At 69.0% G+C, this 57,671-nt stretch carries 45 protein-coding genes and 5 pseudogenes (1 of these 50 running past the window's edge); 12 read left to right on the forward strand and 38 right to left on the reverse strand.

Annotation, left to right across the window (positions count from 1 at the left end; genetic code table 11):
- Positions 1-94, reverse strand: a pseudogene (locus ACFWFI_RS02630) (DnaJ domain-containing protein); the annotation flags it as partial.
- A 571-nt stretch (positions 95-665) separates the two neighbouring features.
- Between ACFWFI_RS02630 and ACFWFI_RS02635 the strand changes: the two are divergent.
- Positions 666-2,444 (forward strand): PucR family transcriptional regulator, encoded by a 1,779-nt coding sequence (locus ACFWFI_RS02635; RefSeq protein WP_387384607.1) that lies wholly within the window; start codon positions 666-668, stop codon positions 2,442-2,444.
- Between the two features lie 390 nt (positions 2,445-2,834).
- Here ACFWFI_RS02635 and ACFWFI_RS02640 read toward each other — a convergent pair whose 3' ends face one another.
- Positions 2,835-3,920 (reverse strand): acetate/propionate family kinase, encoded by a 1,086-nt coding sequence (locus ACFWFI_RS02640; protein ID WP_387384609.1) that lies wholly within the window; start codon positions 3,918-3,920, stop codon positions 2,835-2,837.
- Between the two features lie 435 nt (positions 3,921-4,355).
- Between ACFWFI_RS02640 and ACFWFI_RS02645 the strand changes: the two are divergent.
- Positions 4,356-4,541: pseudogene (locus tag ACFWFI_RS02645) on the forward strand (hypothetical protein); the annotation flags it as partial.
- A 1,056-nt stretch (positions 4,542-5,597) separates the two neighbouring features.
- On the opposite strand, the gene ACFWFI_RS02650 reads toward ACFWFI_RS02645, so the two are convergent.
- The 4 genes from ACFWFI_RS02650 to ACFWFI_RS02665 form a co-directional block, all read right to left on the reverse strand.
- The gene (locus ACFWFI_RS02650) at positions 5,598-6,458 is read right to left on the reverse strand and encodes a hypothetical protein (protein ID WP_387384611.1); all 861 of its coding nucleotides are present in this window, start codon (positions 6,456-6,458) and stop codon (positions 5,598-5,600) included.
- Complete coding sequence (locus ACFWFI_RS02655; protein WP_387384613.1) at positions 6,455-7,024, reverse strand: sigma-70 family RNA polymerase sigma factor; 570 nt, start codon at positions 7,022-7,024, stop codon at positions 6,455-6,457. Before ACFWFI_RS02655 ends, ACFWFI_RS02650 begins: the two co-directional genes overlap by 4 nt.
- Positions 7,021-7,182: a hypothetical protein gene (locus ACFWFI_RS02660; protein ID WP_387384721.1), complete on the reverse strand. Its 162-nt coding sequence runs from the start codon at positions 7,180-7,182 to the stop codon at positions 7,021-7,023. Before ACFWFI_RS02660 ends, ACFWFI_RS02655 begins: the two co-directional genes overlap by 4 nt.
- Before the next feature lie 495 nt (positions 7,183-7,677).
- Positions 7,678-7,860: a hypothetical protein gene (locus ACFWFI_RS02665; protein ID WP_387384615.1), complete on the reverse strand. Its 183-nt coding sequence runs from the start codon at positions 7,858-7,860 to the stop codon at positions 7,678-7,680.
- A 427-nt stretch (positions 7,861-8,287) separates the two neighbouring features.
- Here ACFWFI_RS02665 and ACFWFI_RS02670 point away from each other — a divergent pair, with 427 nt between their 5' ends.
- The 4 genes from ACFWFI_RS02670 to ACFWFI_RS02685 all read left to right on the forward strand — a co-directional run bounded on the left by ACFWFI_RS02670 (position 8,288) and on the right by ACFWFI_RS02685 (position 10,957).
- Complete coding sequence (locus ACFWFI_RS02670) at positions 8,288-8,563, forward strand: hypothetical protein (RefSeq protein ID WP_387384617.1); 276 nt, start codon at positions 8,288-8,290, stop codon at positions 8,561-8,563.
- A 113-nt stretch (positions 8,564-8,676) separates the two neighbouring features.
- Entirely contained in the window at positions 8,677-9,420 is a 744-nt protein-coding gene (locus ACFWFI_RS02675; RefSeq protein ID WP_387384717.1) for an HNH endonuclease family protein, read from the forward strand.
- Between the two features lie 301 nt (positions 9,421-9,721).
- Positions 9,722-9,907 carry a hypothetical protein gene (locus ACFWFI_RS02680; RefSeq protein ID WP_387384619.1) on the forward strand — a complete coding sequence of 62 codons (186 nt, stop codon included), beginning with the start codon at positions 9,722-9,724 and terminating at the stop codon, positions 9,905-9,907.
- A 33-nt stretch (positions 9,908-9,940) separates the two neighbouring features.
- Complete coding sequence (locus ACFWFI_RS02685; RefSeq protein WP_387384621.1) at positions 9,941-10,957, forward strand: ATP-dependent DNA ligase; 1,017 nt, start codon at positions 9,941-9,943, stop codon at positions 10,955-10,957.
- A 416-nt stretch (positions 10,958-11,373) separates the two neighbouring features.
- Here ACFWFI_RS02685 and ACFWFI_RS02690 read toward each other — a convergent pair whose 3' ends face one another.
- Positions 11,374-12,153 carry a hypothetical protein gene (locus ACFWFI_RS02690; RefSeq protein WP_387384623.1) on the reverse strand — a complete coding sequence of 260 codons (780 nt, stop codon included), beginning with the start codon at positions 12,151-12,153 and terminating at the stop codon, positions 11,374-11,376.
- Positions 12,154-12,505: 352 nt separating this feature from the next.
- On the opposite strand from ACFWFI_RS02690, the gene ACFWFI_RS02695 reads away from it, so the two are divergent.
- The 3 genes from ACFWFI_RS02695 to ACFWFI_RS02705 all read left to right on the forward strand — a co-directional run bounded on the left by ACFWFI_RS02695 (position 12,506) and on the right by ACFWFI_RS02705 (position 18,708).
- Complete coding sequence (locus tag ACFWFI_RS02695; protein WP_387384625.1) at positions 12,506-15,955, forward strand: DNA polymerase III subunit alpha; 3,450 nt, start codon at positions 12,506-12,508, stop codon at positions 15,953-15,955.
- Positions 15,956-17,047: 1,092 nt separating this feature from the next.
- Complete coding sequence (locus tag ACFWFI_RS02700) at positions 17,048-17,848, forward strand: peptidoglycan-binding protein (RefSeq protein WP_387384627.1); 801 nt, start codon at positions 17,048-17,050, stop codon at positions 17,846-17,848.
- Positions 17,845-18,708, forward strand: a complete 864-nt coding sequence (locus tag ACFWFI_RS02705) for a helix-turn-helix domain-containing protein (protein WP_387384629.1) — start codon at positions 17,845-17,847, stop codon at positions 18,706-18,708. The genes ACFWFI_RS02700 and ACFWFI_RS02705 overlap by 4 nt, the downstream gene beginning before the upstream one ends.
- 6 nt (positions 18,709-18,714) lie before the next feature.
- On the opposite strand, the gene ACFWFI_RS02710 is transcribed toward ACFWFI_RS02705, so the two are convergent.
- The 5 genes and pseudogenes from ACFWFI_RS02710 to ACFWFI_RS02730 form a co-directional block, all read right to left on the reverse strand.
- Positions 18,715-19,505 (reverse strand): IS5 family transposase gene (locus ACFWFI_RS02710; protein WP_387384719.1). Its coding sequence is split into 2 segments (ribosomal slippage): positions 18,715-19,175 and positions 19,175-19,505, totalling 792 coding nucleotides; the frame shifts between segments, so codons are not numbered across the junction.
- A 356-nt stretch (positions 19,506-19,861) separates the two neighbouring features.
- A pseudogene (locus ACFWFI_RS02715) lies at positions 19,862-20,679 on the reverse strand (IS5 family transposase).
- A gap of 61 nt (positions 20,680-20,740) precedes the next feature.
- Complete coding sequence (locus tag ACFWFI_RS02720; RefSeq protein WP_387384631.1) at positions 20,741-21,094, reverse strand: hypothetical protein; 354 nt, start codon at positions 21,092-21,094, stop codon at positions 20,741-20,743.
- Between the two features lie 243 nt (positions 21,095-21,337).
- Positions 21,338-21,796 (reverse strand): hypothetical protein, encoded by a 459-nt coding sequence (locus tag ACFWFI_RS02725; protein WP_387384633.1) that lies wholly within the window; start codon positions 21,794-21,796, stop codon positions 21,338-21,340.
- A 73-nt stretch (positions 21,797-21,869) separates the two neighbouring features.
- Positions 21,870-22,772, reverse strand: coding sequence for a hypothetical protein (locus ACFWFI_RS02730; protein ID WP_387384635.1), 903 nt, complete (start codon positions 22,770-22,772; stop codon positions 21,870-21,872).
- Positions 22,773-23,869: 1,097 nt separating this feature from the next.
- On the opposite strand from ACFWFI_RS02730, the gene ACFWFI_RS02735 reads away from it, so the two are divergent.
- Positions 23,870-24,319: a transposase gene (locus ACFWFI_RS02735; RefSeq protein ID WP_387384637.1), complete on the forward strand. Its 450-nt coding sequence runs from the start codon at positions 23,870-23,872 to the stop codon at positions 24,317-24,319.
- Positions 24,320-25,473: 1,154 nt separating this feature from the next.
- Here the strand turns inward: ACFWFI_RS02735 and ACFWFI_RS02740 are convergent.
- From ACFWFI_RS02740 to ACFWFI_RS02815, 16 genes are all read right to left on the reverse strand, one after another.
- The gene (locus ACFWFI_RS02740; protein WP_387384639.1) at positions 25,474-28,854 is read right to left on the reverse strand and encodes a LysM peptidoglycan-binding domain-containing protein; all 3,381 of its coding nucleotides are present in this window, start codon (positions 28,852-28,854) and stop codon (positions 25,474-25,476) included.
- 33 nt (positions 28,855-28,887) lie between these two features.
- A complete protein-coding gene (locus ACFWFI_RS02745) occupies positions 28,888-29,346 on the reverse strand; it encodes a hypothetical protein (protein ID WP_387384640.1) in 459 nt (152 codons plus the stop codon).
- A gap of 1 nt (position 29,347) precedes the next feature.
- Positions 29,348-29,821 carry a TadE/TadG family type IV pilus assembly protein gene (locus tag ACFWFI_RS02750; protein WP_387384642.1) on the reverse strand — a complete coding sequence of 158 codons (474 nt, stop codon included), beginning with the start codon at positions 29,819-29,821 and terminating at the stop codon, positions 29,348-29,350.
- The gene (locus tag ACFWFI_RS02755; protein ID WP_387384644.1) at positions 29,818-30,255 is read right to left on the reverse strand and encodes a TadE family protein; all 438 of its coding nucleotides are present in this window, start codon (positions 30,253-30,255) and stop codon (positions 29,818-29,820) included. Before ACFWFI_RS02755 ends, ACFWFI_RS02750 begins: the two co-directional genes overlap by 4 nt.
- Before the next feature lie 7 nt (positions 30,256-30,262).
- On the reverse strand, positions 30,263-30,469 hold the full coding sequence (locus ACFWFI_RS02760; RefSeq protein WP_387384646.1) for a hypothetical protein: 207 nt from the start codon (positions 30,467-30,469) through the stop codon (positions 30,263-30,265).
- An 18-nt stretch (positions 30,470-30,487) separates the two neighbouring features.
- Positions 30,488-31,369 carry a type II secretion system F family protein gene (locus ACFWFI_RS02765; RefSeq protein WP_387384648.1) on the reverse strand — a complete coding sequence of 294 codons (882 nt, stop codon included), beginning with the start codon at positions 31,367-31,369 and terminating at the stop codon, positions 30,488-30,490.
- Positions 31,366-32,298 (reverse strand): type II secretion system F family protein, encoded by a 933-nt coding sequence (locus ACFWFI_RS02770; RefSeq protein WP_387384650.1) that lies wholly within the window; start codon positions 32,296-32,298, stop codon positions 31,366-31,368. The genes ACFWFI_RS02765 and ACFWFI_RS02770 overlap by 4 nt, the downstream gene beginning before the upstream one ends.
- Positions 32,298-33,809, reverse strand: a complete 1,512-nt coding sequence (locus ACFWFI_RS02775; RefSeq protein ID WP_387384651.1) for a CpaF family protein — start codon at positions 33,807-33,809, stop codon at positions 32,298-32,300. Before ACFWFI_RS02775 ends, ACFWFI_RS02770 begins: the two co-directional genes overlap by 1 nt.
- Positions 33,799-34,611: a hypothetical protein gene (locus ACFWFI_RS02780; RefSeq protein WP_387384653.1), complete on the reverse strand. Its 813-nt coding sequence runs from the start codon at positions 34,609-34,611 to the stop codon at positions 33,799-33,801. Before ACFWFI_RS02780 ends, ACFWFI_RS02775 begins: the two co-directional genes overlap by 11 nt.
- The gene (locus ACFWFI_RS02785) at positions 34,611-35,237 is read right to left on the reverse strand and encodes an SAF domain-containing protein (RefSeq protein ID WP_387384655.1); all 627 of its coding nucleotides are present in this window, start codon (positions 35,235-35,237) and stop codon (positions 34,611-34,613) included. The genes ACFWFI_RS02780 and ACFWFI_RS02785 overlap by 1 nt, the downstream gene beginning before the upstream one ends.
- 182 nt (positions 35,238-35,419) lie before the next feature.
- Positions 35,420-36,085 (reverse strand): ATP/GTP-binding protein, encoded by a 666-nt coding sequence (locus ACFWFI_RS02790; protein ID WP_387384657.1) that lies wholly within the window; start codon positions 36,083-36,085, stop codon positions 35,420-35,422.
- Positions 36,086-36,303: 218 nt separating this feature from the next.
- On the reverse strand, positions 36,304-36,918 hold the full coding sequence (locus ACFWFI_RS02795) for a hypothetical protein (RefSeq protein ID WP_387384659.1): 615 nt from the start codon (positions 36,916-36,918) through the stop codon (positions 36,304-36,306).
- A gap of 352 nt (positions 36,919-37,270) precedes the next feature.
- On the reverse strand, positions 37,271-37,609 hold the full coding sequence (locus ACFWFI_RS02800; RefSeq protein ID WP_387384661.1) for a hypothetical protein: 339 nt from the start codon (positions 37,607-37,609) through the stop codon (positions 37,271-37,273).
- A 29-nt stretch (positions 37,610-37,638) separates the two neighbouring features.
- Positions 37,639-38,355, reverse strand: coding sequence for a hypothetical protein (locus tag ACFWFI_RS02805; RefSeq protein WP_387384662.1), 717 nt, complete (start codon positions 38,353-38,355; stop codon positions 37,639-37,641).
- A complete protein-coding gene (locus ACFWFI_RS02810; protein WP_387384664.1) occupies positions 38,352-42,671 on the reverse strand; it encodes a protein kinase domain-containing protein in 4,320 nt (1,439 codons plus the stop codon). The genes ACFWFI_RS02805 and ACFWFI_RS02810 overlap by 4 nt, the downstream gene beginning before the upstream one ends.
- A gap of 5 nt (positions 42,672-42,676) precedes the next feature.
- The gene (locus tag ACFWFI_RS02815) at positions 42,677-43,339 is read right to left on the reverse strand and encodes a DUF7019 family protein (RefSeq protein WP_387384666.1); all 663 of its coding nucleotides are present in this window, start codon (positions 43,337-43,339) and stop codon (positions 42,677-42,679) included.
- A gap of 133 nt (positions 43,340-43,472) precedes the next feature.
- Here ACFWFI_RS02815 and ACFWFI_RS02820 point away from each other — a divergent pair.
- Positions 43,473-43,659: pseudogene (locus ACFWFI_RS02820) on the forward strand (IS5/IS1182 family transposase); the annotation flags it as partial.
- Positions 43,660-43,687: 28 nt separating this feature from the next.
- Here the strand turns inward: ACFWFI_RS02820 and ACFWFI_RS02825 are convergent.
- Genes ACFWFI_RS02825 through ACFWFI_RS02840 form a run of 4 tightly spaced genes read right to left on the reverse strand, consistent with a single transcriptional unit; the run spans position 43,688 to position 48,709 of the window.
- Positions 43,688-45,079 (reverse strand): hypothetical protein, encoded by a 1,392-nt coding sequence (locus ACFWFI_RS02825; RefSeq protein ID WP_387384668.1) that lies wholly within the window; start codon positions 45,077-45,079, stop codon positions 43,688-43,690.
- Positions 45,080-45,126: 47 nt separating this feature from the next.
- Entirely contained in the window at positions 45,127-46,083 is a 957-nt protein-coding gene (locus tag ACFWFI_RS02830) for a replication-relaxation family protein (protein WP_387384670.1), read from the reverse strand.
- Positions 46,080-47,234: a type IV secretory system conjugative DNA transfer family protein gene (locus ACFWFI_RS02835; protein ID WP_387384671.1), complete on the reverse strand. Its 1,155-nt coding sequence runs from the start codon at positions 47,232-47,234 to the stop codon at positions 46,080-46,082. The genes ACFWFI_RS02830 and ACFWFI_RS02835 overlap by 4 nt, the downstream gene beginning before the upstream one ends.
- Positions 47,231-48,709, reverse strand: a complete 1,479-nt coding sequence (locus ACFWFI_RS02840) for a hypothetical protein (RefSeq protein WP_387384673.1) — start codon at positions 48,707-48,709, stop codon at positions 47,231-47,233. The genes ACFWFI_RS02835 and ACFWFI_RS02840 overlap by 4 nt, the downstream gene beginning before the upstream one ends.
- Positions 48,710-49,232: 523 nt before the next feature.
- Here ACFWFI_RS02840 and ACFWFI_RS02845 point away from each other — a divergent pair.
- Positions 49,233-49,541 (forward strand): hypothetical protein, encoded by a 309-nt coding sequence (locus ACFWFI_RS02845; RefSeq protein WP_387384675.1) that lies wholly within the window; start codon positions 49,233-49,235, stop codon positions 49,539-49,541.
- 34 nt (positions 49,542-49,575) lie between these two features.
- Here ACFWFI_RS02845 and ACFWFI_RS02850 read toward each other — a convergent pair.
- The 6 genes and pseudogenes from ACFWFI_RS02850 to ACFWFI_RS02875 all read right to left on the reverse strand — a co-directional run.
- Positions 49,576-49,755, reverse strand: a pseudogene (locus ACFWFI_RS02850) (ATP-binding protein); the annotation flags it as partial.
- 642 nt (positions 49,756-50,397) lie between these two features.
- The gene (locus tag ACFWFI_RS02855) at positions 50,398-50,802 is read right to left on the reverse strand and encodes a hypothetical protein (protein ID WP_387384677.1); all 405 of its coding nucleotides are present in this window, start codon (positions 50,800-50,802) and stop codon (positions 50,398-50,400) included.
- Positions 50,803-51,041: 239 nt separating this feature from the next.
- Entirely contained in the window at positions 51,042-52,172 is a 1,131-nt protein-coding gene (locus ACFWFI_RS02860; RefSeq protein WP_387384679.1) for a C40 family peptidase, read from the reverse strand.
- Entirely contained in the window at positions 52,169-54,790 is a 2,622-nt protein-coding gene (locus ACFWFI_RS02865; protein WP_387384681.1) for a hypothetical protein, read from the reverse strand. The genes ACFWFI_RS02860 and ACFWFI_RS02865 overlap by 4 nt, the downstream gene beginning before the upstream one ends.
- Positions 54,777-57,413, reverse strand: coding sequence for an ATP-binding protein (locus ACFWFI_RS02870; RefSeq protein WP_387384683.1), 2,637 nt, complete (start codon positions 57,411-57,413; stop codon positions 54,777-54,779). Before ACFWFI_RS02870 ends, ACFWFI_RS02865 begins: the two co-directional genes overlap by 14 nt.
- A protein-coding gene (locus ACFWFI_RS02875; protein WP_387384685.1) for a hypothetical protein crosses the window boundary here: on the reverse strand, positions 57,413-57,671 show its final stretch. The gene runs 311 nt beyond the window's last position; only the last 259 of its 570 coding nucleotides appear in the window; its start codon lies off the right edge, out of view — the gene reads right to left on this strand; the stop codon is at positions 57,413-57,415. The genes ACFWFI_RS02870 and ACFWFI_RS02875 overlap by 1 nt, the downstream gene beginning before the upstream one ends.

The raw sequence follows: 57,671 nt of genomic DNA on the forward strand, positions 1-57,671 counted from the left end.
CGGACAGGACGCTGTATGCCTCGTTGAGGTCCTTGAAGCGTTCCTCCGCCGCCGGGTCCTTGTTGACGTCGGGATGGTGTTTGCGGGCGAGCTTGGGAACTGGCGCGGGAGCGGACGGAGTTCGGAGGCCAGTGGCCGCACACGCTCCACGCCTGCCTCTTCCTTGACCGCCGCCCGGGCATCGGAGACGACAGCGCGCCAGGTATCGCGTCGCCGCGATCACCTCGTACCGGTTCGGCTGCGTAGCGCGGAGCGGTGCACAACTCCGGCAACCGCACCGACGCGCAACTGCAAGAGCATGCCGAACAGCTCCGTGACCAGCACTCCCAGGCTCAGCCCTTGGCCGGAGGAACAAACGGGGACGACGGGGCCGGGGGGTTCACTAGACCGAATAACCAGCCGGTAAGTCCCGTACAAGTCAGCCGGCCTGTCATGCTGCTCCGTCATCGCTGTGCCCCTCCTGCGGGTTTAGGTGCGGAGGTTTTCCAACGCACCCAGGATGGCGAGCCGAGTGGCTCGACGCCTGCGCCTGGCCGGCCAGGAATGCACGCGCCCGGTCGCCCAACGAGTACTAGAGTGAAGATACGGACATATCGCACGGGGTGGCTCGCGAGCGGGTGTCAAAACACGCTTGCCTCGCCCTCTGAGGGCTCGGGAGTGATCCCATGGCCGGAAGTCGGCCGCACAACCTGTACCGCCGCTCCGACCGGGAGGGCAGTATGGCGCGGGGCAGCCCCCGGCGACCCCCCGCAGCCGCACACAAAGAGCCCCACCCACTTGCTCTGCCCCCCGCCGACCATGCCCTCCACGAGCTCACAGCGCTGTCCCGCACCCTGTTCGGCACCCCGGACGAAAGCGAGATCCTGCGCCTGGCCATGGACCACATAACCGCCGCCGGGCCGTACAGCGCCGAGGCCGGCTACCTCGAAGCGGACGGTGACCTGGTCCCCAGCCCGAGGAACCGCCAGGATCACGCCTTGACCGTGGACCGGAGAGTGCGGGAGTTGGCCGGACAGGACGGTCCTGTGGCCGTACCCGGTAGGCCCCGGGGCCAAGCCCTTGGGCTGCGCGGACTTGAGAGACTCCACGGCTACCTCGTAGTGACGTCCCGCTCCCAGCCCACCGAAGCCGAGCGGTCCCTACTCGCCGCACTCGTCCTGCACACCGCTGCTGCGCTGTCAGTTGCGGTCGCACACCGCCGCCGACGCGAGGATGCCCTGGAGCTGCACCGGCTCAGGGAGGAACGCGCAGCCCTCCAGAGGCAGCTGATCGCCCTTGTAGCTGAGCTGACGTACCAGCGGGCCGTACACGCACGCATGGCCGACGTCGCCGCCTCGGGCGATGCCGAGGAGGCCGTCACCCACGCCCTGCACGGGCTGACCGGACTCCCCGCACTGGTCGAGGACCGCTTCGGTCGGCTGAGGTCCTGGGCCGGCCCCGACCGGCCCGACCCCTATCCGGAACCGGACCCTGTGCGCCAGGACGAACTGCTGCACGCTGTCGCCCGGGAGGCCGGGCCGGCGCGGATCAAGGGCCGGCTGATCGCTCTGGTCCGCCCGCACGGCGAGGTCCTGGGCATGCTGGCTCTGGTCGATCCCCAGGGCGAGGCAGACGAGCACACCGTGCTCGCTCTGGAACAGGCCGCCACGTCGCTCGCCCCGGAGCTGGCGCACCTGCGCAACCTGGCCGAAGTGGAACTGAGGCTGCACCGCGAGCTGGCCGACGACCTACTGGCAGGAACGGACGAGACCAGCGCCTACGCCCGGTCCGAGGCAGTCGGACACGACCTGCACCGAAGCCACTACATCGTCGTGGTGCAGTGGTCGGACCGGACTGCGGACGATTCCTTCGCGCAGATTGTGGGCCGGGTGGCCTCTGCCGTGGGCATGCGCTCACTGCTGACCCGACGTTCCGACCACGTGGTCCTGCTCGCTGATGACAGGCCGCCCGCTCGAGCGCTGTACGAGGCGCTCACCCTGGAAACGGGGGCGCCGTCCGGGAGCATCGGCGTGAGCGCCCCGTGCGATTCCCCCGACGACATCCCCCAGCGCTATCAGGAGGCACAGCGCGCCCTGGAAGTGCGCCGCCACTCACGCAAGCCATACGGCATGACGTTCTTCGACGAACTCGGCCTCTATCGCATCCTGGGGCCTGGCAACGATTTCCGGGAACTGGAGGCGTTCGTCCACGAGTGGCTCGGGCAACTCATCGGTTACGACGCCCGAAACAACTCGGCCATGGCGGAGACCTTGGCCCGGTACTTCGACTGCGGCGGCAACTACGACGAGACCGCCGCATCCCTCGCCATCCACCGCAGCACGCTGCGCTACAGACTCCAGCGCATCCGCGAGATCAGCGGCAACGACCTCGCGAACGTCGAGGACCGGCTCAACCTCCAGGTGGCGACCCGAGTGTGGAAGATCGTCCTGGGCGGATCCGGCTGATGCCTCGTACAAGAGCTGGGCAAGCGCATTACCCCGCCCTGGAGTCGGGAGGTCCGCTCCTTCGACCGTGATGTGTGCGTCCGGGCGTCGGATTCAGGCTCGGCCCGTGCTCCCGCCCCCGCCGGTCTCGTGACTGCGCAGCAGCGTGTTCGCCCGCTGCCCACGACGCCCGCGCTGTCTGCTGGTTGCGAGAGCGGCAGCAGCGCACGACACCAGGCTGAGCAACGTTCATAGAACACGTCCCCAAGAGCCGGTACATCGTGGCTGCCGTTTGACCGGCGCTCTCGTCATGCCTGATCCCTAGGCTTTTCGAAGCATCGGACATCCCCGCAAGCGTCAGGCCCTGTGTGTGAACTCCGAATGCCGACGTGGCGGTGGCGTCGGCCCGCCTCAGCGCTGAGCCAAGAGAGCCCGGGTCTCAACGTTGATCTGCTGAGCCTCTCCGGTGGGGACGACCACGACGGCAACTCGCGCGCCGGGCTCGCTGATGATTTCGGGACGTTCGGCGACCAGTGGTCGCAGGCTGCCCGTGAGGCCGAACACAGACAGCCCGGCGCACACCTCCTCACGCACCTCAGGCTGGTCCTCGCCGATCTCGCCGGTGAAAACGAGAGCGTCCAGGCGGCTCAAGGATGCGGCCATGCCGGCGATGCCACGACGGCACTGGTGGGTGAAGACGTCAAGGGCGAGTGCGGCGCGCTCGTCGCCTGCCGCCCGGCTGCGGACCAGGTCGCGCGTGTCGTCCGAAGTGCCGGAGAGGGCGAGCAGACCGGACCTGTGGTTCAGAACGTCCTCGATCTCGTTCGCAGACACATTCTTCCGTGTGAGCAGCCAGGTCAGGGCGCCAGGGTCGATGCTGCCGCTGCGATGACTCATCACCAGACCCTCCAAGGGCGTAAAGCCCATCGTCGTGTCGACACTGCGCCCATCACGCACCGCGCAGGCGGAGCAGCCACCGCCGAGGTGCACCATCACCAGGTGCAGCTGCTCGGGACGGCGGCCGAGGAGTTCAGCGGTGCGGGCCAGCGCCCAGGCGTAGGACAGGCCGTGGAAGCCGTAGCGGCGCAGTCCGTACTTATCGCGCCAGCTGGAAGGTACTGCGTACTCCCGTGCCGCAACGGGTAAGCCGGAGTGGAAGACGGTGTCGAAGCAGGCGACGTGCGGAACTCCCGGCAGCAGATCCCGAGCCGCGTCCAGAACGGTCAGTGCTTGGGGGACGTGCAATGGCGCGAGGTCTGCAACCCGGTTCAAGCTGGCACGCACAGCGTCGTCCAGCAGAGTGTGGCCGCGCAGCTCCGATCCGCCGTGGACGATGCGGTGACCCACAGCTGTAGGAGCCGGCCCTTCCTTCAGCAACTGCCGCAGCGATTCGGTTGCCCCCTCGCCAGGCGGAGAGTCACTGTGGTGTTCGTTAAGGACTTGACCACCGTCCCCGAAGACCGTCAGACGCAGGCTCGATGACCCCGCGTCAGTCACCAGTACCGGGGTGGTTCGTGTGCGCACACACCGATCCTCTCCCTCGTTCCGCAATCATCCCTCGGAAGATGTTTCATGACTTTCGTAGCGGGCTTCCACGCCCCGGCACTGAGTACCCGATCAGATTGCAGTGGAAACAGAACGGTGCGCTAAGCGAGCCCGGCAGACCAGCAGTCGGCGTACCGATCAGCAGGGACGCCGCTCAGACCCACTGGCGACATCCAATCGCCGCTACGGCCGATGTAGGCAACGGAACAGAAGGGCAGCCCACCTGGCCACACCTTCGCCCATGAAGGCCCACGGCGCGGTGTGCACGGCCGCTGATCCATGTAGCCGAATGACGCAGTTGAAGCGTTCGCAATCACCGGGCCGCGACCCGCGTCACGAGGGAGGGGCCTTGTCCGCGCAGCACCGCGACCGCATCTGCCGCGCTGATCCGCCCGTCACCACACCGGCGTCGGCCGCGACACCCGCACCGACCCCTTCCAGGACCGCCGCGCCTACGTCTGGGACGACAACTCCGACACCGCGACCCTGCGTGACGCCCGCAGCCGCACCGTGGACACCGAGACCTGGGGCCGCAACCACCACCGCCGCTGCCCCACACCCCCTCCATGCTGACCCCGCCCGCTGCGCGGAGTCGTTCGGCTGAGGCGCCGTGGAGCCTTCCGCCGAGAGGCGACCGCTCTCCGCCCTCACGCCCCCTACTGCCCCGGCTGGCTTCCCTCGACCAGCCGGGGCTTTTCCGTGTACGCCCTGCCCCGCCGAACGGGCGGATCCCCTTGTTGTCCAGTTCAGGCCATGCCGCTGACAGTGATCTTCCGGTGACGTGTTGTCAGTGGAGGCTGCTTCGGTCATCGGCAGCGCAAGGGGTTGTTGTGGCGTGGGTGAGGTAGTACGTGTGCCGAGCGGGGCGAGGGTGAAGACCCATTTCCGGTGGGCCGCGGGGGATGCCGGGAGCTTTCACCGCTGGGCGAAGCACGCAGTGACATGGAGGCAGCACTGCCACTTGCCAGGGCGGGCGTACGCGTGGAGCTGGGGGGTGGTCCTACATGTTGGCAGCCATTTCGAGGATGGGCCGCAGCATCAGCGGGGCCGGCTGGGCGCTCTGGGCAATCGAGTTTGCGCATGGCGATACTCGCCACCGGCGTGCTTGAGCGGGGAGACGCGGGCGAAGTCTTCGTCCAGGGCGGTGTGGCTTCCGGAGAAGCCTGACCCCGCATCCCGAAGTTGTGCTAGACGACCATGATCAATCTCAGCGCCAACCACGGTTCGAAATCCCCGGGGCCGGAATAGCCACCAGAAGGTCCTGCCGGGCGATCAGGGCACGTGGGAAAGCCCCGGCTGGTCGGGGGAGGCCAGCCGGGGCGGCTAGAAGGGTGTGGGTGCGGAGGGTGGTCGCCTCTCGGCGGAGGGCTCCATGGGGCTTCAGCCGAACGATCTTCCCCATGGGCTATAGGTGAGGCCCGGGGACACAGTCCCCTCCGTACCCACACGCAGATGAACGCACCACCTTCCAAGGATGTTCCAACACCCTTCACCCAAAAACGGTGAGCCGGACCACACCGGCGTGACCCGCAGACCCTGCCCGGGGACCAGGCGGTATTGCGCCGGTGGCCGCTGTGCAGCGCCCAGTGGCGTGGGGGCGATGGCGAGCTGTCGTGGGGGCGCCACTTCTTAGCCCCAGCACCAGTTTGGGTGCCGGCGCGCGGATGCGATGAGCGAGTTCGGATTTTTGGGGCGGGTCTGGAGCCGGTTGCGCACCCGCGGTCTGCTGGGAGCGGGTGCGCTGGCGGTCTTGGTGAGGGTGCGGATGTGGTCGGTGAAGCCGGGAGCGGGCAGGGGCAGTTCGAAGTCGTCGATGGGACCGACGGCTGCGGGGACGTAGTCGAGTACGGCACCGACCAGAGCCGGCACGGGGGCTGGTTCGGTTTTGAGGGCGTTCAGGATGCGCAGAGCGGTGGGCAGCAGGCTCGCGTCGGTAGTTGACACGGCGTGGAGAGCGTCGGTAACGGCATCGGATACGTCGTTCTTGATGTGGGGCTCGGCGTCGGTGGAATCGTCGCTCCAGGGCAGAGCGCCCTGGATCCGCTCGGTCTGCTCGTGCCACCAGTCGGCTTCGCCGTGCTCGCCGAGGGCGAGGTGGTGCAGGTAGAGGCAGTAGGAAGCTGCCGGATCGCCGGCGCCCGCTGCGTACTGCCACCAGAAACGGGCGTTCTCCTCGGACTCGGCGAGTTGCAGGATGCAGCCCAGAACCCGGGCTCCCGGGGGCTCGGGGAGCTGCGGGGTGAGGAAGGTGTCCAGGGTACTGAGGGCGCTCTTGCGGGTGACGACGGTCTGGCAGAGGGTGTTCAGGTTCTGGGCTGCCTCCTGCTCCGTCGGCTCCTCCGGGGTAACGGCGGGTGCGGGTGGGGGCGGGGTGGCGGTGGCGTGGAGCCGGGCGTGGAGGCGGGCCTCGGCGGCGTCGATGTCTTGCTGGGTGTAGGGGGTGGTGACCAGGCGTGCGCGGGAGAGGAACTCCGTGATGTGGGGGGTCATCGACGTCCTTCCATAGTGCGGTCGGGGCCCAGGATGCTGCGCAGCCGGCGCGTTGCGTGGCGGGCCGTGGAGCGGACGGTAGCGCTGGTGATGCCGAGGGCGTCGGCAACCTGGGGTGCGTTCAGCCCGTGGAGGTAGGTCATCACCATGACGTCGAGCTGGCGTTCGGTGAGCTGGCGCATGGCCCGGAAGAGTGCGAGGGACTCGGTGATCTGTCCGTACGGGTCGACGGCGTCGCGCAGGGCGACCGTGTTGAAAGCCTCGTCGTCGAGCAGGAGCGGCCTTCGTTTCCGGGCACGGGCGTGGTCGGTGACCTTGTTGCGCATGACGGTCCAGGCGTAGCCGTCCGGGTTGTCACTGCTCAGGACCTTGTCCCAGGACCGGTAGAGATGCTCGAAGGCGCTGTCGATTGCCTCCTCCGCGTCGTCGCGGTTGTGGAGGAAGGTCTCGGCGTAGTGGACGTAGCGGGGGCGCTTCATCTGGTGGAACGCAGAGAAGGCGTGGTCGGGGGGCTGGTGGGGCATCGGCTCGGCGCCTGGACGGGTGCGGCTTCGGTTCTCGGTCACCGGCCTTCCTTTCCGTCGTGGGGGTGGCGGTTCATCTCGCTCACCCCGGCCCGGACACCCGCTGCCGCCAGGCGGCGAAACAGAGTGAGCGCGTCCTGACCAAAGACACGGATGGCGACCGCCAGCATCATCAGGTCACCAACGAGTTGCATCGTCACAGGCGAGAGCCTCTGCTCGTACGAAGAGCCGGGCGCACTTTTCGGACCCGGGAAGTGCGCGGTTGTGCGCCCTTCACTCACGACGACGCCCCCCACCCGGCAGGTGTGCACAGGCAATCCAGGAAAGATTACGCAGCGCCAAGCCCTGGTGGCACACAGATGTTCCCTACTGCTCATCCAGTATCAATAGCCATCCCACGCCACCCGAACGCCAGCATCACCACCAGCAAACACATCCAAAGATCAACACTTTGCGTAAATTTGCGCAAAGCAAGCAAATCTTATGAGTGATGCAGGTCACATGTTCGAGGTGGTTCAAGGCCGGCTCGCGAGCCTTGGAAACTGGAGCGTGAACGAGCTCGGGCGACATGCCCGCCCCACGCCCCGTGGGTGAGCCGAAGCCGTTCGAGTGAGGTGCTGTGACTGAGCGCCGTAGTCGGCCCGGCCGGTCAACCACGGTTCCCAGTCGGGCCAGATGAAGGTTCTCGTGAGGCCCTAGTTGGCCGCTCGCCCTGACGGTGTGGCAGTAGGGGACATCGCCGGGGAGTCGTCGAAGAGCGCGTGGACAGCCGTGTGGACCTGGGTGGCGACCACCTCAGAAGTGGAGACGCCGAGCTTGCCGTCGAGGTGCACGAACGCAGGGCCGCGGACGAGGGCCCACACCGTCAGAAGCCGCATCGCCGCTGGGCGAGCGGCGCGGGACCGTCCCCGCGGGCGCGGGGAGCAGATGCGCGGCTTGCCGCGGAAGGGATGCTTGACTTCGCGACGGGCGCCCCCGCGGGACTAGGCAGCGTGCGTCGTCCACGCCCACGACGGCCCGTGCCTACGTCGACAAGCGGGCGGGAGCAGTGGCCAAGGGGACGAGCATGGCGGCCAGAGCAGCAGAAATGATCATTCGGTGCATGGACGGCTCAACATGTATGGCCACCCTCGCAGTCACGGGCCAGGGGCCCGGTTCACCCGAAGTCGTCACCCGCCGGACGGCGCGTCCGTTGGCCTCAATGAACCACCGGCCCACCACTCGCCCGGGACAAGGCCATAGGGCAGGCGCCAGACCCGGCAGAACGAGCTGACGGTCGACAACGAGGATCAGCACACTGGGCACATGCGATATGACACGAGAGCCGAAAGAGCCAAGCTGAGAGCCGTGAAGACCTTCATATCGCTGGCCATCCTCCTCGCCTCACCCGTGTTGCTCGTGGCAGGGGCGCCGATCCGCCGCCGCTACCTCAGCCACGTCTACCGCGACGACGCCCCACAGATCCTGGACAAGGAGCGGGGCCAGGCCAGCACCCACTACTTTGTCGTCACCCACCCCCTTCTCGGATGGCTCTGTTGGCCCACCGAGACACTCGCCCGCCTCATCGGACGCCGAGGCTGAACGGCAAGCTCAGCGGGTGTTCCGTTTCTTCAGGTGAACCAGTGTCGCGATCGGGTGACGTAGTGTCGGTGCCCAACCGCCGGGCAGAGGGCGGCTGCTAATCACGTCTCGTGATGATCTCCCTGCTGCGACGCGGCCTGCCCGCGCTCGCCCTCGCCGCCCTGCCGCTGCTCGCCTCGCCCGCCTCCGCCGGCACCCTCACCAGCCCCCTGCCCGTGGAAGAACTCCCGTTCACTTCCTACGTCCCGGCGCAGACCCCCGACGGCGCCCCCGGGGCCCGACGGTCGCTGGGACTGTTCGAGGCGATCGACCGGCTCCCAGTCGCTGAGGAGCACCGGGAGGGTTACCAGCGGACCCTCTACAAGCACTGGAACCGCGGACTGAACGCCACGGACGGCTGCGACACCCGCCGAGAGGTCATCCTCTCCGAGGCCGTGAACGCACCCGAGGTCACGGCCGGCTGCAAGCTCACCGGGGGCTCGTGGCGCAGCGCGTACGACGGCCTGGTGGTGAGCGACGCCGGTCGGCTCGACGTCGACCACTTCGTGCCGCTAGCAGAGGTGTTCGACTCCGAGCAGACACCGTGGAGCGCCGAGCGGCGCGAGGCGTACGCCAACGACCTGGGGTCCCCGGACACGCTGATTGCGGTCTCCGCTGCCTCCAACCGGTCCAAGAGTGACAAGGACCCCGCGCAGTGGATGCCCACGGACGCGTCCTACCACTGCACCTACGCCGCGACCTGGGTGGGAACGAAACTCCGCTGGGACCTGGCCGTCGACGACGCCGAGCGCCAGGCCCTGCTCGGCACGGCTGAGGACTGCTCCGGCACCACCGTCACCTACGAGCCCGCCCCGTAGCCCTGGCTGACCTCCGGGCCGTAGCCACCCTGGCCTCGGGCTGGGGAAGGCAGCCTGACAGCACAACGACGGCGCCCGACCCCCTGGATCTCTCTGGGGACAGGCGTCGTCGTGGGTCAGACGCTCAGCGGGGCCAGCACCCGCCCCACCGTGGGCCCATGCCGACGCCTGGAGCAGAGTCCCTTGCAGTGCACCCGGGTGTCCCCCATGTCCAGGTCGCTGCGGAGCCGGCCGACTGCGGTGAAGTGGCCGACGAAGTCCTGAGTCGCGGCCGGTCACGCGGAGACGTACACCAGAGGGTATGAGTGATGCGCAGACAACATGGCACCCGGGCGAGATCGTCCCCGAAAGCGGGATCTACGAGTGTGACTGCGGAGCGGCCCACCACTGGAGCACCGACGTGAAGGGCCACCGCTTCCCCCCGTTCCCCGCAGGCTGCCCCGGCGGCGCATGGGCCCTGAAAACGGACGCCCACCCGGACACCTGACCAAGCCTGACCGGTCACGGGAAGGAGCCCCGCATGGTGCTGCGTCCTCCCGTGGAGCCCATGCTCGCCCAGGCACGCGAAACCATCCCGCTCCCCGGAGCTATGCCGGGGGGGGGCATGCTCATCGATCCCAAGTTCGATGGATTCCGGTGCCTGCTGTTCACCCCGGTCGAGGACGGGCAGCCGGTGGTGCTGCAGACGCGTCGCGGCGCGATGTACCAGGCACGTTTCCCTGATCTGGTCGCCGCGGCCGCCCAGCTGCCCCGCGGCCTGGTCCTCGATGGCGAGCTGGCCGTCCTCGAAGAGGGCCAGCTCAGCTTCACCGCCTTGCAGCGCCGCGCGACCGCTGTCCGCCAGGCCAGGGTCCTGGCTGCCGAGCTGCCCGCGCACTTCATCGCCTTCGACATCCTCCAAGCCGACGGCCGAGAGCTTTTGGACGAGCCCTTGTGGCGGCGCCGAGAGGTCCTCGAGGCGCTGTTCGCCGACCATCGGCTGACGCCGCCGTGGACGCTGTGCCCGTCGACCACCGACCTCGCCGTCGCGCAGGAGTGGCTGACTGAGTGGACCGACGTCCCGGGCGTTGAGGGCGTAGTCGTGAAGAGCCGGGCCGGCCGGTACCGCCCGGGCGTCCGAGGGTCCTGGTACAAGGTCCGCCGACGAGCCACGACAGAAGCGATCATCGGAGGCGTCACCGGCTCCCTGCGCCACCCTCAGGTCCTCCTCCTGGGCCGCCTCGACGCGATCGGACGTCTGCGGCTGGTCGGGAAGACGGTCCCGCTGAAGCCGACACCATCCGCTGAGGTCGCCGACCAGCTCACTGGGGCCGACACCGACCACCCATGGACCGGCGTGCGATTCTCTGCCCGCTGGGGGAGCCGAGACCATCTCATCCCGGTGCTGGTCGAGCCCCGATGTATCGCGGAGATCAGCGGGGACACCGCCCAGGACGCGGGCGTCTGGCGGCACCCCGTCCGGTACGTAAGGCTCCGCCAGGACATGACCGCAGCGGACGTGCCCACCTTCGGGGGCATGCAGCGCCACACCGGGTGACCATCCGGGCACCGAGACCGGGCTGAAGAACCACCCCGCGCAGCGGCCCCGGAGCGGCGAAGCACTGGACCGGACCTGGACCGCTGCTCCTGGGGCGCCATCCCAGTAGCGCCACGGAAGTACCCACGTCGCATTCCAGCCCGGCGACACCCGCTTGCAAGTACTGCTCCCGCTGACCAGCAAAGTCACAGGCGGCGGGCTGTGACTGAGCGGCGTGGTTGGCCTGTCTGGCCAACTACGTGCACACGCGGGACACAGCTTCGGGCGTGGGCGGTGGTGTGCTGGTCAGAGTTCCCAGTCCGTCGAAGCGAAGGTGTCTTACGGGCGAGAGAGCGTGCTCGGGGGTAGCTGGAGCCGGACCGCGAGAACGTCGATGCGTTCAACGAGCCGAGGCGTGCGGCGGGCCGTGGTCGAGTTCAGGTGCTCTGGGCTGTGGTGACGTTCTCGATGAGAGTGGCGATGGCCGCCTCGTCGGGGCCCGGATCCGGCTTGAACGTGGCGAGCTTCTCGGGTGGCATCGGCCCGGTGGTGTCCAGGACGTCCATCGTCGCGATGACGCCTCCGACCCGTACGGCGGTCACCAGGGTCCAGGCGAAGCCTCCGTCGTCCAACCGGGACAAGGTCCGGTAGCGCAGTGCGTTCTCCCCGAGGGCCGGGACGTCCAGCGCCTCGGTCGTGACGGACGCCTTTCCGAACGTGTTGCTGAAGCTGAACCGGCTGCATGCCCCGACGGCCTCGCGCAACTGCTGCATGCGGGCCCGTGCAGCCCCTTCCGGATAGCTCATCAGGTTGGTGCTCCTGGGAGCCATGGAGGTCCCAGCCCGATACATGATCGACGAGGCCGCGGCAGCCTCCTCACCATCACCCCCGGTGGCCTCCCTCACAAGCCGGCAGACCTCCGGGGAGACGGTCTCCTTGACGTCGAGGGAGGAGTCCGGTTCAGCCCCGTCCCGAGAACTGCTCCCCGTGATCTCGAAACCGACGGCCTGGTCCGCGGTGAGCAGCGCGGCCTTCAGCTTGGCAGCGGTCAGCGGTTCGGAGTGCTCCGCCGCCTTACCGGCTGCCGTGCTCGTCGCCGGCCCCGGCTTTCTCCCGGCTTCGACGGGCTCGGCACTGTCCCCGCACCCTGCGGTCAGCCCCATCGCCGACAGGAGCGCCACCGCCGACACCAATCTTCGTCCGCTCTTTCGCACCATCAGGTCCCCACCCTCGAACTCGCACTGTTCACATACGTACTGGCGAACGATATCCGTGCATGCCCAGCGTCCTGACGTACCAGTGAGTGAAGGTGATCGGCTTCCAGCCGGTCAAGGAGCGGGGCAAGGTCGCACGGAAACTGCCAGCGCGTCGCCCGCTACCCCGCGGGCCATCTGCCCCGCTCAAGAGGCCAACTATCACGCTCAGGGGCCAGATAGCACGCTCAGTCACAGGCGGCGGGCGGCTTGGGGGGAGGAGCACCAAACTCGCCTGTTCGATTTATGTTCGAGTACTGTGGAGATCTGGCCAGGGTGGTTAGACCGTATTTGGGGGTATTTGACGGAGGTCGTGATGGGCGGTGGTGTACATCTGCATGTCGCCAGCGGCTACTCCGCTCGCTACGGTGCCTCCCATCCGCACGACCTGGTCGCCCGTGCCGCCGAGCGGGGCATCACCACGCTCGCGCTGACCGATCGCGACACCGTCACCGGCATCGTCCGCTTCGCCAAAGCCGCCATGGCGGCTGGCGTGCGCCCGGTTCTCGGCGTCGACCTCGCGGTCGCACCACACGCCCCGGCTGGCCCCGCCCTCAAGCCGCGGACCCCGGTGCGCGGCGGTGCACACGTGGCCGAGGCGCCCCTGCGCGTCACCCTCCTCGCCCAGGACATCTCCGGATGGGCGCGGCTGTGCAGGATCGTCTCTGCCGCCCATGCGACAGCCGACGGCGGTCCGCCGGTCGTGACCTGGCCCGTGCTCCAGCAGTACGCCGACCAGAAGCTCACGATCCTGCTCGGCCCCGCGTCGGAGCCGCTCAGGGCCTTGTCGGCCGGGCGCCCGGCCACCGCCGAGCAGCTCCTGGCCCCGTGGCGGGAGGTTGCCGGGCCGAACCTGCGCCTGGAAGTCCTGCACTGGGGGCTACAAGGTCTCGGAGCCGGCTCGTCGCGGCTCGCCGCACACACGCTCGGCCTGGCCGACCAGCTCTCCATCCCCGCGGTGCTGACCAACGCGGTGCGCTACGCGGACCCCGCCCAGCACCGGGTCGCGGATGTCCTGGACGCGGCCAGGCGACTGCGCCCCATCGACCCCCGCAGCCTGGACTGCGGCGAGCGCTGGCTGAAGGGCCCGGACCAGATGGCCGCCACGGCTGAGCTGATCTGCCAGTCGGCAGGTGCAGGGTCGGGCCGGGCAGCTGACCTGCTCGCCGAGACCGTGCGGACAGCCGAGCAGTGCGAGATCGATCCGGTCGCCGACCTCGGACTGGGGCGCCCGCATTTCCCGGAGCCCACCGTCGTCGGCGCCGAGCCGGGCACGGGCGGAGCGATGCGGCTACTGAAGCAACGGTGCGAGGCAGGGATGTCCGCCCGCGGCCTCGATCGCGACCGGCAGGCGGTCGAGCAGCTCGACTACGAGCTCGGCACCATCGGCCGACTCGGCTTCGAGGCCTACTTCCTCGCCGTCGCCCAGGTCGTCGCCGACGTCCGCGACATGGCCATCAGAGTCTCCGCCCGCGGATCCGGCGCCGGATCCATGGTCAACCACAGCCTGTTCGTCGCCACAGCCAATCCGCTCGAACACCGGCTGCTCTTCGAGCGGTTCCTCTCCGAACGCCGCGCCTCGCTCCCGGACATCGACATCGATGTGGAGTCCGCCCGCCGCCTGGAGGTCTACGACCGGATCATCGAACGCTTCGGCACCGACCGCGTCGCCGTCACCGGAATGCCGGAGACCTACCGGGCCCGGCACGCTCTGCGCGACACCGGACTCGCCCTCGGGCTGCCGCCCCACGTCGTCGACAAGGTCGCCAAGTCGTTCCCCCACATCCGCGCCTGCGATATCCGCGGGGCGCTCAAGGAACTGCCCGAGCTGCGGCAGCTGGCAGCCGAGGCCACGTCGTACGGCCGGTTGTGGGAGCTCGCCGAAGGCCTGGACGCACTGCCGCGGGGGATCGCGATGCACCCGTGCGGCGTGATCCTGTCGAACGCGACCCTGCTGGACCGGCTGCCCGTCCAGCCGACGCCGGGCGGGCAGTACCCGATGGTCCAGGCCGACAAGGAAGACGTCGAAGACCTCGGCCTGCTCAAACTCGACGTCCTCGGAGTGCGGATGCAATCCGCGATGGCCCACGCCGTCACCGAGATCCGCCGCACAACCGGCAGGCAGATCGACCTCGACAACCCCGACCACGTGCCCCTGGACGACCAGTTCGCCTTCGCCCTCATCCAGGACTCCGACACCGTCGGCATGTTCCAGCTCGAGTCACCCGGCCAGCAGGACCTCGTCGGACGCCTCCAGCCCCGCGACCCCCAGGACGTCATCGCCGACATCTCCCTCTTCCGACCCGGCCCGGTGCAAGGCGGCATGCCCGCGCTCTACATCGCCGCCCGCCACGGCGCAGCCCCCGTCTACCCCCACCCCGACCTCGAACCCGTCCTCCGCGACACCTACGGGGTGACGATCTGGCACGAGCAGATCATCGACATCCTCGCCGTGATGACCGGCTGCGACCGGGCCCTGGCCGAGGTCGCCCGGCGCGCCCTTGCCGACGAGAAACGCCTGCCGAAGCTGGAGGGGTGGTTCCGGGCGAAGGCGGGCGCCCGCGGATACACCACCAAGGTCCTGGATGACGTCTGGGAGATCGTCGCCAGCTTCGGCGCGTACGGCTTCTGCCGCGCGCACGCGGTCGCCTTCGCCGTGCCCGCCCTCCAGTCGGCATGGCTCAAAGCCCACCATCCAGCCGCCCTGTATGCGGGGCTGCTGGAACACGACCCCGGCATGTGGCCGATGCGCGTGATCGTCGCCGACGCCCGCCGCCACAACGTCCCCGTACTGCCCGTCGACGTGAACAAATCCGCACCCGCCCACCAGGTCGAACAGACCGACAACGGCCCCGGCGTCCGACTCTCCCTGTCCACCGTAAAAGGCATCAGCGAAGACCAGGTCAACCGCATCACCGCCGGGCAGCCCTACAACTCCCTCCAAGACCTCTGGCAACGAGCCCACCCAGCCCTGCCCATCACCGAACGCCTCATCCAGATCGGCGCCCTCGACCGCCTCAAAGGCGGCCAGACACGACGCGACCTCCTGCTCCAAGCGGCAGAGCTGCACCGCCACACCCGCAGCCGGCCCGGCGCCGGACAGCTCCCAATCGATGACACCCTCATCACCGCCGGACCCTCCGGCCTCCGCGAGATGAACAGCCGCGAGGCCCTCGACGCCGAACTCGGCGTGCTGAAGATCGACGTCTCCCAGCACCTGATCGAACACCACCACCGACTCCTGAGGGAGATCGGAGCCACCGACGCCAAGCACCTCAAGACGATGCACCCCGGACAACAGGTCCTCGTCGCCGGCGTACGCGCCTCCACCCAGACCCCACCCATCCCGTCCGGCAAGCGGGTCATCTTCGTCACCCTCGAAGACGGCTTCGGACTCGTCGACTGCGCCTTCTTCGACGACTCCCACGAGACCTGCGCACACACGATCTTCCACAACGGACTACTGCTCGTCCGCGGCACCGTCGAGGCCCGCGGCCCGCGCCGGACCGTCGTCGGGCAGAGGGTCTGGAACCTCGAAGAACTTGCCGCAGCCCGCCGCGACTATGGCCCCCAGGCCGTCCTCGACCTCCTCGGCCACCGCGAACCGGCCTCCACCCCCGCCCAGCCGGCCGGCACAGAGGCCCGGACGCTCACCAACGGGACTGCCGGGGCGAAGCTCCACCCCTACGCCGACCTTCAGCCCGCCGGCACCCGCTCTGCCGACCTCAACCGCCTCGGCCACACCAGCCAGGGAAGTGCGGGATGACAACCAGCCCACGCACCGTGATGCGCATCTACTTCCACTGTTCGTCGTTGCGGTGTAGGGCGTTGTCCGCTTCGTGCACGGCTGGCAGAGCAGACTCGTCCGGCCCGTGGTGCTGCCGTCGATGGTGGATCCGACACCGACCGCTATCGGGATGATGTAACCGCCGTTGGCCGGCGTATAGGTGATGCGGCCGCGCTCCTGGGGGGTGTCACGGTAGCTCAGTACCTCGTACCGCGCGCACACCGTGCCAGCCGTGTACGTGGCGCACTTCTCGGCCGCGGTCTGCCACGCGCCCCAGGAGGCGTGCAGGTCCCACAGCGAGCCGTCGTCGAACTCGCCCTGCACCTTCTACGGTCCGGAGCCGGCCGTGTGAACCGGGGACCAGGCGGAGGTCCACGTGTTGGCCTGCGGTGCGCAGCCTCCCGCGCAGACCTCGGAGAGACCGCGCCGGTGCTCCAGTGGTAGGTGGTCGGCTTCATCTCGTAGCCGTTGGCGGGGGAGAGGACCACTCTTCCTCGGTAGCCCGTGACCGAGCCGGTATCGGTGACACGCTTCTGTACCTCGGCACAGATCTGCCCCTGGGACGTGACGCCGTCGAGGGCGGTGTACGTCTTGCAGACCGTGTCCATGGCCTGCCAGGTGGTAGCTGCCGAGGTGCCGGAAGGCGAGGCGGCAACCGTAGATCCCCCTCCCGGTGTCGCAGCCGCCAAGGCTGTGCCCGCGGTGGCCGGGCTGCCGCTGGCGGCGATCCCAACGGCAATGGCACACGAGTGCCTTCATGAGGGCTCGCATGCTGTCCCCCTCAATGGACGTGCGCCTGGACAGAGCCGACCGCGGCGGCCGGCCCGGCAACGAGACTGCGGGCTCAGCGGGATCTCTGGCCACAGATCACCTGGAAATAACCGAGTCCCGGGACGTCCCGGCTGTTGACTGACGAGATGCCGCCCGCCGTGTCCCTACGGCGGGACTGCGCCGGCAACCGGACTGTTGCTTTCCCAGCCACGGGCACGCAGCGGGTTCCGTGGCGACTGGTGCAGAATGAGGCCGGGAACCGAGGGCAGGGCCCCGGCCCCGAACACGAGTGGGGGAAGTATGTCGCGCTGGAAGGAACTGCCCGCAGAACTGCATCCACACGTCCACCAGCTGATTGTGCGACTACGCAGGCTCAAGGACCACAACGAGCTGAGCACGCGGCAACTGGCCACGACGACCGGGTACAGCGCGAAGTCCTGGCAGCGCTACCTGAACGGCAGGTCTCTGCCGCCCCGGGAGGCCGTCGACGCGCTGGCCCGCGCCGCCGGCGACGACCCGGCCCGGCTGCTGGTCATGCATGAGATCGCCGCCCAACGCTGGGCCGAGGGAAAGGCGGACACAAACGCCGACGACCCCGAGGACTCCTCCCCACCAGCGCAACCCACCCCCACCAAGCAGCAGCCCTACGGGCGCCACCTCCGCGCCGCTCTCACCGCGGCAGCCGTGGTCACGATGCTGTCCGTCGCCGCGGCACTCCTGCTGGCCATACGGCTCACCGAAGCCCGCGCCCAGCTCGCGCAAGACCACCGCCATGCTGTTCCAACGGGCCCGCCCACGGTGTCGGAGTCCCTGGTCCCGGTCATCTACTCCTGCCGCCTGGAGCAGCGTGACGGTCGCTGGCACGCCAACCTGAGCCCAACCACCGACATCCTTCTGTCGAACACCCACGTGGGGCTCGAAGTAGCCGAGGCACAGTGCCTGCTGCACCGGGCGGGCACCGCGCCGGGAGACATCGACGGCGTCTTCGGCCCGAAGACCCGACGAGCCGTCGAGCGCATGCAGAAACAGAACGGGCTGATCGTCAACGGAGTCATCGACCCGCCCACCTGGCAGGCCCTACGGGAGGCGACGCCCAAGTGACCACAGAACACGGTCGGCTGCTCGAGGCGCTGCGGGAGCTACGGGCCGGTGCGGGGCTGAGTCTGGCGGCGCTCGCGGAACGAACTCCGTACAGCAAATCCTCGTGGGAGCGATACCTCAACGGCAAGAGCCTTCTCCCCCGCCAGGCAGTAAGGGAACTGTGCCGCCTCGCGAACGAACCGGACGGGCGGCTGCTGGCACTGTGGGAGATCGCAGAGTCGCACTGGCGCGGCCGCGCGGCGGCCCCTCCATCCACCCCTCCGGCGGAGGAGCCGACGCCGCCGACTCCGCCCGAGTCACCACCGCCCGTCGAGACTGGGTTGCGAAGATTTGGCCGGAGCAGGCTCTTGGTGGTGCTGGCATCGGTGTACACCATGATGATCGGCGGTGTCGCCATCCTGCTGTTTCTCCAGCTGCCGGACTCCGAGGCCCAAGAGGCCGAGCAACGGGACGCCGTGCCGTTCTCCATCGCTCCGCAATGCCACGGCGCCGCCTGCGAGGGCAGGGACCCGATGCGCCTGATCTGCGGCATCGACCCCGACACCCTCGCCTCGCACCGCACTGCCACCGGCGCCCACATCGAGCTGCGCCACAGCAGGAAGTGCGGAGCGACCTGGGCTCGGACCTGGGGGACCGAGATCGGCGATCGGGTGGACGTCACAGCAGGCGGTCCGACCCACAGTGTGCGCATCAGGACCAAGGACGACGCGGCGACCTTCGTCTATACCGAGATGACCGAAGCCCGTCCCGGCAGCACCGTCCGGGCCTGCTTCCGCCCGGCGACGGCCGACGGCGAACCGGAGTGCGTCGATGCCCGCGTCGGTTGGGGTACCACCGCGGTCCGACGGATCTCCCCTTAAGAGGTCCTAACAAAGGCGTTGGACGTGTCGGTGGGTGATGAGGCAGGTCGCAAGGCCGAGGAAGGCTTCGTGGATGTCGTCGCGTCGTTCCCACCGGATGCGGAGGCGTCGGAAGCCGTGGAACCAGGCGATCGTGCGCTCGACAACCCAGCGATGAACACCGAGGCCGGAGCCGTGCGCTACTCCGCGGCGGGCGATGACCGGCTTGATGCCCTGAGCCCAGACCAGACGGCGGTACTTGTCGTGGTCATAGCCGCGGTCACCGAGCAGGACGTCAGGGCGCCGACGTGGCCTTCCCACGAGCCCCGGGACCGACGGGATCTTGGCGAGCAGGGGCATCAGCTGGGTGACGTCGTTGCGGTTTCCGCCGGACAGGGACACCGCGAGCGGGATGCCCTGGCCGTCGACCAGGATGTGGTGCTTGCTGCCCGGCCGCGCGCGGTCGACCGGGCTGGGGCCGCTTTTGGGCCGCGCCGAGCGGCCCGGACGTGGGAAGAATCGATCACCGCCCGCGACCAGTCGAGCTGTTTCGCCGCTCGCAGCCTGGCCAGCAGCACGACGTGCAGCCTGTCCCAGACGCCGGCCTCATTCCAGGCAGCGAGCCGGCGCCAGCACGTCATGCCTGAACCGAAGCCCAGCTCCTGCGGCAGGTACTCCCACTGGATCCCGGTATGCAGCACGAACAGGATCCCGCAGAGCGCTTGACGGTCAGGAACTCTCGGCCTGCCGGGCACCAGCTTCGGCGCCGGAACAGGCAACAACGGCTCTACCAGCGACCACAGTTCATCCGAGACGATCCACGGACGCGACTCTCTCTTCCCCACGAACAGCCCAACGAGCAACCAAGCCGACAGTCACATCATCTGAGGCTTCTGTTAGGACCTCTAACAGCCGGCCCTCGGCCGGGTGCGGCGGGCCTCAACTGGTACGACTGCGCGCCCGACTTCAACGCGGGACTCGTCGAGCACATCCATCGCTCCTACTCGAACAGGAAGAGCCCTCGACGGTCGGCGCAAATCCTTTGGGTCCCTCGGGGCGTCGACGCCTCCACCGCCGTTACGAACGCAAAGGCCGCCCTGTCCCTGCCTTCACCAGCCTCGCCCGCGTCCCCTCTGGTCCCGCACACACCCCCTGAGTTGACCTCTTAGAGGTCCTAACAAAGGCGTTGGACGTGTCGGTGGGTGATGAGGCAGGTGGCGAGTCCGAGGAAAGCCTCGTGGATGTCGTCGCGTCTTTCCCAACGGACGCGGAGGCGTCGGAAGCCGTGGAACCAGGCGATGGTGCGCTCGACAACCCAGCGGTGAACACCGAGGCCGGAGCCGTGCGGTACTCCACGGCGGGCGATGACCGGCTTGATGCCCTGCGCCCAGACCAGGCGGCGGTACTTGTCGTGGTCGTAGCCGCGGTCGCCGAGGAGGATGTCAGGCCTCCGACGTGGTCGTCCGACGAGTCCAGGGACGGAGGGAATCTTCGCCAGGAGGGGCATCAGCTGGGTGACGTCGTTACGGTTTCCGCCGGTCAGAGACACTGCCAGTGGGATGCCCTGCCCGTCGACGAGGATGTGGTGCTTGCTGCCCGGCCGTGCGCGGTCGACCGGACTGGGCCCGCTTTTGGGCCTCGCCGAGCGGCCCGGACGTGGGAGGAGTCGATCACCGCCCGCGACCAGTCCAGCTGTTTCGCCGCTCGCAGCTTTGCCAGCAGCACAACGTGGAGCCGGTCCCAGACGCCGGCCTCATTCCACGCGGCAAGCCGGCGCCAGCACGTCATGCCCGAACCGAAGCCCAGCTCCTGCGGCAGGTACTCCCACTGGATCCCGGTATGCAGCACAAACAGGATCCCGCACAGCGCCTGGCGATCCGGCACTCTCGGCCGACCGGCCACCAGCTTCGGCCCCGGCTCAGGTAACAACGGCTCGATCAGCGACCACAGTTCATCCGAGACGACCCATGGACGCGACTCTCTCTTCCCCACGAACAGACCAACGAGGATCCAAGCCGACAGTCACATCATCAGTGACTTCTGTTAGGACCTCTTAGCAGCTGGATCGTGAGTCGATGCGAACGGCTACAACCCTCTCCCCGGAGCCGAAGCTTCCGTTTGGCTTCACACACAACACCTTCCCGTCGCTCTGCAGGACGTACGCCACATCGTCGTTGCGAGTGTTCACGACGGCATAGCCGGTGTTCGGGTACTGCAAGTACTGCCAGGAAGAGGTCACTACCTGGAAGCGGGCGACGATCGCGGACTGCACGTTCGGATCGGTATAGAAGCAAACCTCGGGGTAGTTGCAACGGTATGCGCTGTCGGCTTGCGCCGACGGGGCGACGACCAGCGGGATCGTGGCAGCGGCGGCGGTTGCACCGATCACGCCGCCGAGCTTTCGCATCCAAGGCATCATGCGATTTCTTCCATTCTGTGAGAAAGGTTGTAGGCGTCTCACGTGTGAGACCTCGACCGAGCCCTGGTTGTGCTGACTGAGCAGGAGGGGCCGCCCTCGTCGGGCGCGGCCCCTCCGATTCCAGCCATTCCAGAGTCTCGCTCGAAGGAGGGCTCTCGTACGGCCGAAAGCCTGCGTACTTGGGGGTGGGAGGCCGGAACCCCACGTGCCTTGCGGGTGTGACCGTCGGGGCTATTCGGCCCAGTTATTGCCGCAGGCGGTGTAGACAACCCAGCGGTGCGAGCTGATGGCGTTGTTCGCCGTGGTGCCACTGGAGAATTTGTCGTCGGCGAGGCTGGAGGCGAACCCCTCGTTGCGGGACAGGCAGATGTAGCCTCCGGTCCACCCCGTGCCGGTCCCGTTGAAGAACTGGACTTCGAGCGTGGTGCCCTTGTTGAGGATCGATGAGGCTTTGTTGCTGGCTGCGGCCTGATAGTTTCCGATTCCGTCAGCCCAGTTGGAGTCCCAGCCATCGTCCTTTCCGAGGAATCCGGTGCAGTTGGTGGCGTCATAGGCGTACATGAAGCGGGATGTCGCACCACCATTCCACGCGCTGTCGCAGGGCGTGGCCGCGTGCGCGGTAGAGACTGGGAGAGTAGTTCCGAGGGCGGCCAGGGCCATGACGGTCAAGACGGTGGGGAGCTTTCTCATGAGGGACTCCTTCTAGATTGGTCTTTCCGTGACCATCCGGTCAGCGGACTGTGGAGAGGGTTGGGAGTGGGCTTCAGAGGCTCCTGGCCCGGGTGAGGGCGGACAGCCTCATCTGCCGGTAGGCGGTGAATTCCTCGGTGTAGTCGCGTGCCACCTTGTCCCGGTATTCCGCCTCCAGGGCTCGCGCTGTCTTGCCGAGGGATGTCTTTTGGGCACACTGGGCTTCCGTTACGGCCAAGGTGGATTCGGATCGCAGGGCCTGCGCTTCGGTCATCCCGCGAATCAGGCTTTCTCTTTCGCGACGGATGGCGTCGGGGCTCTGAAAAGGTTGGCCCGCAGCCGTCATGCAACGTGCCCACGCCGTCACGACGCTGGTCAGACGTTCGTCCTGGAGGATGCGCGGAACGTATAGAGGTGTCAGCGAGGTCACGGTCTTCTTGGCGCGAAACCAGGTTGGGTAGTCGCCATAGAGTTGTTCCTTGGCCTGGGCGTAGCAGCCGCCTCGCGGGGTGCGGACCGAACCGCCGGACGGTAGGTCGATGGTGATGGTGTTGGTGAAGGTGCCGTCGAGTGACCTGGAGTATCTGACGCGTTCCTTCTTGGGGAGAGCCTCGACGTAAGTGATGTTGGGGTGGTCTCGGTTGGCCTTCTGGGCTGCGTTGTCGAATGACCGGCCGTAGCCGTACTGGTGGGCCCAGGCGACGTCGTCCACGACGTATGCGCCGACTTTGCGTGCCGGCGCGCTCAGCACTGGCAGGGGCCAGTAGCGGAAGCCCTGGCGCTGCATGCACTGGGTGACGAGGTCCTGCTCCGCGCGGTCCACCTCAATTTCTTCAGCGGGGCTCAGGTCCCTGTGCGGCGGCCCCTGCGGGGAGGCAGCCTTCTTCTGTTGTGGCCGGTCATTGTCCGCCGGCGATCCGGGGTCGGGGCTGCACCCGGCAGCCAGACACGAGGAAAGGGCGACCAGAAGGAGCATCTTTCTCTTTCGGTGCACTCCGTGCCTCCGTCTCCCTTGATCTTTCGTCCGGCTGTCAATGCCCGCCAGGGCGCACCCCGTTTCGGCCGGCTCCGCTGCAAGACTGGACGCTCGGAGTGACGTCAGACCACAGCTAGCCCGGAAGCGACCCCGTCCCGGGACGTCCCGCGCGCTGAACTGCGGAGATACCGCACGCCGAGTCCGTAGGGCGGGACGACTGGCGGTGACGCGAGCGCCAAGTAGGTCGCGTGTGGCTGGCGACTGCTCCTCCGGGGAGGCGAGGCTTGATCGTTTCTCCGGTGAAGAGGAGTGGCTGTGCGGGTGAACTCCGCCCTCATGGCCTTCCGGCGGCGCGGGGCGCGCGGGTAGAAGACGACGCGTGATCAAGAACCTGATGCGGCGCGGTCTGCCCGTCCTCGCCTTCGCCCTGGCGACGGTGAGGGCCTGGCCCTTGCGCTTGCCGGTGGGGATGATCAGGTCCGGCTGGATCTGCTCTACCGACTCGCCGTTCGCCCGGCGCCGGAGCACGGTGTGCAGCATGTCCTCGGTGATGCCGGGCGGCCGGCCGCCGTGCTTGCCCTTGCGGGCTGCCGCATCGAGCCCTTCGAGGGTCGACTCCCGGATGTTCTCCCGTTCGGTCTCCGGCCTCGGGACTGGTGAGCTCGCATGTTGAGGTGTCGCGTATTCCAGCTCAGAGCACCTCGATCGGTCACTTTGGGTCATGCGGGCGGTGTCCAGGATCCGGCCCGAAGTGAGTATGTTCGTCTGATGGCGAGTTCGAAGCGCTTCGGGAGGGGAGAGTGCCGGTGGACGTCGTCGCGATTATGGAAGCACTGGCTGAACAGGGCGTAACGGTGCTGTTCAAGGCCGACGCTGAGCGGATGGCAGAGAGGGGCAAGCCTTGGACCTTTACCCCAGAACATCTCCACACTTCAGTAATGGCGAGTCGCTCAGCGTCACGACCTTTCGAAACGCTCACTCATCGTTACCGCCCCGTCCGAGGTGCGGGACAAGGTGCGGGGACTGCCTGCACGAGAGCTGATCGACACCCTGGCCCGCTCGCGCCCGGCCGGTGAACTCGACGTCCCGCCCGCGCGGTGAAGACAGCCCTGCGGCGGCTCGCCCGCCGCTACCAGGCACTTGACGAGGAGACCAATGAGGCGGACAAGGAGATCGGACCGCTGGTCACCAAGGCGGCCCCCAGACTCATCGCCCTGCCGGGCCGGTCCCGAAACCGCCGGCAGCTGCTGACGAGCGCGGGCGACAACCCCGACCGGCTCCGCTCCGAACCGGCCTTCGCCCACCTCTGCGGAGCCGCACCCACCCCGGCCTCCTCCGGCCGCACCAACCGCCACCGTCTCAACCGTGGCGGCGACCGCCAGGCCAACCACGCCCTCCACACCATCGTCCTGGTCCGAATGAAGTACGACCAGCGCACCCGGGACTACGTCGCCCGCCGCACTGCCGAAGGCATGACCAAGAAGGACGTCATCCGCTGCCTGAAGCGCTTCGTCGCCCGCGAGACTACCGACACCTACCCCACATGATCCACACCACTAAACCGCTCCCGCAGACCGCTTGACGATCTATAGGAGCTTCCCCTTCCGGCAGGGTGGGGGCTGGAGCGGGCGGGCAGATCTGCGGCAGGACGGTAGGCCCCACATCCCCTGGCTGCGCGCGGCTTGTCTATGCTGCCGCCCTGGGTCTGGATCTCATGCTTTTCATGGCGGACTGGGAGCAGTTGAGCGCCGTCCCCGTCGACAACCGGATTGACGCACTGGAAGACACCACACGGCCACTGGAACCCGATGGCCAATACCCCGTACAGAGGTACGGGGTAACCGGCGGTTGGCTGTGGCCCCCGGATCGAGACTCTGCAGGTGCGCCGAGTACGAGTTCCACACCACCACCGGCTCCTACAGCCCGCACTATCGCGCGGGTCACGCATGGGACGACATGCGCCTCCTTGCCACTGCACGCTTGCGTGCGGAGATGGACACCTTTCTCGATGGTCTGATCTGGGATGCGGATCCGGCGAACGATCCTGCGCTTGCGGGTGGCGGAGGCTTCTTCCCGCCGGCCACTTATCGCGGCGGGCCCCGCGTCCTTCTCGTGTGTCCGCCCGAGGCAGTACCGGGCAAGGCTCGTGCGTGGGAGCAGGTCAAGCCCCACCTCGAAGAGTTGCGCGGGCCGTTCGCCGCAGAATGTGAGGGCTAGGCAGGCTTCCCGGACACATTCGAGGACTTCACCGCGCTGCTCCATGAATGGGGCGACGTGACCGCGGAAGCGGCCCGCCGGGGCTGGGGGCTCGTAGGTCTGCCCTAACCGCGCAGCGAGGGGCACGCCCGGCCGGCACTGTCCGCGGCCGGTGCGCAAATCCCCGGACCGCTATGCGAGGAGATCACATGGGCACCTGGGACCTCGGCCCGTTCGATAAGGACACCGCTACCGACTTCGCCGGCGGCCTGTACGTGGCAGCCGTGGAAGAGGGCGAGTTTGGCCGCCTCGGAGTACAACGTGCAGGGGCCCTCCCGTGGGGAGGCAGGGCGGGGCGGCAAGCCCCGCCTCCCCGGAGCGGGCAGGCGGGGTTTTTGCTGGGACCTGGTCTCGGGGGTAGTCCGGGTTCCATGCGGGATCAGCATGGCACTGGAATCAGCCAGAGGGCAGAGACTGACCGGAAACAATCGGCGTGAAAGGCTGGTCAGCTCACGGAGACCTGCTGGGGAGACTCCGACAGGACGAGGTCGATGACCTGTTCGGTGAGGGGTTCGAGGGAGATGTCGTAGGTGCGGGCGACCTGCTGGAGGCGGGCGATGGCCTTGCGGACTCCGGCGGTGTTGCCGGTGGCCCACTCGATGCGCATCCAGTCCCGGTAGAGGACCTCGGACGTCTCATCGACGTCCAGGCCGCGGAGCGCCGCGTGTCGGGCGGCGTCCATGTCGGGGTCGTCGCCTTCGGAGAGCCAGGCGGCGAGCGTGTGTGCGATGTCGACGACGCGGGAGATGATCTCGTGCTGGATGGAGTCGGCCCACGGGTAGTCCTGGCCCTCGAACGGCTTGCCGCGGACCAGGCCGAGCGCGTTCTCAAGGTCGCGGATCCCGGTGTCGGGGCCGGCGGTCAGGCCGCGTGTGGCGAGCTCCTGGAAGCGGTCCCAGTCACAGCGGATACCGGTGCGGAACGCGTAGCCGTTTTTCGGGCGGGGCAGGTACGGCTGCCCGTCGGCGGCGGTACCGAAGCGGGAGCGGATCTCGGAGAGGCGGGACTGCAGGGTGCGGGTCGACCACGGGTTCACCGGGTCCATTGCCGTGCACAGGGAGTCGGCGCTGCGGCCGGGGCGCAGGTAGATCAGCGCGGCGAGTGCCCCGACCTTGGGGCCGTGGCCGGAGCTGCTGATGCCGCTGACCTGCAGCGTGCCCAGCACGCGGATCTCAGGCGCCGCCGGGTCTTCGGCTTGGTCATCGGTGTGATCGCCGTCCGGCCGGGCTGCCTGCTCCGGCACCGCCCGGCTCTCGGATTCGCCCTGGCCGTCCTGCGACCCGGCTTCGGCGGAGGCCTCCACGGCGTCGCCGTTCGTGTCGCTGTTGGCGGAGGCGAGGAGTGCGGGGAACGGGTTGCCGGGGTCGGTGCTCCCCTCGTCCTGGTCGAAGGTGTGGGGGCCGGTCAGGGGGTCGCCCGCGGCGTGGGTGTGGTCTTCGGACAGTTTCCAGGCCCCGGTAGCGGGGAGGGCGGGTTCGTCGGTCACTTCCAGGGCGTGGATGAACTCGCGGTACTGCTCGTCGGTGAGCCGCTGCAACACGAGGGGCGTGCCGGCGAGGTCAGGGACCGTGACGGGGGTGTCTGGTGCGGTCGGGATTGTCTCGGCGTCGGGGAAGGCCTGGCGGGTTGCGTCGTTGGCGGGCAGGACGACGGCGATGGGGAGCGTGCGTGCCGCGGAGACCGCGTCGGCGAGCTGCCAGACCTGGTCGCCGTCGGCGTCCCTGGCGCAGATCAGGATCCAGGGGAGCGGGTTGGGCGCGTTTTCGTCGTGCTGGTGGACTTCGACGAGCAGGCTGCCGAGATCAGCCACGACGGACTGCAGCTTCGGCATGGTCCGCACCCGGCCCTTGGGCAGCAGGGTGGCCAGGCGGCTGCCGAGCCCGACGGTCATGATCTCGGTGTGATCGCTCCAGCCGCACGTCCCGGCTTCCAGCGCCAGCGCCCGGGTGACGGCCAGGACGTCGTCCGGCTCCCCGTCCAGGAGCAGCACCCGGTTCAACAGGTTGGCCAGGAGCAGGTCGCCGTCCTCGGTGGCTCCCAGTGTCACGAGCCCCGGGTAGGGGGCGGGGAGCTGCGCGGCGGCTTCCTCGTCCAGCAGCACGGCCTTCGGATCCAGCACCCACACACCCGGCTCCTCACCGGCCGTGAACGGAGCCAGGGGTGTCACCGACTTGTCCTCGACCAGCAGATGGACGGTCCGCCCGGTGATGCGGGCTCCGCGTACGAGGGGCAGCTGGGTGTCGGCACCGGCCGGGCCGGCCAGAGTCCGCAGCGCGAGGTCGAGCAGCGCGCCGCTGGCGGGCTCCCCACTGGTGTGGAAGATCTGCTCCAGCAGCGACGGATCGGAGTCGATCGCGATCCTCTCGCCCGCCCGGCGACGTCGCTGCTGCAGGATCCGCTTCACCCCGAGTGCACCTGCGAGGGAAGCGGCCAGCAAGGCACCGATCCCCGCGACCAACGCCACCTGCTGCACGGAGTCGTCCGCGGCCTCGACCTTCTCTGCATCCGCGGCTGCGGACGGCGCAGCCTGCGGCGGCACGGAACTCGGCGTGCTGCTCTGTGCCGGCGGGGTGCTCTCCCGAGACGGCTCGGCGCTCGGCCGGGAGGCGGAAGCGCCCGGGGCGGGAGCGGTCGTGGGATCCGGCGCCGCGGTACTCGGGGCAGGGGCCGACGGTTCAGCCGTCCCGCTCTCAGCTGGCGCTTCGTCGCTGTCCGGCTGCTGTGCCTCGTCCGGCTTCTCCGGCCTGTCGGGAGTTTGCGGAGCCGGCGTGTTCGGACTCTGCTGCTCTCCCGCTCCTGCGTACGGGTCATGTGGGGCGGCCGTGGGGGAGGGGAGGGACAGGCTCTGTCCGGGGAAGATCTGATCCGGGTCGGTGAAGTGCCCCCCGCCAGGCTGTTCTTCGCCCTTGTTGAGTTCGAAGATCTGCGGATACTTCGACTCGTCGCCGAGCTCGGCCGTGGCGATCGTCGAGAGGCTGTCGCCCGCCGCCACCACGTACTCCGGTCCTCCGGCGGCTTCCTTGCCGGCGCTCTGTGTCTGGAGCCCGGTTGAGTCGTCGGCCTCGGCCTCGGCAGGCGGCCCGGCCGCGGGTGAGGCGGGGCGGGCATCGTCAGGCAGGTGGAGGACCCACCCGGGGTGGATCGGCGCGTCCGCACGGAAGTCCTGGCCGTCGGCCATGGTGCGGCCGTCGTTGAGCGTGGCGATCTCTTCCCACCGGTTGCCGTCACCGAGCCGGTCCTGGGCGATCGACCACAGGCTCTCGGCGGGCTTGGCGTTGACCACGGTGTGCGTGACCTGCTGGCGCGCGTCCGCATCGCTCTGGTTCACCGCGTGCTGCCCGGCGGTGGTGCTGGACTGGCTCGGTGTCGCTGTAGCGGTGACTGCGGGGGATGCGCTCGCGGGACTGGCGGAGGCAGCGAGCGCGGTCCCGGTCGGCAGGGCTAGCAGGACGGCACCGACCAGGGCTGCGGCGGCGCGCTGACCGACCAGCATCTTCAACTGCGGGGCGGTGCGCCCGCGCAGTTGAGAGGGGATCTCGACCAAGACGGACAGGGCGAACATGGCCCACCCCACCCAGCCCGCCGCGGCGAGGACCAGGAGGAAGACCTGTCCGGAATCCTGTGTCGACAGCAAGCTGCCGAGCGCGTCGATTCCGGCCGGGGCGACCACGCCGGTCGCCCACCACAGGAGCATGGGCAGACCGGCCAGCAGCGCCACCAGCACCGCCAGACTGATCAGGGCCCGCACCACGGCCAGAAGCCCAGCCCCCTTACGGCGGGCCGGTCTGGCCGGACGGCGGGTCAGGCCGGTGGGGGACTCTGGCATGGAAGGCGCCCTTCTTGTGAAGTCGTACGGGTGTCAGTCGGCCTGGTGCAGGAGCGTCGCGGACCCGTGTCCGGACACCGCCATGGAGCCGACACCGACCACGGGGAGGAAACGGGTCTCGTAGGAGTCAGTGACCGTGACGACGACCTTCGCGTTGTTGTCGGTGAAGGTCACCTTGCCGCTGACACCGGCACGGCCGAGGTAGGCGTAGGCGGCAGCCGCGGCGGCCTGCGGGTCGACATGGATCGCGTCACCGCTGACCGCCGCAGCGGGGTCGATGGCCTGGCCGCCGGCCCGGGCCGCTTCAAACGCGACAGCATCCGCCCGCTCTGTCGCGCGGAGCTTGCCCCCGCCGTCCAGCACCAGCCCGATGATGCCGAGCAGCGCGACCACAGAGACCGCGACGTACACGACGACTCCGCCGTCATCGCACCGCAGCCGGCTCGAGAGCGCAACGCGACGGCTCGACGGGGCGAGGAGTCTTCTCGGCATCTCAGCCCTCCCGGGAGCGATAGGCGTCGACCACTGAACTGAAAGTGCTGGAGAGCGTCTTGGATCCCGGGGCGCCGAGCAGCAGCAGATCGGAAAACGTCACGGTGCAGTGCACGGTGACGGTGGTGTAGCCGACCTGCCCGATCGGCATGTTCAGCCCAGAGGCGTCCACGGACACGCTCTTCGACGCGCACTTGATCCCCTGGTCATCGAGCGAGCGAGCCGCGGCAGAGGACGCGGCCGCGGTGGCGTCGCCGTAGGTGCGCTCGATGGATGCCGCTCGGGCAGCGTCCTCCGCAGCAGCGTCGATCTTGCTGCCCGACGTCACCAGACGCCCCGCCGCAACCCCCATACACACGAACGCGATCAACAGCGGCGTCACGATCGCCGCCTGAATCGCCTCACTGCCCCGATCACCACGCAACCTGCCCGCGAGCAGGCGGAACCATGACCGGACACGGCCCCGGGCGCTCATGGCGTGGTCCAGCGTTCACGGGCCCCGGTCGCCGACTGCGACATCAGCAGACCAGGGATCCCCGGAACGAGGGACACGGCCCGGCCGGTCACGGTGACCTTCATCGTCTCCTCGCTGCTCCCTGCTGTGCTGACTCCGGCGCCGCGCAGGCTGTCCCCGGCGATCCGGCCGAGCGTCTCCCGGGCCCGGGCCGCCCCCTCGCCGGGGGAAGCCTGGTGGACCCGTCCGGCGGAGGCGCCTTCGCGGGCAGCGGTCAGCGCGATGTTGCGTGCGTAGTACTGCATCCCCACTTGCACCGCGGTGATCGTGAGCAGGATGACGAACGGGAACACGATCGCCATCTGGATTGAAGACTCACCTCGGTCCCCTTGTGCCCGCAACCGGGCCTGGGCGGTGGCTGCCCAGCGCTGTATCACTGCCGCAGTCCTGTTCACGTGCTGATCAGATACCGGTGAGCATGCCGTTGTACTTCGAGACGACCACGGCGATCGTGCCCGCGATGAGCAGAGCGCCGGCGACCGCGGCCACCCAGATGATGACGGTGGTGATGCTGATGTCGCCGCGGTCCTCGCCCTGGGCCCGGCACTGCTCGATACGGCCACGGAGCCACTGACCGGCGCCGGACATTCTGACGGTGAGCTTGCGCATGACGATGTCTCCTTCGATTCAGGTGTTGAGGATGCGGATGACTGCGGGAAAAGCGATGAGGAGCATGACCAGCACCGCGAGCAGAGCTCCGGGCGCGGTCATCTTCTCGCTGTCGGCGTTGGCCTCGGTGGCCTGGTCGGACAGCAGCTCGGTGCGCAGATTCTTCGAGCGGGAGCGCAACGTCGCGTAGACGGACGCCCCGTCATCGCTGGACTGCCGCATGATCGCGGCAAGGTCGTCCAGCACCGGCAGATCGAGTTCCTGGGTGATCCGCTCCAGGGACTCCCAGTGCGGCACCTTGTCGACCCGGGAGCGGGCCAGCGCCTCCTGGATCCGGACGAACGCCCACCCCTCACCCACCTGTGCGGCCTGCTCCATCGCCTGTTCGGCGGAGGTGTTCCCGGCCCGGCGCAGCGCCACCAGGTCGAGGTAAGCAGCCATGGCGTGGGCGAACTCCTCCCGGGCCCGCCGTGCCTGGTCGCGCAGCGCGAGATCGGGGGCGAACCAGAGGATCGCGCCGAACAGCAGCCCCACGCCTACCGGGAGATAGAAAGGCATGCCCAGCAGCAGGAACGGCAGCGTGCCCAGCGGCGGGAGCAGCAGACCTCCCGCGCCGAGCGCGACCTTGGTCAACATGAAACGACCGGGGCTCTGCCCGACCAGCGCCAAATTCCGGTAGGGGACCCGCACGCCCGGCACCCGGCTGAGATGGTCCAGGAGCCAGGCGCCCCATCGCTCGTCCCGGTCGGCGCCGGTCAGCTCCGGCCGAGGAGGGGCGGGGTGGTTCAGTCGCTGCAGGGCCGGGCCCAGGGCGGGAGCGGGGCGGGCGAGTTCCTTGATGAGCAGAGCCAGGCCGGCGCCGATCGTGCAGCCGGTCAGGACTGCGCCGACGGGAATCACAGGACCTCCTCAAGGACAGGGACCTCACCGGACGAGGGAGGCGGTGCGACGGTGACGCGGCTGCGCGGGTCAGTGACAAGGAAGCGAGGGATCGGCTTGGTGTCGGCCAGCGACCGCATCCACGCCAGAACCGCGACGAAGCCGGCCACCAGCAGAGCGAGAACAAGCTGGCCCAGGACCGTTCCGTACGGGGCGGTGTAGCTGGGCACGAGCATGCCGGCGCCGATCACACCAAGGGTGATGATGGTCATCCACCGCACGGTGGTGCGGGGCTTGGCCCGGTCGGACTCGATGGCCCGCCGCTTGGCGACTTCCTCGTGGACGGACTCGGCGAGGTCGTCCAGCGCCTGGGCGAGACCCGGGCCGCGGTCGGCAGCGGACAGGATCAGCGCGGCGACGACCTTGTCCGCGGTCACATCGTCCAGGGCGTTCCCGAACTCGCGCAGCGCGTCCGTGGACCGCCATCCGACCTGGAGCCGGTCCACGAGGTCACCGACTTCATCCTCGATCGCCTCGGCTGCCCCCTTGCGAGACAGCTTCAGCGCCTCGTCCAGGCCCCGGCCGAGCCGCAGCACGTTGCTCAGGCGCTGCGTCCAGTCCCCCAGCGCCTCCAGCTTCCCGATCCGTCCGGCAGCGCCCTTCGTCGGCGCCAACAGCCACGGCACCCCTACCGCCGCGAGCACCACCAGAACACCGAGCACGAACACGCCGGTCACCAGCCACAACAATCCGCCAACGACCGCCCCAGCGGCCAGCATGTTCCTACGGCGGGCCCGGGCGTCCTGGTCGGCGTAGCCAGTGCGTGCTCGCAGCCGGGCTCCCACGGACGGGCCTTTCGGGGACGTCGTGCCGATCACCCCGGCAACCAGGCCGACTACTCCGCCGGCCAGCGCGAGCCCCGCGAGCACCCACAACAGCATGGCGCCCATCAGGACACCTCCCTGACCTTGAGCGGCAGAACCGTGGGCCAGGTCCCGCGCGGTGCGTTCAGCAGGTCCGGATCGAACCCGACACGGCGCAGGTCGTTGATGCACCTCGGGTGCATCAACGGCACAGCACGCGGCTCGTCCCACTCCGGACGCGGCCCGAAAATCGTGTTCGTGTCGGGGCGGCCGCCCTCACCGATCCCGGTCACCTCCACGACGTGGGAGAGGAAGCGGTGGCGGTGACCGGCGATCTTTGTCTCGTCGATCGAGTTCACGAAGACGATGAAGTGCAGCCCGTTCGCGGCCTGGCGGTAGGCCAGCTGCTCGGACATGTTCGCCTGCGCGAGCAGATAGAGCTCGGCGATCCGGTCGAAGACGACGCTGGGGTGGATGGCATGCAAGGTGCAGAGGTTGCCGCCCTGCCCGTTCGTCATCGCCTGCAGCATCGCCACGATCTCCGGCCCACGCACCTCACCGACCACAATCCGCGCCAGCGACATACGCAGCGCCCGGTACATGAGGTCCATCAGCGAGATCTCGCCCGCGCTGTGGCCGTCGACCCGCTCACCGTTGGACTGCCTGGCCTCCATCGGCACGACCTGCCGGTGGAACCCGTTCTCGTGGGCGAACAGCTCGAACTCGGTCTCCAAGGTGGCGAACCGCTCGTCCGGGTCGATCTCCTTCAGCAACGCGCGCAGCAATGTCGTCTTGCCGGCGGCCTGACCGCCGACGATCATCACGTTCTTCTCCGCGCGCACGCACGCCCGCAGGAACTGCTCCAGCGTGGAGTCCAGCATCCCGAACCGCACCAGGTCGTCCAGGTTCGCATGCCGCATGCTGTGCCGGCGGATCGCGACGTAGGTGCCCGGGGTGACGTCGATGATGGCCTGCAGCCGGGACCCGTCGGCCAGACGCAAGGCGAGGAACGGGTCCGCGGTGGACAGGCTGCGCTCGCTCTGGCCCGTCGTCCGGCGGGCCAGGTCGCGCAGCAGTTCGCGCAGTTCCTCATCGGAGTCGGCGACCGGGGGCACCTGGACGCGGCGGCCGTCAGTGAAGTCCAGCCACACGTCCTGGAAGCCGTTGATGAGGATGTTTTCCACCCGCTCGTTGTCCAGATGCGTCTGGAGACGACCGGCCCGGAACTGCAGGTCGAACACCGCCTGCGAGATCGCCGCATCCTCGTCCGGCGTCGTGGACACCCCGCGCTTGACCGCCTCGGCGTCCGACCAGATCGCGACCTGCTCATTGATCAGCGCCCGCCCGCGCTGCTCCTGCGCCGCGGCGGACATGCCCGGCTCAGCACGCAGCAGGGAGGTGAGCCGCTCCCCGACTTCCTTCTTGATCAGCCGGACAGCTTCGTAGTCGACGGCCACCTGCCGAGGACCACTGGAGGTGCTCTGTGCCGGCGGGCGGGCCTGGCCTGGTGCGGGGTGGGGGCGGGCCTGGCTCTGCGCGGCCATGCGTTCGTCGAAGGGAGTGACCTGAGGGTTGTGGTAGATCGGGTTAGCGCGCACCGGCCACCCCCCGGCCGTTGTGCCCGGGAGGACCCAGCCGCGCCCGGCGCACCTCGACCATCTGTCGCGCCTTTTCTGTGGCGGTGCGGGCGCTGCGCATGAGTTCGCTGGTGTCGAACTTCCTCGGCGGGCTCGCGCCGTCCGACAGAACGGCAGCTTCGGCCGGCCGCCACGGCAGGGTTGCCACGACGTCGGTCTTCAGATGCTTCTGGATCTCTTCCTTCGAAAAGGGGCCCCGGTCCACCAGAAGCAGTCCCATCTCCGGGGCGTTGCCGACCTGCTCGCGCAACGCAGTCAGGCGCACCTCTGTGCTCTGCAGACTGCGCAGCGTGTTCTGCGCGACCATCAGTACAACGTCCGCACGCTGCGCGAGGACGCCAGAAGGGCCGAATGCTCCGCGACGACCCAGGTCGACCAAGACGTCGTGCTGATGCTCCTCGACTCCCGCGAACAGGTGAGCAAGCTGATCCCACACCGGCCCCATGGACGAGGCGTGTGCCGGATCGTAGAGGCCGGGCAGGACGAGACGGTCCCGCGTGCTCGCGTCAGTGACGTCGACCAGTTGCCGCCAGAACGCCTCGCCCAGCTGGTTCTGCCGGCCTGCGAGTGAGAGGTTACGCAGGCCGTGCGTATTGTCGAGGGTTCCCTGCAAGGCGCCGGGCAGGATCGCGCCGCCGTCCGGGTCGCACTCGGCAAGCACCACCCGGTGCCCGCTCTCCAACGTCCACGTCAACAGCAAGGCCATCGCTGTAGTGGTCACCCCGGGCGCGCCGAGTCCGCCGGCCAGCGCGATGACCGCCATCAGCTGCCAGCCCGAGCGTCGACGATCACCGCGACGTTGCCCGTCGCAACCCGGGCTGCGAGCGGCGGGCCGTCCTTCACCGGGACCGCGACATCGACGACGATATTGCCCGTCCCAGTCGCTGGGGCCCCGACCGCGACGACGGAAGCGGCCAGCGTCTTCGGCTTCGCTTCGAGGCCGCTGTCTTCGGCCGTGGCCACCGCATCAGAGTCCGGGGTGCTCACGATGAGAATCCTCTGCCCGGGCACCAGGCGAGTGGCGGGGATCTGCGACGGCTTGAGGCTCACCCCGACCAACTGCTGTCCGCGCCCGACCAGCGACTTGTCCGTCACCTGGTTCGCAGTCAGGAGTGACCCAGCCCGCAGGTCGACCGCCGACCGCTGCCCCACGAGGTCCGAGGCATGGGAGGCCTTCACGGACTTCACGGCCGGATCCAGCGCAACCGACGCCTCACTGAAATCTGTCCGAGTAAGCTTCGTCCCCACGGGAACGTCCCTGGTCACGACCAGGACGGCAGTGCGCTGACCCGACGCGGAGTACAGCACCGCGCCGGACAGGCCGCCCACCGCGATCAGCGCGACAGACAGAGCGATGAGCCCCGGACGGCGCCGCCGCTGCTTGACCATCCGAGGGGCGGCCACCGGCTTCGAGGAACGCCCCGGTGCTGACTCCTGTGTGCCATGGCCCGGCGCGGGAATGGTGCTGCTGTTCTTACTCACGATCTGCTGCCTCCTGGGACACGCAGGTACTCATGGGCGGGGTGACGGACGAGCTGGGACGGCGCGCCCGGCATGCTCGGCGCGAGGGCCTAGTTGACGACCTGGACCTCAGCGACGGTGATGTCCACGGCGCTGTTGCGGACCTCGGTCAGCTGGCCCGTGGCACCGCCGCCGGCCCAGTCGATCGTCCACGTGGACGTCGCGGTGACGTGGTACTTCCCGGACCCCTGGGTCGACGACGGGCGGGTGTAGCGGTGACCGCAGTCCGGTGACGGATCCGAGCCGTACGACTTCCTGTAGGGCGTTCCGGCCGTTGTGCACACGACGCTCTTGCCGTCACCCATGGACCACACGATCTTGCTGACCTTCGCCACCGCGGTCACTGTGACCGCACCGGCGCTCGCGCTCGCGCTGTTCGGCCCGAACGTCTCAGGACCGGTGGCGGTCCACATGTACACCGGCATGCCGATGACACCGGTACCGCCAGGCTTCGGAGTGATGCCGATTTCGGGGCCCCGGAGCAGCATCTTGTCGACGGCTCGCTGTGCCAGAACTGCCGGGTCGATGGCTTCTGGCTGATCCTGGGCCCAGAAGACTCGCCCGACGACAGCGTCATTGGTCGCCCCGGCGGAGGTGTCGGTGCACGGAGCGACGTAGATGGCCCCGTCTCCCGGCGTGTGGCCTTCCCACAGGTCGCTGCCGGCTTCCGGCTGGGGATCCAGCTTTCGGATCGTGCAGTCCCGGCCCGGGATCATGCTCCCGCCGTCTCCGGACGGCTCACCGGAATCGCCCTGTGGATCGGGTTGTGAGCCTGCGCCGGGGCCACGAGGCCTTCCGGGCGTCTCGGCTTCGACGCACGTGTACTGAAGGCAGTCGCTGACACCACTATGGCCATCCGCGGCTGCCTGCCCGGACATGGCGTAACCCGCAAGCAGCAAGCCGGCTGTGACTGCGATCGTCGGACGGTGCGGAGTCAGCACGCTTCCCCCTGCGGTTTGTCCTCGATGACGACCCAGCCCTGGCTCCACTTCTCGAGTGTGGAAGTGATGACGTACTTCGTCAGACGAGTTGACGGCAGAGGGAGGGGCTTCTTCGTGGGCGCTTTGACAACGTCCCACTTCGTGATGTCCAGGCAACTGCTGAGAGCAACCTTGGGAACCTTCCGGCCGATGTTGGACGCCGTGACCCTGGAGTCGGTCACCGAAACGCTGCCGATGATCAGGTTGCCCTTGTCGTGAGCCATCTTGGCGTCGTTCTCGGCGTTCACCATCGCCGTTCCTGAAGCCACCTTCTTGAGCTGGTCCGTGTTGCCGCTGGGGTCGGCATACAGAGCCTCCAACGCCTTCCAGTACTCCCTGTAGGCATCCACGGCCGCCGCCTCGGCGGCCTGCGCGACGTTCACAGATGGTGCGGCCTCACGCGTGGTGGCTACCGGAGCCGGCGACTTGCCGGGCGTGGCGTCCGCGTCCGTACCGGAGCTACATCCGGCCGCGGTTGTCAGAGCAAGGGCGGTCAGCAGCAGAGGTGCCGACCGGAGGCGGTTTCGCTTGCGAAGAATTGTTTCGTTCTTCCGTTCTGCGAGCGTCATTGCGTCCCCCATGCGTATGTCTACGAGTGGATACGACCTGCGCCGTGGACTCGCTGACAGATGGATCTCCTGGAAACCAACCTGGCGGTCTAAATCGGTACCTTACGCAAAGTCGCCGTAACAACCCGCTTGGTTATGGACGTTGAGGGCGGTGCCGGCTACTGATGCCTGCGCGACATGGCCGGAGTACCCGGAAGATTCACGGCAGTGTTCCACTCGTTCGGGTCGATACCCGTATTGACCAGCGTTTATGAAGGTCCGGCTGTCAATCCATCGGTAGGCGGGCGACCGAGGCCGGCGGCCAGGCAGTGTCCGGCCGAACGCGCCCTGGTGAACGATGCGGACCCGGGAATCATCGAGAAGCATGTGGCACCGCACCTGCGTAGAGGGCGAGCTGCTCTGCGGACCGGGGCCTGGTGGTCCTGCTGCTGTAGTCGTTGGCGACGAGCAGAAGCCACCCCGCGACCTGACCCGCTCGCACCGGGGCATCAGCCAGTAGGGCGGTGGCGGCGGCCACGGTCGGCAGGTTGGTGATGGCGCGTAGTGAAACGGGATCCAGGGTGCCGTCGCGCTGCGGAAGGAGAGCAATGGACGCGGCGGAGCACCCGTCAGCCGTCTTGGCATTCCAGTCGTACCGACCGGAGACCGACGAGCAGAACACGGCGATGACCCGCATGTGGGGGCCGGCCATCAGCTGAGCCGGGAGGGTGTACCGCCGTGTCAGCGCGGCACTTCCACCTCGATGCCGCCAAGACTGTAGCTCCAGCGCGGGTCGGACCGGGAGCCGCTCTTCCGGGCGCCCTTAAGGTTCTTCACAAAGGCCCTGCGCTGGGCCGGGGTCGCCGAGCGCCAACGCAGTTCGAGGACCGGGTGCACCGGAGGGATGAGTTCGCGCATCGGCTGGTCGAACCTGGCGAGACTCGCCTCGTAGTCGAACGGCCGGTAGACCAGGTCAAGATCGATCGACGGTGCCGTGCCGCCCGCCTCGTGGTGACAGGAACCCAGCCAGCTGGCGAGGTAGTCCAGCCCGATCCGTACGTCGAGGGAGATCTGGTCCTGCCACTTGCCGAGGTAGGGCGCGTTCACCGCCTCCGCGGTCACCTCTTCCGGCATCACGATCAGACCGCGGACGGAGGTGCCCGACAGGGCGATGTGGATACGCGGCCAGTTTCCGCCGGCCTCGATCCGGAAGGAGGGGAAGTAGCCCGCCATGCCCATCCCTGTCCGCAGTTGGGCCCAGCCCATCGCGTCGGACGGGAGCCGCTCCGGCGAGTAGGGCCCGCTGGTGCGATGCCCGAGGTCGCCCTCCCGCATCATGAACACGGCCTCGAACGCATCACCGCGCAAGGCCATGCTCACTGGGAAGTACGCCCCGACCTCCGCCATGAACGCCTTGCCGGTGATCAGGGCGCCGATGCTAGACCGGTCCGCAATCATTGCCGTCTCCTCCATCCCCTCCGTGTCGGCCTGGGCGGTACCGGCCCGGGCAGACTGTCCAGTTCGGCCTGGACGGCCAGGGTGTCCGTGTGGTGCTCGCCCAGACGCAGCCGCCGTTTCACCAGCACTTCGCGCAGAATCTGCGCCGCGTCACTGTGCCGTCCGAGCCGACGGTGCAAACGGGCCAGCCCCACCCGAGCCTCCAGGGTCTGGAGGTCGTCGGGGCCGCGGCGCCTCACGAGCTGGGGCACCAGCATGTCGTACATCCGCTCAGCCTCGTCCAGTTCGCCCTTGTCGGTGAGCAGGGAGGCGAGTGCCGCGATCGCCTCAAGGGTGGCCGGATGGTCCGGCCCCAGGTCCCGTTCGCGTTCCGCGGTCACCGCCCGGATCAGGGCCAGGGCTTCCGTCTGCCGGCGCAGATCGATCAGTACCGAGGCCCAGCCGAGCATCGCGCGCTGGGTCTCGACGTGCCCGGCGTCCCACAGGTGGGAGCGCACGTCGACGACGAGCTGCCAGGTCCGCTCGGCCGCGACCGGATTGCCCTCGCTGTGCAGGAGGGGGGCGGCCTCGGCGAGCGTGACGAGGTCGTCCTGGAGCTGGTGGGCGAAGTGGTTGGCCCAGAAGGACTCGTACCGGTTGAGTTCTTCCTGCGGTCTCAGCAGCAGCGTGAGCGCCTCGGCCGTGCCCGGTGTCTCGTCGGGTTCCCGGCTCGCCAAGTCCTCGGCCACGAAGTGCATGTAGAGGCGATAGCCCGTGTCGTTGCGGGAGGGGACCTTGTCCAGTTCGGCGGCGAGTTCCATAGTGCGGGTGACAGCGCGCCGCTGCCGCTCGCCGATACGGGCCATCGCCTCGATGAGCGCCGGGCGGCTGTCGTCACGGGACGGCAGCTCGACAGCGACCTCGGCCCGCAGTTCCTCGATCACGGGCTCGGACTTCGCGCGCAGCATCCCGGTCGCCGAGCCGAAGTCGTACTCCCAGTCCAGGGCCCAGGTCAGCAGTCGGCCGCGTTCGTCGCCGGCCAGGAGCAGGGCGCCGTCGGGGGCCAGCGCGACATCGGTGACCGCTTCCGAGAAGCCGGTGAAGGCCCGCAGGACCCGACCGCTCGTCAGGTCCCACAGTCGTGCCTGGCGGTCCTCGCCGCCTGACGCCGCGAGCCGGAAGTCCGGCGTGACGGCGAGGCCGCGCACGGCGGCGGTGTGTCCGGTGAGCACATGGAGGCAGCGGGCGGTGGCGACGTCCCACAGCCGGACGGTGCCGTCGGCGGAGCAGGACAGCAGGTTCCGGCCGTCCGCGCCGGGCAGGACGTCGACCACGGCATCGGTGTGTCCGGTGAGCACCGTCTCGCACTGTCCGTCGGCGGTCCGCCAGACGCGTACGGTCGCGTCGGAGCCGCCGGTGACGACGTAGCGGCCGTCCTCGCTCAGCCGTGCGACGCCGATCCATTCCTCGTGCCCGCCCAGCACCCACCGCAGTTCGCCTGTGCGCAGGTCCCAGATCTTCACGGTGACGTCCTGGCCGCGGGAGAGGCCGTAACGGTGGTCGGCGCTGACGGCCACGTCCAGCACGGCTCCGGGGTGGGCCTCCCAGCGTCCGAGGGACCGGCCGCTGGGGATGTCCCAGGCGGCGACGACGCCGTCGGCGGTCCCGGAGAGGGCCACGTGGCCGTCCTCGCTGACCGCGACGTAGTACACGTGGTCGCGGGGGCTGGTGAACAGCTGGACGATGCGTCTGTCGCGGGGCTGCCAGGCGACGACCCGGCCGTCCTCGCCGCCGGACACCGCGAGTCGGCCGTCGGCGGTCATCGCCAGGGCACTGAGGCGGCCGGTGTGCAGGCTGAGCGTGTGCAGCAGCTGCCCGGTCTCCACGTCGAAGACCCAGGCTTCGGAGTTCCCTGCGCGGGCGAGCGCGGTGGGGCTGCGCCCGCTGAGTTCCAGGGCCCAGGACCGGTCGTCGTCGGGGGCGATCCGGCCCGCGGACCAGGCGTCGACGAGTGCGGTACGGCGGCCGAGGGCACCGAGTCGGCGCCACAGGCGTACGGGCTCGGTGTGGCGCCGGTGGCCGGGCAGTGCGCGGGCGGCGCGGATCAGTTCGGCCGCCTCCTCCAGCCGTCCGGCTGCGCCGTGCGTGGCAGCGTGGTCCAGCAGTTCGGCTGCTCGGGTGGCAGCGGCGGTGACATCCCTGGCCTGGTGGGGGCGGACGTAGCTCCAGGGGGCCTGTGGTCCGGCGGGCGGCAGGTGCCATGCGCGCACGGTCTTGCCCTCGGCGGTGAGGGCGCGGCGCCCGGTCGCGCTCAGCGCGACCTCCTTGGTGTCGGGTGTGGCCTGCAGGGAGAGGCGGCAGCGGCCCGTGGTGAGGTCCCACACCCGTGAGGGCTCGGCGCGTCCGCCGCTGGAGAAGCCGACCGTGCCGTCCGTGTTCAAGGCTGTCCGGCCGTATCCGGTCTTGAGTACCCGTGGGGCATCACCGGAGCCGAGGTCGGCCAGTCGGACGTGGATGCTTCCGCCGGTGACCGCGACGAGTCGGCCGTCGTCGGTGAACCGCACGCTCAGGCAGGCGTGGTCGAACCGGTGGACCAGTGCGCCCGTGCGGACATCGTGCACCGAGCTCGTCCGGCGTGTGTGGTCGACGGCGCAGCACAGGGTGCCCCGGGCGCCCAGGAAGTCGGCCTTGCTCTCGAACTGCCGGACCTCCACGGGTTCGCCGGTCTCCAGATCCCAGGTGACGACCTCTCCCTCGTACCCGCTGGTGACCGCGTGCCGCTGATCCTGCGTCAGCGCGACCGCGAGCACCCAGCTGGGGTGGCCGGGGAGTTCGAACCCGGTGGCGGCCTCGAGGTCGAGCACCAGCGCGCGCCCGATACCGCCGCCGACGACCAAGACGCGTCCGTCGTCGCGGACCGCGAGTGCCGAGGCGCGGTAGTTCTCCAGCCGCAGTTCCTGGCGGCACTCCCCCGTGGCCAGGTCCCAGATCCGCAGCCCGCCAGAACCGTCCGCCGAGATTCCGGTCGTGCCGTCCGGGGTCAGGGCGAGGGCGGTGATCCAGTCGTCGTGTTCCCCGGGCAGCACGGACTGGGCCGGGGCGGGCGAGACCCGCACCGAGGCGAGGGCGGCGGCGATCTGCTGGTCGTGGGGCATCCGTGCGGACGCGTCCCGCAGCAGTTCGGCCGCGGCAGGCGCGTCGCCCCGCTCACGGTGCACCAGCGCGAGCAGGTACGTGCCGTCGTCGGGGTCGCCGAACCGCACGGATTCCAGCTCGTCCACCAGTTCCGCGTCGGTGATCACACCCGTCCGCCAGCGGTGCAGTCCGCGGTTGTAGCGGGCGTGCGGGTGGTGGGGATCCGCCCGCAGGGCGCGGGTCCACAGCTCCTCGGCGCTGTCGCGGCGGCCGAGGTCCAGCATTGACAGCGCGTGGTTTGAGAGGCTGTCGGCGAGCAGGGTGGCCGCGGACGGGGCATGGCGGGGATAGGGGCCGACCTCGCGCCGGTGCACCTCGACCAGCCGCTCGGCGAGCGGGCCGAGCCGGGACGGGCGTGCGGCGGGGTCCTTCGCGAAACACTCGCGCAGTACGTCCAGCATCTCGACCGGCACCCGCTGGATCGCGCCCGGCGTCTGGGAGCGGGTGTAGTCCTCGAAGGCGTCGCCTGCGGTGGTCCCGTCCCGCACCGGCGGCCTGCCCAGGAGCATTTCGAACACGGTGACCGCCCAGGACCAGACGTCCGTGGCCGGGGTGAGCCCGGACGGTGACCGTGCCTGCTCGGGCGAGCAGTAGGCGGGGTCCAGGCCGCCCCGGCTGACGAACGGCTCCACCTCCCCGGCCGTGCGGGCCCGTGCCAGACCGAAGTCGGTGACCTTGACCGTGCCGTCCCGGGTCAGCATCACGTTGGCGGGCTTGACGTCCTGGTGCACGACGTCGTTCTCGTGCGCGTGGTCCAGGCCCCAGGCGGACTGGATCGCGACGTCCAGCAGCGTCGCGAGGGGATCGTCGCCGTACAGGGTCCGGTTACGGACGGCTTCCGCGAGGCTGCCGCCGTCGGCCCACTCGGCGAAGACCCTGGGCACGTCCTCCAGGGTGCGCACGTAGGCGCAGTTGGCGATGTGCGGGTGCAGGCCCAGCCCCACCCACACCTCCGCCTCCCGCTCGAAGTCCCCGATTCCGTCCGGCGAGCGGACGACGGCCGGGCGCGGGGTCTTCACCGCCAGGTCGATGTCCCAGCCGCGGTGGTGGACCCGGTGCACCAGTCCGAGGCCGCCGGTGCGCACCACATCCAGGACCTCGTACAGGTCCAGGATGACGTCGCCGCGGCGCCAGGTGGCCATCGGCGTCAGTCCACCACGGCGGCGTACAGAGGTGTTCCGAGCAGCACCGACGTGCCGGTGCCGTCCGGGCTTTCGCCGTGCAGCAGCCGCTTCGCAACGAACTCGACGTTCTGCGCCGGCCAGCGCAGTCGCGCGACGGCCCGCTCAACGCGGCCCAGCGCCGCGCGATCGACGTGGTCGAGGTCGCCGTCCACCGCGTCGGCGACGTACTCGTCCTCCAGGTCGGAGGTGATCCCGAGGCCGTCGAGCATGGAGGACATCATCGAGCGCCCCACGCCGTGGGCCTCTGCGTCCGGCACGTAGTCGTACACGTGCCGGTACGAGCCGCCCAGGGCGACGACGGTGTCCTCGCTGCGCCCGCCGAAGAACACCAGGGAGGACGCGGGGTCATCGCGGAACGAGCCCCAGCGCATCCGCAGCGAGCCCCAGAAGTACTGGCCCGGTGCGTCCACTGTGCCGAGGTCACCGTGGTCGCGGAGGTACCGGACGACCGCCTCGAGACGGGTGATCCGGTCGTTCGGCGGGCCCTCGGTGGTGCGCTTAGCCGACAGCACGGAGAGGTTCACGCCTACCTCCGTCTGACGCTTGGCCCCGAATCCGGGGTCGATCTGCGGCAACAGCATGTCGACCTTGCTGTCGGAGATGTACACGTAGTAGCTCAACGACACTGCCGGATCCTCCCAAGTTTCGACCTTTCCATCCTATCGATCACGGCCCGTTGTGAGCCATGGGATGCGCGGTCGAAGGGAGTTGAGCGAAGCGGTGACGGCGATCCACATCACCCAGGCGGAGGCAGTGCGGCGGGGCGAGACCCTTTCCACAGGCCAAGGCGGCGAACTGGTCTCACACAATGATCCGAGCCCTCGGGGAGCAGGCCATCGCCACCCTCAAGTTTTGGAGGCTCCTCCGCAAACTACGGTGCTCGACCACCCGGATCACCACCCTCGTCCAGGCCGTCCTCACCCTCCATCTGACCAGCTCAGAGTGAAGATGGAAAAGGCTCAGTGCCTGTTCACTTACAGCTCAGCCCCGTACCCGTACGCTGCCAACTCTTCCTGTGTGCCCCACTGCCCGGCGATCCGGGCACGCAGTCGGGCGGTCACCGCGTCTTCCTCCTCTCCACGGCATGGCAGAGCGGGCATTTCGGCTTCGGCCTCCCATCGGGCTGACGCCCTTCTCGCAGCTTCTTGAGCCTCCTGGGCATCAACCAGACAGTTCGAGCACAGCGGCCCGCCTGCGGTGGGGATCGGCTGCCGGCACGAGGGTTCCGCGCAGTCCTTGAGCTGACCCGTCCGGCCTCCAGCTTTCCCCGTGGGCCCGCTCCGGGGGGCCCGGGGCGCCCAGGCGGCCTGACGGTCGGCGATACGGATCTCGCACAGGCGGCATTCGACACCGGTAACGACGTCACGCCCGTTCTCGCACCGAGCGTCCGCACACGCGTAGCGGTCACCGCGCCGCAGCGGCCGCACCAGCGCGATAGCCGCGCCCACCGGGTTGCTCAGCTCCCCAGCGGCGTACTTCGCGGCGAAACCGTGATGCATCCACCGGTACTGGATCCGCTCGCCGAGCTGCTCGACGGTCCGCCCGTCGCTCCGCATGGCCGACAGGATCGCCGTGGACACCTGCGGGAGCTCCGGCAGAACCTCCAGCAGGGCAGGCGGGAAGTAGGCCCGCACCGCCCGCACCACCGACAGCTCAGATACGGAGTGCTGGGCCTTGCCCTTGCCCCCGGGCCGCGCAGTCTTCGGCCGGCTGGTTGGTGTCGAGTTCAGGCCGGGGGAGGAGGGCGTCTTGCCGGACGCGGCGTAGTCGCTTGCAGCCTCACGCGCGCTACTACCTGAGGTTGAAGTCCTGACGGACGTCCCACCGCTACGCGGCGCAGCCGCATCCTTCTTGTTCTTGTTGGTCTTCTTAGAAGTAGTGGTCTTCTTATGTAGGCGATTTTCCAGTGTTGGCTCACCCTGTCTAGGGAAATCGCATCTAGGTTCTGACCTGCGGGTTTCCGTGCTGTGGTCCAGGACGCGGTTTTTGCATCCTGGCTCCGACCTGCGGATTCTCTCCACCTCTTCGGGGTCCTGGCCGAGGGGGTCGCAGCCGGGATCGAAGGAGAGGACCAGGCCGTCTGGCATGTCAGTGATGAAGTATTCGGCTTCGCCGAGCTGACCGAGTTCGTTGCGCGTCCGCTCGCGCTGGAGGTACCCGAAGCTGATCAGCTCCTTCAGCCCGGAGCCGACGGCCGCGATTCCGTCGGTGGAGAACGAGGAGATAGCGGCCTGGCTCACGCCGAATCCGTTCCGGTGGGTGCTGATCAACCCGAAGATGCCCTTGGCTTTGAAGGACAGACGACGGTCCCGGAAGAGAGCGTTGTGGATCTGGGTGAAGTGGGCCTGGAAGGCGTCGGCGGCCATCGGCCCCCGCACGATGCTGCCGCCGAACTGCCGCGGTGGCTTCGCCATCAGAGCTCCATCCACGATCGGCGCTCGGCCGGCCCGGACAGCGGCGTCCACACCGGCGCCGATGGCCCGTGTTCCTCTAGCTCCTCGAGCACGGCCGCACCGAGCGGAACCTTGGCGGCCAGCGTGGCGACGAGCGGATGCTCGGTGGTCATGGCCCGCAGGTCCTCGGTGCGCTGCTGCAGCGTCCGGGTGGAGGCGCCGGTCAGGATGAACAGGATCCGGGGGAAGCGGGGGTAGAACCGCTGCCAGGCGAGCATCGCGGCCTGGTCGCCGACCAGCCCCCGGCGTCCGACCGGCTGCGGGGTGTAGTCGTGGAACCGGGCGTAGGAGATGAGCTTGCTTGCCAGGCGCTCCGAACTCATTGTGGCCCGGTCGATCTCCACGAACGACCGGTACTGCAACCGCCGTGGAGAGGACGCCGTGTAGTGCATCACCGCATCTGCGATCAGCCGGTCCTCACCACCGGTGTCCGGCAGCCGGTGGGCGATCTCCGGCACCCAGTCCAGCGCCCCGTACTCATCCCCACGGGCCCGTGCGTCATCGAGGAACGCCAGATGCGCGCGCACCCCGGCCAGGGTGTGCGGCGCCCGCAGCGAGGCCTCGGTCGCGTTGCCCGGAGGCACGACACTGCGCCCGCGCAGCTCGGGCCACAAGGTCGCCACCTGGGCGCCCCGGGGGGTGAGGAACCACAGCCGGGTCCCGCGGGACCGGGGCAGCACAGCGAAGGAGATCAGCTTGTCGTCCCGGAGTGCGTTCAGTGACTCCGATGTCCACGAGCGTGGCTTGTTCGGTCCCAGCATTCTGTGCAGGTGAGGGGTGGTGATGACGCGGTGCTGGGCGAGCAGGGCCATCGCCCGGTGTGCCGCGGTGTCCGCTGGGGCGTGCTGTGTCACCGTGTCCGATGGCTCGGCCGAGTCGGCGGCCGTCATCATCGCTGGGGTGGTGGGAACGCTCATCGGTACTGCTCCCGTTCGTTCGAGTTGACGTCGGTGCCGTCTTGGCCAGGGGCCGTGAGGAAGCCGCGGACGGTCTTCTCGTGTTTGGTGACTGCTTTGGTCAGGTCAGCCAGAGTGGTGGCGCCGGTGTTGGTGTGGGCGGCACGGAGCAGGGCGCGCGTCTGGTCGCGCTTGGCTAGGTGACGGAACACCTCGTTGAGTTCCGGGCCCCTGATCTGCAGCGGTCCGACGCGCTTGCCGGCGACGGTGAAGGACGCCCAGTGCCGGTAGCGGTCGAGTTCGGCAGCATCGGCGGAACTGACCTGGTCGCCCCACTCGTCGGTGATGTAGCGGACCGCTTCGATGGAGCCCGCGGTCGTGGACAGACACGAGGCGTTCTGCAGCAGCGCGGTACGCACGTCGCCGCTGAGCCGGTGCAGGAGCTGGGTCATGCCATGCATCCGCACCCCGAACTTGCGCAGCTGTTCGGTGATCTCTGCCAGGGACGTGGACGCGGAGCCGTCCAGGGAGATCAGCTCGTCCAGGTACAGCCGGAACGATGCGCGGCGGCGCTCGGGCAGGTCACGCCTGGACAGGCCGGCGCGCAGCATGTCCCGCACCAGCAGCGACACCAGCAGCCGGTCAGTCGGCCCGGTCCCGGCCGGGCAGATCCACACCACCTTGGATTCATCCATCGCGCGACGGATGTCGTAGCTGCCCACCGGTTGCCCCAGAAAGGCTCTGATGACCGGCGAGGAGGCGAGGCGGTCCAGCGGGTTGAGGACGGTGGGCAGGGCGTCCTTGGGGATCTCGGTGAACGACGTCGTCCACCACGCGGCGGCCTCTTCTTCGAGCTGGCTGATGACGAGATGGCGGAATCCGGGATCGGTCAGCAGCGAGCGGATCTGGAACACCGTGGCCTGGCACTGCGGCGCGTTGTGGTCGACGGCCTTGGTGTTCACCGAGACCAGCGCCTCGATGGCCTTCGTCAGGATCGTGATGGCCCGGGGCGCGTTGGCGTCCCCCCAGCCCAGACTGGTGGCGAACGCGTCAACAGTGGCGGCCGTCACCTCATGCGCGGCCCGTCCGCCCCTCATGTCCAGCGGGTTCCAGCAAGCCAGCTTGTCCTGACCCCGGCGCACCGTCAGGTCGAACAGCCAGACCCGGCTCATGATCTCGGGATGAGCGAGGTAGGGGGCGACAGTCGTCCATGAGTCGCTGTGCGGATCGACGAACGCCAGCCCCCGCCCCCCGTGAGCAGAAGCGACGGCCTGACACAAAGCCCGCATCGTCTTGCCCCACCCGGCTTGCCGACCTGCACCTCGAACAGGGTGTCGTCCTCACGGGTCGCCACCAGCCGCTCGCGCCCGTCTGGACCCCGGTACCAGCCCTGCGGCACCAGCCCCTGCTTCAGCTCCTGCGGATCGAACGTCGGAATGTCATTGGCCATCAGCGGCAACCGGGCGTGCACCGTCGGTGGCTTGAGGAACCCGGCGAGCTCCTCAACCCGCGCCCACGAATTACGCCCGGGCCGCATCAGCCCGCTCGCCCACCGCTCATCGAACCGTTCCCGCCACGGCCACCTGTCCGGGCCCACCCGCACCGGGCCCACCGACCAGCCGGCCGACGACAACCGGGTCCGCGCCGCGTACACGTCCAGCGCCGCCTCGATGTGCCGCAACCGGCGCTCCGCCCTGCCCACCACGTTCGAGGAGCACCGCACTAACAGCTGCACTCGCACCAGCCCGGCGTCCTCGGCCAGCTTCCCCAGCGCCTTATCCCGATCCAGCCGCGGCGGCCGCGGCGCCATCAGCAGGCTCCGCCCCGACCCCGAGCGCTGCTCGCGAGGCATGGTCAGCTTCGTGACCTGCCACGCCAACGCGTCCTCCATCGTCGCGGCGTCCTGCGTCATCCACCGCGCCTCGCGACGCGACTCACGCCGCGCGTGCTGCCGCGCGGAGTCCACGACCTGCCAGCGCCTGGCCCGCAGCCGCCACTTCGACGCCGGCGACATGTCCAGGCACACCTCAGCCAGATCACCCAGATCCGCCCGAAGGTCGGCGACTGCGTCGATCAGCGGCTGCAACGGATCCGGCTCCAACGGAACATCCCGCAACCGCGCCCCCGGAGCCCCGTGCAATGCGAACACCGCCCGCACCGTGTGCTCCGTCTCCTTGCGCCGCCGCTTGGCCAGCGGTGGCCGGACCGGCTCCGAGCGCACCCGGGCATACGGGGTCTGCAACAGCAGATGCCGCGCCGACGCCGGGGCCTCGACCAGGTAGGTCAGCGGCTTACCGCCATCGGCCCGCAGCCGCACCCGCACCGCCCGCGCCGACCTCGGCGCCCACCACGGGCCCGCACCGGCCGCCCGGATCAGCTGCGCACCGAACCGGCTGATCTCTTCACCGCTCGCTTCGAACTGACGAGACGGCACCAGCTCCACAAAGGTGCGCCGCTCCAGCGCCGCAGCCGACAAACGGCGCTCCAGCACCGTCCAACCGCATGCCAGCACCGTGCCGACCAATCCCAGCAGCCACGCATACGCGTAGATCCAGTTCGCCCACGACCACATCAGCGAACCCAGAGCCGTCATCACGCCCCATGCCGCGCCGGGGGCGGAAGCCATGGTGATGCCATGGAGGGCCATCAGGCCCCCTCGGACGAGGGCGCAGGTGCGGGCCTGTTCCGCGTATCCGTCCCGGCGGGGCCCACCGCGAGAGCGAGGTGTAGGGGCATGAGGTACTCCTAAAGGGAGGTGATCCGGTGTTGTCCCTAAGGAACCCGGCACCACTCACCGATTCGCTCACCACGGCCACCCGGTTGAAATCACGGTTGAGGAACAGCCCTCGTGGTGAGTGCGTGGCGGCCCGTTGGCCACTCACCATCGCTGGTCAGGGCACCTGTCTCGGGATGTCGCACTGAGGGAGCAGACGTCCCCGGCGACAAGAACGGGGGAGCCGTCGCGCAAACTCACCATGGCTGCGCACTGTCAACGGACAGTAGGACATTCGGGTGGGCGGACAGCTCTGGTCCCTGCTGGCGGACAGTTGATCTCCCTGCCCGGTATGACAATGCTTCACCCGGGCAGCTCAACAACAGTGCAGCGCATGCGTAGGGTGGGCGGGTGCCGGCTCATGACAGGCTGTTCTCCTAAGCACGGAGGGGGAGCCATGACAGAAGTCGGTGGATGGATCTGGGAACGCAACCTGCGGTCGTTCCTGGAGCTGCTGTCGCACTATGTGGGCTACGGCTTCGATGCCACCGACTGGGAGACGGTGGCACTGGCGGTCGAGGGGACCGACGACGAGCGGTCCGACGGCTGGTACTCGTATCCCTTGGTCGGCGAGCATCGAGAGGTCGAGGTTCGGCTTGCCCGCGCGGTCGGCGGCCATGAGGTCATGCTGGGCGTGAAGGGAGCTCTGACCCCCGAACTGGAGGTCCGGGCCGACACTCTGCTGGCCGCATTCGCGGCTGGCTGACCCCACGCGAGGCAAGGTCAGCTTGACCCGTTCATCATTGCGCCGCCAGGGGGACGACTCCCTGACCGCTGGTGGCTTGGGTGAGCCGGAGCGAGGAGCCTTCGGTCAGGACGATGTGCGCGTGATGCAGAAGCCGGTCGACGGCGGCGGTGGCCAGCGTCTTCGGCATGATCGAATCGAATCCAGACGGGTGAAGGTTGCTCGTCACGATCACGTCATTCCGGACGGTGGGCGAGCCGGGAGAGATCGACTACGACGACGAGTTCCTCGCCGTCCGCGCGGACCCAGGCTTCCTGGCCGACCAGGCCCGACGGGGTCGAGTATCGGACCGCCAAAGCGGACGGTCTGGTCCCGCAGGACCTGGCGGGACTCGCCGAGCGCGAGCGTGTGCGGGTTCTCGGGCAGTGGGTGCAGGCGGGTGCGTTCGACGTCCAGCGCGGAGGCCGGGGTCTTGCCCGTCTCGCGGTGGACCCTCGGGGGCCGCCCGGCGCAGGTACGGGAACCGCATCCGCTTCAGGACGGCTTCCAGCTCGGCGGGGATCGGCGGTGGTGTCGGCGATGGCGGGACCGGGGACGGGGCGGGAACGATCTCGGGCGGATCAGCAACAGTTTCCATGATCTCCCTGTCAGGTTTCTTCACGATCCCTCCGGAGATGAGTTGGTTCGCTGCCAGGCAGCACCGAGCCAACCAACGGAGGGATCACCTGTTCGGAATCGACACGAATGAGTCCGCGGAAAGGGAGATCAGCTGTCCGGATCAGGACCTGACTTGTCCGCCTACAAGGATCTTGAGTTGTCCGCTCTCACGCACCCGCTGGCTTAACGCGCAGGCGCGGTCTCTCGCTTCGTTCGGAGCTCACCGCACGGGCGTCCAAGCCCCGGCTTGCCGGGTGAATCGGAGCGTTGCTGTTCGCCCGTCCAGGAACGTGCCGGCCGGGTCGGCTCCCGCCCACACGAGGTGCACCACAGCGTCGGCTTGGTGGCTGTTGTCGCGGCGGGCGATCAGCGCCTGGATGCGGGCCTGGGAGTACACGGCGACCGAAGGCGAGCCCGGGAAGTAGCCGGGCCACTTGGACCGGCCCGTGCCGGTGAGCTCGGCCATCCACACCACGCGTCCCAATGCGGTCAGCTGCGCCTCGTCGGCCGGTGCAAGGTCAGAGGGGAGCGCTCGTTCCAGGGAGTCCTGGACGAGAGGATCGGCGCGGGGACCTGCTCCCGGCTCCGGCAGGGCCCGCGCGGCGGCCGGTGCGGAAGGCGGCACTGCAGGCGCTGCTTCGACTGCGCGTGAAGTGGTCGGTGGTTCGGCGGTGACCGGCGGTGTTGCACCAGCTGTGGGCTGTGCTGCGGGGCGGGTCGCCGATGCAGGGGACGGAGTCGTGCGTGGCGCACCGGCTTCGTGGTGTGAGGGCATGGCGTAGAGCACCAGGGCGCAACCGGTCGCGCCGAGGACACCTGCGACGGCTAGCAGGGCGTGGCTGCCTTTTGAGGCTGGTGGGAGGGTCATAGGATCCGGGCTCCTCCGGCGTAGTCGGCCATGGAGCTGACGGAGTCGACCCGGACCGAGGTTCCGGGCTTGGGGGCGTTGATCATCTGGCCGTTTCCGAGGTAGATCCCGACGTGGTGGATGGTGCTGTTGCGGGTGGGGATGTAGCCGTAGAACACGAGGTCGCCGGGCTTCAGTGCGCCGACGCCGGCGGAGGCGGGGATCCGCGTGCCGACATCGGCCTGCGCGGCGGCCGTGCGCGGCAGACTCACACCGGCCCGCGCGAACGCGTACAGGGTCAGCCCGGAGCAGTCGAAGCCGGTGACGGTGCGCCCGTCCTGGCCTCCGGGGGAGCAGCACACCCCGAGGGAGGGGCCCTTGGCGTTGCCGCCGCCCCAGGAATACGGGATGCCTTTCTGTGCGAGGGCTGCGGACAGGACGGTGCGGGCGGTGCCGGTTGCCTGGCCGATCTCACCTGCTCCGGCGGAGGCTTCGTCGTAGCGGTGGATCCAGCCCAGGACGTCGGCGACGTAGGCGTCGGAGTGGTTGTAGACGAAGATCGCCCTCTTCAACTGGGCTTCGTCCTTGAGGTTGCGGCCCTCCCCGCAGAGGTAGGAGGCTGCTGCCAGGGCGGCGTCGTCCGCGTTGTGCGGGTCGGTGACTCCGTCGCCGTTGGCGTCCTCGCCGTAACCGCGGAACGTCTGGGGAAGGAACTGGAAGGGGCCTACCGCCCGCTCGTACACGGGGTCGCCGTCCCATTCGCCGCGGTCGGTGTCGGGGAAGACGCTGGTGTTCCCCCCGACCCCGGATCCGTTCAGCGCCGGGCCCAGGATGTGCGGGCTGATGTCCCCGCCCGCGCTGATGGAATGCCCGCCCGCGTGGTTGGACTCGATGCGGGCGATCCCCGCGAGGATCTGCCACCGCATGCCCCGGCACCCCGGCACCACGTCCTTCACGCCGACGGCCGCGTTCTTGTACGCGGCGAGCATCCGCTCCGGGATCCCGGGCGCTGACCCTCCGATGTCCTCGCCCTGCTCCCCGCTCATCGTGGTGGCGGCAGAGATCATCGAGACCATCGGTGCGACGCAGCTTGCCGCACACACCAGGAGCAGCACACCGAGACATCCGGCCTTCTTCCAGCCCTTCACTCCGGATCACCGCCCCACGAGGGCTCGTTGTCCCATCCGGTGCGCTGGGCGCGCATGAGGGCGTCGAACACTCGGCGGCGCGCGTCGACAGCCGGGTCCTCCTGCCGTGCGGCCGAGGTGTTCCCCGCTCCCGGGCCCGTTGGCGTTGCCGAGGGGGCCATCGAAGAGGTGGTCGGACCCGTGGCGATGATCGCTGTGGCGGCGGCGTTGCGTGCCGCGGTGCGTGCCGGTGCCGTGGGGTCGTGGGCCTGCCAGGTGGCGGCAGCCTTCTGCGAGACGTGGTCGACGCCCGCAGCGGTGGCCCGCCCGGCCGAAGCCCACTCACCGGCGTCCTCACGGACCTGACTGGCAGCGACCCGCAGCTGCGTGTGGGCATCACGGGTGACCGCAGTTGCCGCACGGGCACCGGCCCTGAGGTTGCGAGGTGCGCCGAGTGTTGCCCCGTATCCGAAGCGGGCGGTGCGGCTGGCGATCCTGTAGCCCCGGAACCGCATCGCCTTCTCGTGAAGGCGGGTCCCGGCCAGGGGCTGCTCAGGTTCGGTCGCCTGGTCGGGCAGAATCTCGCCGGTCACCTTGTGGACCCGCATGGTGTCCCCGGCTCCACCCGCACCGGCCGAGGCCTCCGCAGCACCTTGTGGGCCCTCCTTGGCGATGAGCCGCAACAGGCGCACGGACTCGTCTTCCTCCTGTGGGCGACGGCCGATCAGGGCCCCGTACGCGCCGCGCAGAGCGAGGCGGCCTCCGGCCAGGCCGAGCATCATCGGTGCCATTCCGCGGCTGCCTTCGGCTGCCGCTTCGCCGAGCAGCCGCCCGCCGTCGATGGGCTGGCCCGCCCCGTCGGCGATCGCGGCTACGCTGTTCAGCAGTCCGTGCCGCATACCCAGCATGTGGGCTGCGCCGGTCGGGCGGCCCAGCAGGCCCATGCCGAGGCCTGCGCCTGTCTGCCCGCCCAGGTTCATGGCCAGCGCGGCACCGATCTCGGAGGAGTCGCCGGGCAGGTGCGAGCCGCCGATCTTCGCGTAGCGCATCCGCATGGCCATGCGGTTCCCGAACGACGAGACACCGCTCAGGAGCCTGCGGTGGAAGGCGAGTCCGACCAGGGCCATGACGTCCAGGAGCAGGATCCGTTCGATCATCAGGTCCGGGCCGTTGGTGAGGATCGCGTCCACGGCGATCCCGAAGAAGGGGATGAACATGCAGATCCCGAAAGTGGACAGCATGCTGATCGCGAAGACGGCCAGCCATTTCCACACGGCTTGTCGGCTGGGGCCGGGGAGCATGCCCAGGACGAAGGCGACGACACCGCCGGCGGCGGCCGCGACGTCAGCGGCCTGGGTGCCCAGCAGCACGATGACCGCCGACAGCAGCATCGCGCAGATCAGCAGGGCGGCGATAAGCAGCAGGACCGCGCCGCCGGCCCGCCACCACGTCGGCTTCTTCGCGTACTGAGCAGCCGCCTTACCGACCGGCCCCGCCTTCTCCATGTCCGTGAGCGCGGCGGCCAGCTGCTGGTCCTCCTCGGTCAGAACCGGGCTGGGAGTCTCCAGCAGCGCGTTGCCGGGGGTGAGCGGCGGCAGTACTGCGTCCCGCTTGTGGCCGTCGCTCTCGCAGAACTCCTTCGCCGGGCCGTCGATCTGCTCACACGGGTCGTCGTCCTTGCTGCCTTCGCCGGTCAGGTAGCCGCCGCTGACCAGCCGCAGATGGATGGCGTAGGCCTTCTTGTCGGATGCTTTCGCCGGGTCCAGGATCCGCCCCCACTGCAGCAGCATGAACGGCTTCACGACCAGTGCGTTCGTCACCGACTCCTGGATCGGCCGCGCCACCTCGGTCGCCGAGACCGGCTTCGCACGCTCCCGCTCGAGGCACTTGAGCTCAGCCCCGCCGGAGAGGCTCGCGCACGGCTCCCCGCCTGCGATCTTCCCGCCCCAGCTGTAGGAGTTCACCGTCAGCTGCGCGACCGCCGCCGCCCCTTCCTGCGTCGCGACCAAAGGGCCCTGCTCGGCCAGCAGGTAGTCGGGGCGTACGAACGCCGACGCGGCGAACGCGGCGATCAGGAGCGTGAGCACGATCTCGCCGAGCCCCTTGCCGACCTTGCCGCGCATGACCATGACCAGCCCGAACACGAACGCCCACGACAGCAGCAGGCCCTTGAGACCGAGGGTGTCCACGACTGCGCTTTCGTAGGCGTCCGACACCTTCTGCGCGGGACCGGAAAGCATCCGCAGCAGTGGGAAGCGGAACGCGAACTCCACCGCCCAGCACGCCAGGCCGACGAACACCCGGATGATCGTGAACAGGCCGCTCAGGACGAACGCCAGAGCCTGCGACTTCAGGGACACGATCGACCCGCCGTTCGCGGACAGCTCGTACCCGTCGATCGGGATCCCCTCGGAGGACCGGATGTTCAAGGGGGCCAGGAGGTCGGCCGAGCCGTTGCCACCGGTCGCGGCGTGCGCGACCGACGCGTTGACCACCAGGAACACGACGACCAGTACGCACACGTACAGCGCCTGGCGCAGCGTGCCGCGCTGCGGGGTCCACCGGCGGACCCACCCACCAACGGTGGCGACGGTCAGAGATGTCAGCAGCGACCGCGGGTCGGCCTCAGACGTCCGCATGAGTGACCTCCTCGGCGACGGGGGCACTCTTGCGCTGGGAAGGAGTTGTGGCTGTAGGCGTGGTGTAGATGGCCTTCTCGATGCGGGGCACGGGGGGCACGTGGACCTTGATGCGGCCGACCTGCATGCGTGGGTCGCGCAGCAGCATTTCGCCTTCGCGGCCCTTCTGGCCGACGGGGGACAGCCCGGTGGTGACTATGCGGAGCAGGTCTTCGTCCTCGCTGTCCAGGCCCAGGAACGCCAGGCCTTTGCGGGCGCGGGCCTGGTCGCTGGTGCGGGCCAGGGCCTTGTAGGCGAGGAGGCCGGAGTCCTTGCCGAGCTCGTCGGCGTCGTGAGCGGCGAGGATGCAGCCGGCGCCGTGCTTGCGGCCGTCGTGCAGGATCTCGTGGACCAGGGCGCTTCCTTCGGCGCTGCTGGTCAGCCAGTAGGCCTCGTCCATGGCCACGGTGCAGAACCGGGACGGGTCGCTGAACGCTGCCTGGCGGGCGATGGCCGCGATCAGGTAGAGCACCGCCCTGCCGATCAGGGCCTCCAATGGCTGCTGACGCAGGACCTCCATGTCGGCGAACGCCTCACGCGGCGGCAGCGTGAGACCGGTGGTCGTCATGACCACCATGTCCGCGCTGAGATCACCGTCCAACGTGACCGGCGGCAGGCCCGGATCGAAGACCATGCCCGCCAGCGGGTTCGAGCTGACGATGGCCAGCAGCTCGGACATGGTGGTCGCCGCGTCCCGGCGGCTGGAGCCGGGCGAGCTGCTCGCCGCCAGCGCGCTGAGCGCCCGCAGGACCGAGGCCATCGACGGATCGGGGCCGGCAGCGGCCTCTTCGACCGCGTGGTGCAGGACCGCGCCGGACGCGGACATCGGCCCGACACCCAGCTGCAGCGTGAGGTACGACAAGGCGTAGTGAGCGCCGACGGGGCCGCCGAACACGCGCAGTGGATCGATGGACAGCTGGGCCTTCGCCGCGTCGATGACCTCGCACCTGCCTACAGCCGCGGACTGCGCGAACGTCGCCCACTCCCGGATCGGGGTGCGGTCGATGACGATGGCCCGCCCGCCCCGGTCGGCGACCGCGGCCACGAGGAGCTTCTCCAGCACGCTCTTGCCGCCGCCGAGGTCTCCGACGATGCCCATCGAGGCGCTCGCGTTGCGCTGCGGGGCATCCGCGAGGTTGATCAGGACGGGGCGAATCGTCCCGCAGTCCAGGTCAACACCGATCATCATCCCGCTCGGGTCCCCGACCCGCGTGTTCGTGAACGCCCCGCCGGCGGCCCAGTCCTCCGACAGCTGATGCTGAGTGAACTCCCGCACCGCCGCCGGGCGTACCGACCCCGGCAGGCCCAGGGCGAACAGGGCTTCCTGCATGCCGTGCGGGCGCACCGCCCGGTAGTCCCCACCCGACAACAGCGCCACCAGGGCCCGTGCCCTGGCATCGCACACCACCGGATCCGGCCCCCACACGGTCAGGACGGTGACGGACTGGACCTCCACTTCCACGCTTGACCGGGACAACCTGGCGTCCTGCTCGGCCAGAGCCCCGGCTGCCTCGGGCAGCGAATGGGGCATGCCGGTGGGCTGAGCCCCGTACTGCTCGGCCTGGTCCAGCAGCTCCTTTTTCTTCCGCCGCACCTGCTCACGGGCCCGCTCCGACGGGACCACCTGCATGTCGACGGTGAAGTCGACAGGGAAGTCCAGCGACTCCAGCTGCGCGAGGAGATCCGCGGACTCCAGCGCCTGCACCGCGGGGAACTCCGCCAGCGCCAGGTGCGCCTGGTAACCGGTCCCGGCCTCGCACTCCACCTCCAGCCACCGACGCGCCAGCGGGGAAGCACCATCCCTGCGCCACCACGAAGCCCCGCCCTGGCCCGAGCGGCTTCCCTTCCCATTCTTCGCCTGCTTGCGGGCCTCGCCCCTATCCGTGGTGGGGTGGCCGCCTTCAGCGAGGCGGACCTGGCCCAGGTCGGCGTACGAGGGGGAGTGGAGCTCCTCACCCTGCAGCCGGCTCCCGTAGAGGGAGGACTCTTCGGCATCAGCGAGGAGCGGCTCCTCCAGACCCCGGTGCACCGCGTGCTGGAGCATCCACACGACCTCCGCCGGGCGGGCCGGCCGCAGCGACAGACCACCACCGAGCGCGGTCTGTACACGGGTTGCCCGCTCGGTGAACTCGGTGACCTCGTCCGCGGCAACCGGCACCGGGGCCAGCCCCAGCGCACCGGACAGCTCCGACCACATCGCCGACCCGTTCGCGGCCAGATCGAACCTGCGCCCCGGCGACGTCAGCGGGACAGCCAGCCAGAGGGTACGCCGGTGCATCTCCTGACCGGCCAGCAGATCCAGAGCGGCAGCTGTGGTCTCCGCCCAAGCGGGCAGGTGCTGCCAGTCGACGCCCTCGACCATCCGCTCGGCGACCTCGCCCGGGTCCACCCGCGCTGCCAGCCCGAACACGCGCGGCGCCCCGGCCAGCGAACGCACCAGCGACGTGACACGGCTCAACAGCTCCTCACGTACCTGCGGCGGCGCATACCGGCCGCCGACCGGGGCCACGCGCCAGATCGCCCACACGGTGCCGGACACCGACCAGACCAGATGCCCGGCAATATGCCGGAACGGAATCCGCATCAGGACCTCCCCGTCTGCGCACCGGCGAGAAGCCCGGCCAGGCCGGTGACCGGCACCGGCCGCGCCTGCGGCACCGGCCGAGCCGCCCGGGAACGCGTGGACGGCTTCTTCCTCGCCTTCGTAGGGCGCCGTGCCGCGGGGACCGGAGCGGCGTCAGGGGCGAGGCTGGTTACCTCTGCCGCCGCAGGCTCAACGATGAACGCTCCGGAGAGCAGCGTGGACGAACGGTCGCGGGCCACGCGCCCGGCGATGCGTCCC

The sequence above is a fragment of the Streptomyces sp. NPDC060209 genome (assembly GCF_042728155.1).
Lineage (GTDB): Bacteria > Actinomycetota > Actinomycetes > Streptomycetales > Streptomycetaceae > Streptomyces.

What these genes read in the sequence shown, in the direction of transcription:
- ACFWFI_RS02635 (WP_387384607.1), top strand. Translation starts at nt 666, where the DNA reads ATGGCCGGAAGTCGGCCGCACAACCTGTACCGCCGCTCCGACCGGGAG.
- ACFWFI_RS02650 (WP_387384611.1), bottom strand. Translation starts at nt 6,458, where the DNA reads ATGACCCCCCACATCACGGAGTTCCTCTCCCGCGCACGCCTGGTCACC.
- ACFWFI_RS02665 (WP_387384615.1), bottom strand. Translation starts at nt 7,860, where the DNA reads ATGCGGCTTCTGACGGTGTGGGCCCTCGTCCGCGGCCCTGCGTTCGTG.
- ACFWFI_RS02670 (WP_387384617.1), top strand. Translation starts at nt 8,288, where the DNA reads ATGCGATATGACACGAGAGCCGAAAGAGCCAAGCTGAGAGCCGTGAAG.
- ACFWFI_RS02675 (WP_387384717.1), top strand. Translation starts at nt 8,677, where the DNA reads ATGATCTCCCTGCTGCGACGCGGCCTGCCCGCGCTCGCCCTCGCCGCC.
- ACFWFI_RS02680 (WP_387384619.1), top strand. Translation starts at nt 9,722, where the DNA reads ATGAGTGATGCGCAGACAACATGGCACCCGGGCGAGATCGTCCCCGAA.
- ACFWFI_RS02685 (WP_387384621.1), top strand. Translation starts at nt 9,941, where the DNA reads ATGGTGCTGCGTCCTCCCGTGGAGCCCATGCTCGCCCAGGCACGCGAA.
- ACFWFI_RS02690 (WP_387384623.1), bottom strand. Translation starts at nt 12,153, where the DNA reads ATGGTGCGAAAGAGCGGACGAAGATTGGTGTCGGCGGTGGCGCTCCTG.
- ACFWFI_RS02695 (WP_387384625.1), top strand. Translation starts at nt 12,506, where the DNA reads ATGGGCGGTGGTGTACATCTGCATGTCGCCAGCGGCTACTCCGCTCGC.
- ACFWFI_RS02700 (WP_387384627.1), top strand. Translation starts at nt 17,048, where the DNA reads ATGTCGCGCTGGAAGGAACTGCCCGCAGAACTGCATCCACACGTCCAC.
- ACFWFI_RS02720 (WP_387384631.1), bottom strand. Translation starts at nt 21,094, where the DNA reads ATGCGAAAGCTCGGCGGCGTGATCGGTGCAACCGCCGCCGCTGCCACG.
- ACFWFI_RS02725 (WP_387384633.1), bottom strand. Translation starts at nt 21,796, where the DNA reads ATGAGAAAGCTCCCCACCGTCTTGACCGTCATGGCCCTGGCCGCCCTC.
- ACFWFI_RS02730 (WP_387384635.1), bottom strand. Translation starts at nt 22,772, where the DNA reads ATGCTCCTTCTGGTCGCCCTTTCCTCGTGTCTGGCTGCCGGGTGCAGC.
- ACFWFI_RS02740 (WP_387384639.1), bottom strand. Translation starts at nt 28,854, where the DNA reads ATGCCAGAGTCCCCCACCGGCCTGACCCGCCGTCCGGCCAGACCGGCC.
- ACFWFI_RS02745 (WP_387384640.1), bottom strand. Translation starts at nt 29,346, where the DNA reads ATGCCGAGAAGACTCCTCGCCCCGTCGAGCCGTCGCGTTGCGCTCTCG.
- ACFWFI_RS02750 (WP_387384642.1), bottom strand. Translation starts at nt 29,821, where the DNA reads ATGAGCGCCCGGGGCCGTGTCCGGTCATGGTTCCGCCTGCTCGCGGGC.
- ACFWFI_RS02760 (WP_387384646.1), bottom strand. Translation starts at nt 30,469, where the DNA reads ATGCGCAAGCTCACCGTCAGAATGTCCGGCGCCGGTCAGTGGCTCCGT.
- ACFWFI_RS02770 (WP_387384650.1), bottom strand. Translation starts at nt 32,298, where the DNA reads ATGGGCGCCATGCTGTTGTGGGTGCTCGCGGGGCTCGCGCTGGCCGGC.
- ACFWFI_RS02780 (WP_387384653.1), bottom strand. Translation starts at nt 34,611, where the DNA reads ATGGCGGTCATCGCGCTGGCCGGCGGACTCGGCGCGCCCGGGGTGACC.
- ACFWFI_RS02785 (WP_387384655.1), bottom strand. Translation starts at nt 35,237, where the DNA reads ATGGTCAAGCAGCGGCGGCGCCGTCCGGGGCTCATCGCTCTGTCTGTC.
- ACFWFI_RS02790 (WP_387384657.1), bottom strand. Translation starts at nt 36,085, where the DNA reads ATGATCCCGGGCCGGGACTGCACGATCCGAAAGCTGGATCCCCAGCCG.
- ACFWFI_RS02795 (WP_387384659.1), bottom strand. Translation starts at nt 36,918, where the DNA reads ATGACGCTCGCAGAACGGAAGAACGAAACAATTCTTCGCAAGCGAAAC.
- ACFWFI_RS02800 (WP_387384661.1), bottom strand. Translation starts at nt 37,609, where the DNA reads ATGGCCGGCCCCCACATGCGGGTCATCGCCGTGTTCTGCTCGTCGGTC.
- ACFWFI_RS02805 (WP_387384662.1), bottom strand. Translation starts at nt 38,355, where the DNA reads ATGATTGCGGACCGGTCTAGCATCGGCGCCCTGATCACCGGCAAGGCG.
- ACFWFI_RS02810 (WP_387384664.1), bottom strand. Translation starts at nt 42,671, where the DNA reads ATGGCCACCTGGCGCCGCGGCGACGTCATCCTGGACCTGTACGAGGTC.
- ACFWFI_RS02825 (WP_387384668.1), bottom strand. Translation starts at nt 45,079, where the DNA reads ATGGCCGCCGACGCCTTCCAGGCCCACTTCACCCAGATCCACAACGCT.
- ACFWFI_RS02830 (WP_387384670.1), bottom strand. Translation starts at nt 46,083, where the DNA reads ATGAGCGTTCCCACCACCCCAGCGATGATGACGGCCGCCGACTCGGCC.
- ACFWFI_RS02835 (WP_387384671.1), bottom strand. Translation starts at nt 47,234, where the DNA reads ATGAGCCGGGTCTGGCTGTTCGACCTGACGGTGCGCCGGGGTCAGGAC.
- ACFWFI_RS02840 (WP_387384673.1), bottom strand. Translation starts at nt 48,709, where the DNA reads ATGGCCCTCCATGGCATCACCATGGCTTCCGCCCCCGGCGCGGCATGG.
- ACFWFI_RS02845 (WP_387384675.1), top strand. Translation starts at nt 49,233, where the DNA reads ATGACAGAAGTCGGTGGATGGATCTGGGAACGCAACCTGCGGTCGTTC.
- ACFWFI_RS02865 (WP_387384681.1), bottom strand. Translation starts at nt 54,790, where the DNA reads ATGCGGACGTCTGAGGCCGACCCGCGGTCGCTGCTGACATCTCTGACC.
- ACFWFI_RS02870 (WP_387384683.1), bottom strand. Translation starts at nt 57,413, where the DNA reads ATGCGGATTCCGTTCCGGCATATTGCCGGGCATCTGGTCTGGTCGGTG.